Below are 56,094 nucleotides of genomic sequence, written 5' to 3' on the forward strand. Positions count from 1 at the left end.
GGGGTTCGCGACGGCGAGCGCGCGGTATTCGATGTCGACGTGCTGCTTTTGCTCGGACACGGTCTCGATGCGGCGGGCATCGCGCTGGTAGCTCTTGGCGAGGTCGGCGATCGAACGCGGAACGGTTGCCGAGAACATCAGCGTGCGACGATCTTCGGGCGATTCTTCGAGGATGAATTCGAGATCTTCGCGGAAGCCGAGATCCAGCATTTCGTCGGCTTCATCGAGCACGACGACGCGCATCTGGGAGAGGTCGAGAGCGCGGCGGGTGATGTGGTCGCGCAGGCGGCCCGGGGTGCCGACGATGATATGGGCGCCACGCTCCAGTGCACGGCGCTCATTGCGGATGTCCATGCCGCCGACGCATGAGCCGATGATCGCACCGGTCTCGGCATAGAGCCATTCCAGTTCGCGCATGACCTGCATGGCAAGTTCACGTGTCGGTGCGATGGCAAGCGCCAGCGGTGCGCCGGCGCGCTCGAAGCGACCGCCTTCCGGCAGCAGCGTCGGGGCCATGGCAAGGCCGAAGGCAACGGTCTTGCCGGAGCCGGTCTGGGCTGAGACGAGCGCATCGCGACCTTGAAGGTCAGGGTCGATCATCGCCTGCTGCACGGGGGTGAGGGTCTCGTACCCGCGCTTGCGCAAGGCCTCAGCGATCGCCGGGACGATGGCGTCAAAATCAGTCATGAATAGGTCTTTCGAATGTGATGGATGATGCGGGCCAAAGCGCCGCGCCCGCCGATTGCGGGTATGTTGGCGCTGTTCCTACTCGCACAGACCCGGAAAGTCGAGGGGGAGGCGTGGAAAAGGCGTCTTATGGTGAAGGCGGGTGCAAGCCGATGCCTTGCCCAAATCCCGCCCGACGCCTAAGGAATTGCCATGTCTATCTCCGATTTCTCCGGCAAGACGATTGCCATCGACTTCGAAACCGCGACCGAAGCACGGGCCAGTGCCTGCTCGATCGGCCTTGCCTTCATTGAGGATGGGCGGGTCGTCAGGATCGAGGAGCGCCTGATCCGGCCGCCGGACAACCGCTATTCTCCCTTCAATGTCGCCATTCACGGCATTCGTCCTGAACATACGGCGCATGCGCCCGACTTCGCGGATGTCATGGCCGAATTCGCGGGTGAATTCGAAGGTGCGCGGATGATCGCGCATAATGCTTCGTTCGATTTTTCCGTGCTGCGAGCCTGCCTTGACCTTGTCGGGCTGCAATATCCCGAGCTTTCCTATCTGTGCAGCGTCAAGCTCGCCCAGCGTCACTGGCCGGATTTGGGTTCGCATCGGCTGAACGTTCTCGCGGCACATCTGGGGCTGACCTTTGCGCATCATAATGCGGCCGAAGATGCGCGGATCTGCGCCGAGGCCTGCCTTGCCATGGCGCTGGAAGCCGAGGCCCTGGATTGCTTCGATCTGGCGTTGAAGCTCGGGCTGAATGTCGGGCGCCTCAACCGGCGTGGCTATGAGCCGTGCTCGTTTGCGCGGAAGCCGCGCCGCGTCGCCTCCTTGCAAGCCTGATGCGGCACCTTATGTTTGGGGGACAGTTCACAAAGGAGTGAAGAATATGTCCTTCAAGCACGTCCTCGCCGCCGCCACCCTGACAGTCGTGGCTGCCGTTCCTGTTGCGGCCGAGGTTGTCGGCAAGGTCGGCGTGGATTGGGTCGGCAACGACATCGTCATCGAGGCGATGACCGATCCCGCCGTCAAGGGCGTCACATGCCATGTCACCTATTTCGACCGCTCTATCATCGACCGGCTGTCGAAGGGCAACTGGTTCGAAGACCCTTCCAACAATTCGATCGCCTGCAGGCAGACTGGACCAATCGAGATTGGTGACATCGAGCTTTCGGAAGAGGGCGAGGAAGTCTTCCGCGAAGGTCTCTCGATCATCTGGAAGTCGCTGGTCGTGAACAGAATTTACGACAAGGAAAACGACACGCTGATCTATCTGGCACATTCGCGCCAGGTCGTGGAGGGGTCTGCCAAAATGGCGATCTCGACTGTGCCGCTGTTCAATCAGAATGTCGTGTGGACGGCCGGTAAACCGCAGTAACGGACCAGTTTAGGGTGGATCGGCGTCGCTACTCATTCGTGTGACGCCGGTCACTTTCCGAAGCGCTGCGGCTCCGCCATTCATGACATGCCGGTGCCGCGTCACCCCCATTTCGCAGCCGGCCGGAGCGGAACCTGTTCTCCACTCCAAAGAAAGACGCCCTGGAACCGTAAGGATCCAGGGCGTTCTCAGAAGTCTCGCGAGAGAGCTTACTTGACGTAGACGATCTTGCCGCCGTTGGCAGCGGTCTCGACGTCGATGACGTTCATGGCTTCAATGCTCTGCGACTGCAGGGCCTGCACGAGGGCCGGGTCAGCGGCGACTTCAGCCTGGGCTTCGGTCATGGCAGCCTGGTCGTTGGCCATCTGCTCAAGGCGGGTGTGCTCCTGGCGACCCTGGTCGTTGTCGAGGCTGTCGAGACGGATGATGCTCACGCCTTCAGTCGACATCGTGGTGGAATTCGTGGTGGTCGTGGAATCGACCATCGGGGCAGTTGTCTGGGCAAGGGCAACGCCCGAAACGGAGGCGATGGACATGGCACCGGCGAGCGCAAGCTTTACTGCAGAATTCATGGTCTTTCTCCTTGGTTTCTTTTCAGAATTTTCTGCTTCGTGGGAAGCTGACAGGAAAACGCAGGACCATGATTAGGGTTCCGGCAGGCGCTAAAATTATTTATAAATCATAATCAATATTCGCCATGGCTTTATACAACGAAAAAGAACGCCATCGGTGATTCCGATCGCGTTCGATATGAAGCGCAAGAAAAAATGCCCCGCAGATGCGGAGCATTTTCCTGGGAAGGTATGTTGGCTTAGGCGGCCTGGGCCAGCTCGTCGGCAATCACGGTGTCGAGGTTGAGGAAGCAGACCATCGACTTTTCCAGTGCGACGATACCACGGCAGAATGCACGCTGGGCTTCCGGGATGATTTCCGGCGCCTGCTGCAGTTCTTCGCTCTTGATCGTCATCATGTCGGATACCTGTTCGACCAGCAGGCCGACAAGCTTGCCGGCGATGTCTGTGACGATGATGGCGGCGCGCTCGGATGGTTCTGTCATCTTCATGCCGAGACGGCAGGCCATGTCGATCACCGGTATCACCGCGCCGCGCAGGTTGATCAGGCCGAGCACGTAGGGCGGAGTATGCGGCATCGGCGTCACCGGTGCCCAACCGCGAATTTCGCGGATCACCATGATGTCGATGCAGAATTCCTGTTCTCCGAGATGGAAGGACACGATTTCGAGATACGCACCCGACTGTTTGATAGCATTGCTCATATTCAGAACTCTTCCCAGTGTTCTTGCGCTGCGGCAGCAGGAGCTGTTGCCGAAGCAGTACGGTTGAACGATCCCGCAACTCTGTTCCTCAGAGCCCGTGCGGGAGACGGTTTCTGAGGGGAGGCGGCCTGTGCCGGCTCCTGAAGTCGATCATGAGCAGCGTCGTCCAAGGAAACCTTGAACTGTCCGACGAGCCGCGAAAGGTTTTCCGCATCGCTTGCCAGCGTATGGCTCGCCGCATTGGTCTGCTCCACCATCGCGGCATTCTGTTGCGTGACCTGATCCATCTGTCCGACGGCCGAATTGATCTCGCTCAGTCCAACTGATTGTTCTCTTGCGCTGGTAACGATTGCCTTAACGTGCTCGTTAATTCGTAAAACATCTTCGCCGATGCGATGCAGCGCCTCACCTGTTGCGGTGACCAGGTCGACCCCGGAGCGCACTTCGTCGTTGGATCGGGTGACCAGTGTCTTGATATCGCGTGCCGCGTCAGCAGCCCGTCCGGCAAGCGCGCGCACTTCCTGTGCCACGACTGCGAAGCCCTTGCCGGCTTCACCGGCGCGCGCGGCTTCCACACCGGCATTGAGGGCGAGAAGGTTGGTCTGGAAGGCGATCTCGTCGATCACGTTGATGATCTTGCCGATTTCGTCGGTCGCGTCTTCTATCCGGTTCATGGCGGACATTGCGTCGTTGACAACGGCACCCGACTTCTCGGCATAGACCTTGGCATTGTCGACCATGTGGCTCGCTTCTTCAGCCCGGTCGGTCGCGGTCTTCACTGTCTCGGTGATTTCGGAAAGGGCGGCGGAGGTCTCTTCGAGCGACGCAGCCTGCTGTTCGGTACGGCGTGCCAGGTCGTCTGCGGCGCTGCGCATCTGCTGGCTGTTGGCATAGATCGAGCTGCTGTTGGTGGCGATCTCGGTCATGACCCGCTTGAGGTTGGTCGCAACCTCGTTGAAGTCGGTCCGAAGCCGCTCAAGATCGGCAGGGAAGGGGCCGGTGATGGCAGCGCAGAGATCGCCCTTGGACAGGCGTGTGAGGCCTTCACCGAGCGCATCGACGGCCAGTTTCAAGGCGCGCGTGTCAGCCTCCATGGTTGCCGTGCGGGTTTCGCGCTCCGTTTCATTCTGTTCGCGCTGGATTTTGCTGCTCTCTTCAAGTTCGCGCTTTTCGATCGCGGCCTTGCGGAAGAGTTCGGCTGAGTGGGCCATGCCCCCAATTTCATCGCGCCGATCGGTGCCCTCGACCTGCGAATCGTAATCGCCCTCGGTGATTCGCTTCATGCTGTTGCGGACGAGGTGGATGCCGTTGGCGATCGAGTTGCCGTGCACGAGCTGGAGAAGGATGACGGTAATGAAGGCAAGGCTGCCCAGACCGAGCTGGAAGGTCAGCGCCTGGTCGCTTCGGTTGGTCGCCTCATTGACGTAGTCTTCGACGAGGTTGCCACCAAGGGCCGAGAGATTGTTGAGCACGCCCGCAAGTCGCTCGCCGGCGCCGTCGATCGCATCGTCAATTGCGGCATAATCTTCTTCCGGAGCTCCCGTCTCGACCATCCGCTTTAGATCGACCTGGATGGCGTTGACGACAATCTTCAGGTCGGCCTCGTAGGTGCTGACCTCTCCCGGTGCGCCGGCCTCGTCCGCGACCAGCTTGAGAACGGGTATGCCATCGGTCAACAGCGCTACAGCCGCGCCGATGATTTCGACCCGCTCCTCCTGGATCTTGCCTTCGCCGCGATCGATGATCGTGTCCATGGCGGCCAGCACCATGTTGGCATTGGCGAGCCGCATCTCGTTGATGCGTTCGACGTCATTCTTGATTTCGATGGAGTCCTGGATCGCGGCCGATATCCGCGCATTCTGGTACCAGCCGATGGCGAGCATCGAGCCTATGCCGATCACTGCTGCGGCCCCAAGCGTCATGAGACGCTGTTTGACCGACAGGTCTCTACCCGTGATGAGATTGAACATGTAACTCCCCAGCCTCGATCCCGACGGCCCCTGCACGCCGGTGACGTGTCATGCGCAATCCGGGGAGGAGTGTCCCGGTGGACAGTCATGTCCGCTTGGCCTCGTTGGCCAAAACGCTCACGCAGAATCTCTAATATTAGTTAATCTAAAACTAACTGTGGCGATTTGCACCGCAATCTGAGCTTGTCTTGCGTCAAGAGGCTGTAATTGCCCGACGATAAAGGTGCCAAGTGGCGTGCCCGGCCACGGGTAAAACCACGAGTAGGCCGAGGAATAGGGGAATCAGCGCGGCAATCGCGAGTGCTGCCACGACCAGTCCGAATGCCAGCATGGGGGCCGGGTTTTCGATCACTGTGCGCATGCTGGTCAGCATCGCGGTGACAAAATCGACGTCGTGATCGAGCAGCAGGGGCATGGAGATGACGGTGGCGGTGAAGAGGATCATGGCGAGCACCGCACCGACGACCGTCCCGATGGCGAGGAAAAGAAGCCCTTGCGGTGTCGTCAGCACGACATTGGCGAAGGCATCCAGGGTTGCCGGTATGCGAAAGCCCAGGAAGAGCGCCATCAGCAACCGGATCTGGTAGATCCAGATCCAGAAGATAAACAGCACGACGAAGGCCATCCAGGAGAGCTGTCGTTCGCGCTGGCGGAAGACCTCGGCCAGGATTGCCTTCCAGCCGACGGCTTCGCCCCGCTGGTTCCGGCGGCTGATCTCGTAAAGGCCGACGGCGATGAAGGGGCCGATCAAGGGAAAGCCGATGGCGACGGGAATGATCATCCAGGGCAAGTGATAATAGGTCAGCATGACTGCGATGAAGATGCCGCCCACAGCGTAGATTGCGCCGAAGAACAGGCCGAAGGCAGGGTAGGCGCGGAAGTCACGCCAGCCGTCTGCAAAGGCGGCACGCACGTCTTGCATGCTCAGTGGGTTGATCTGCAGTTTTGGCAGTGAGCCGCGATCGAGTGCCTGCTGTTCCATTGGTCCCTCCCAAGACGCCTGGTCCTTGCGACAATCTGTCAGCAAATCATGATTCTCTTCCTTGATATCCGTCAAGTCGCCTTAGCTGCACTGCGATTCTCCCGTTTCATCCTGAACAAACTGCGGTAAGATGAGGTCATGTCGGATTTCGCGCGTTCACAAAAGTGGTTGCCATACACGGCCCTGTTCCTGGCAGGGGCAGTGTTTACGCTCGCCGTGTTTCTCGGCTGGATGCGCTTCGGTGGTGAGATCTTCCTGACCCTCATCGAAAGCGGTCTGGCCTACTGCTTCTGACCGCAGCGCTTGGCGTAGACCGTGACAAATCGGCGCTCATTGGCCCTTCCACACCAAGTTGAATTGCCTTCCCGTGTCGGTAGGTTTATCCGGCTTGGCAATGAAATCGGATGCAAGGGATTGCCAGCATGAAACAAGTCAGGGTCATCTTGTGGGCGGCAGTGGTCGTCATGGCGGGCGTGCTTGGCTGGCTGACCTATCAGGTGACGCAGTCGGACCAGACGATTGCGGAAGCGCCGTTCGGCGTGCCGTTTCAGCTTGTCGACCAGAACGGCCAGCCGATCACCGAGCAGGCCTTCCGGGGCAAGCCGACTGCGCTCTTCTTTGGTTTCACCCATTGCCCGGAAGTCTGCCCGACGACACTCTTCGAGCTCGACGGCTGGCTGAAGACGGTCGACCCCGATGCCAAGGCGCTGCAGGCCTATTTCGTGACGGTGGATCCGGAGCGGGATACGCCGGAGACCCTCGGGCGTTACATCTCCAACGTGACCGACCGCGTGAAGGGTATCGCCGGCGAGCCGGCGAAGATCGCCAACGTCGTGAAGGGCTTCCGCGTTTACGCCAAGAAGGTGCCGCTCGACGAAGCCAAGCCCAATGGCGACTACACCATGGATCACACGGCGTCCGTCTTCCTGCTCGATGCCGAGGGCCGCTTCAAGGGGACGATTGCCTATGGCGAGAACCCCGACACGGCGATCAAGAAGCTTGAAAACCTGATGAAGGGCTGAGGTCGAGCCCTTCGCCGGAGGTTGCCATGGCGCCGTTTGCGTTGTACCGCAACGCCTGACCGCCCAGACCTTCGAGGAAGACCGATCGTGGCCGAAATCCGCCTTTATGTGACCAGCACCGAAAAGAACGTCAATCGGATCCTGGATCTGATGAGCTTTGCCTTCGGCGAAGAGGATTTTGCGATCGCGACCACCGAGGTCGACGAGAAGGCGGATATCTGGGAGGCGTCCATCTATTTGATGGCCGCCGAGGAAGATGAGGTCAGGCCACGCTTCGAGGACCTGCTCGCCGAAGAGTTCCCGGATTTCACGATCGCGCGCGAGGTCATCCCCGATATCGACTGGATTGCTAAATCTCTCGAAGGCTTGAAGCCGGTCCGCGCCGGACGCTTCCTCGTGCATGGGTCCCATGACCGCGACAAGGTGCAGGTGCATGACGTCGCGATCGAAATCGACGCGGGTCAGGCCTTCGGAACCGGTCATCACGGCACGACGGCAGGCTGCCTGGAAGTCATCGAAAAGGTGGTTCGCTCCCGCAAGGTGCGCAATGCGCTCGACCTCGGTACAGGCAGCGGTGTTCTGGCAATCGCGGTGCGCAAGCTGCTTCCGGTGCCGGTGCTGGCGACGGATATCGATCCGATTGCTGTCCGTGTCGCGAAAGACAATGCGCGGCGCAACCAGATTGTCGACGGCATCGATTTCCGCACGGCACCCGGTTTCCACTCCACGGCGTTTCGCGAATACGGGCCCTTCGATCTCGTCATCGCCAATATCCTGGCGCGGCCGCTGATCAAGATGGCGCCGCAACTCGTCAACCATCTGGCTGCGAACGGATCCGTGGTTCTCTCCGGCATTCTGGCCGAGCAGCGCTGGAAGGTCATCGCCGCCTATAGCGCGGAAGGACTGTCCCATGTGAAGACGATCTGGCGCAACGGCTGGGTGACCATTCACTTCACGCAAGGGAAGGGCTGAGACGTAACGTCAGCCTGTGCGGCAATGAAAAAAAGGCGGCCCCGCAAGGAGCCGCCTTTTTGGCATCGGCATCATGCCGCGCCGAAGTCCGCGAGCGTGGGAGGAGCGCTCAAGCGGATGCTGGATTAGACGGCCGTTGCCAGCCGCTGCCGATCAGATGATCGAGCGCTGATGCGGACGACGGCGCAGTTCGTCGCGGGTCAGGCCCATGGCTGCCAGCGAAGCGTCGTCAAGCGACAGCAGTGCGCCGGTTGCATAGAGATCGGCACGACGCTGGCGTGCCTCGACAAGATTGTTCAGGGCGGTACGCAGGAAAGACTTGGCCATCTCTCGGTTCCTTCTCAGTTTCGGACGCTTGTTTTGTCGTCCTCGATGACCCTGATATAGTCCCATTGTCTCGGTTCAGTCAGATGGCTTGGAGCACGGGAGATCTGCGTTTGCTGCATAGCAACATAAGCTCTGCCTGAAATTGCGGCATATCTGTTTTAGAGGGGCGGCATCTGCTGCGAAACGATGCTCCGGTGGTGGTGAGGGCCGGGAGGCCTTGCTATAAGCGCTGACAGAATCCGTAACTCAGCGCGAGCAAGCCCCATGTTTCAGTCCTTCGAGGTCAAGTCCACGCCGATTCACGGCAAGTCCCGCATCGCAGCGTTACGCGGCTTGTTCGGCGAACTCGGAATCGACGGTGTGCTCGTTCCGCGCTCGGATGAGTATTTGGGAGAATATGTTCCGGAATCGGCCGAACGCCTGGCCTGGGCCACCGGATTTACCGGGTCGGCCGGTATGCTGATGGTGACCGAAACGCTGGCCGTCGTCTTTGTCGACGGGCGTTATGTCACGCAGCTTGCTCAGCAAGTGGATCCTGCCGTCTTCACGCCTGGCGATCTCGTCGGTGAACCGCCGCACAAGTGGATCGAAAACCGGGCACCGAAGGGTTTTCGCCTGGGCATCGATCCCTGGATGCATACCGGTGCCGAAGTGCGCCGGCTGGAGAAGGCGCTGGCCGACAAGGGCGGCAGTCTGGTCTTCCTTCCCTTCAACCCTGTTGATCGCCTTTGGACGGATCGCCCGGCAGAGCCGAAGGGCGCCGTGATGATCCAGGCCCTCAATCAGGCGGGTGCATCGGCTGCTGACAAGCTGAAGAAGATCAGCGCCGATCTGACCGAAAGGAATCTGGCGGCTGTTCTGATCACCGATCCATCGTCGGTCGCTTGGATCTTCAATCTGCGCGGCAGCGACGTGCCGCACACGCCGCATCCGCTGTCTCGCGCGATCATCAAGGCAGACGGTTCGGCCGAACTCTTCCTCGACAGCGCAAAGACCAATCTTGAGGTCGAGAGCTATCTGCGCGACCTCTGCGAACAGGTTGATCCGGCCGTCCTGTCCGAGCGGCTGGAGCGTGTTGCCCGCGATGGCGCGCGCATCCTCGTCGATCCCGATCTCGCGCCGTACGCACTCTCCCGCATGATCCGCGAAAGCGGTGGCGAGGTGGTCGAGGGCAATGATCCGGCAAAGCTTGGCCGTGCTGTGAAGAACATGGTCGAGCTCACTGGCTCGGCTGCCGCCCATTTGCAGGATGGCGTGGCCATGGTGGAATTCCTCCGCTGGTTCGACGAGCAGCCGCATGGCAGCCTGACCGAAATCGCGGCAGCGCAGAAGCTGGAAGCCGTGCGCGCCTCGGTCGGCGAGCGCATGCAGAACCCGCTCAAGGATATCTCCTTCGACACGATCTCCGGTGCCGGCGAGAACGCCGCGATCATGCATTACCGCGTGACGACGGAAAGCGACCGACAAATCCGGTCGGCCGAGATGTTCCTGATCGATTCGGGCGCCCAATATGTGAACGGCACCACCGACATCACCCGCACGCTTGCTGTCGGGGAGGTGCCGGAAGAGCAGAAGCGATTCTTCACACTGGCGCTGAAGGGCATGATTGCGATCAGCACGGCGCGTTTCCCGAAGGGCACGCGCGGCTGCGATCTCGATCCCCTGGCCCGTATCGCGCTGTGGAAGGCCGGTGCCGACTTCGCCCATGGCACGGGCCATGGCGTTGGCTCCTATCTCTCCGTGCATGAGGGGCCGCAGCGGATTGCCCGGCTGTCTACGCAGGAGATGCTGCCCGGCATGATCCTCTCGAACGAGCCGGGCTACTACCGTCCGGGCAGCTTCGGTATCCGCATCGAGAACCTGATCTATGTGCGCGAGGCCGAGGCGATCGAGGGTGGCGACCAGCCGATGCTCGGTTTCGAGACGCTGACCTTTGTGCCGATCGATCGCAACCTCATCGTCGAGGACCTGCTGACGCGGGACGAGCTGCAGTGGCTCGACGCCTATCATGCCAAGACCCGCGAAGAGTTGTCGCCGCTTATCTCCGATGCAGCGACGCGCGAGTGGCTTGAGCAGGCAACGGCGCCGTTTGCGCGCTGAGGGTCATCCGATCAATTGGCGCATCAGCATGACGGTGGCCCAGCCGCCGATCAGCATGGGGATAGCGCCGAAGCGCAAGCCGATCAGGAGGGCCGCGGCCATCGCGACCTTCACGTCGATCTCGCCATAGAAGAAGGCGGGTGCGACGAGGGCGGTCAGGACGGCTGCAGGAACGGCATTGAGGGCCGCCTCCAGGCGTGGCGGCATGGATTTCAGCCGCTTTACGAGCACATAGCCGGCGATGCGGGTGAGGAAGGTCGCGGCTGCGGCGGCCGCGATCAGTAGCGTCATGTAGGGCGTGAGCAGGGTGGTCATGGTGCTGTCTCCTCACGGGCGGCAGGCAGCGGGAGAACAGCCGCCAGTAGAATGCCTGCGAGGGCGCCGACGCTGATGTGCCAGGGGGCGCCGATCAGGTGCTGTGCAATCACCGAAACTACGGCACTGATGGCGACGATCATCAGGAAATTTCCGCGCTTGCGGAAGCCGAGGACCAGGCCGAGGAAATAGATCGGCAGCAGAACGTCTATGCCCCAGTCAGCGGGATTGCCGATGACGCTGCCGAGCGCCCCGCCGACACCACTCATGGCAACCCAGGGCACATAGATCATCGCGCCGAAGCCGAGATACCAGGGGAAGCTCACCTCGCGGCCGCTCTCGCCGCGGGCGACGGCTTCTGCAAACTGCGGATCGGTGAGCAGGAAGAAGCTCAGCATCTTCTGGGGAAATGTGTAGTGGTCGATGAAGGGGGTGAGCGCAGCCGAATAGAGGACGTGGCGGAAGTTCACGGCCAGCATCGAGAGGATAACGACCCACATGGGTACGTCCTGGCCGAACAGTTCGATGCCCACCAACTGGCTGGCGCCGGCATAGACCGTCGCGCTCATCAGGGCTGCTTCGGCGACCGTCTGGCCATTGGCGACGGCTACGGCTCCGAACAGGATCGCGAAGGGACCCGCAGAGATGATGACGGGAAGTGCCTTCAGCGCACCTTGGGTGAATTCGGATCGGGACATCTCGGCAATTCTCGCGTTTCTCTGCTGGCTAAAGCCTGTTTGTCCGGTGGACAAACCAATTCCGCTGATGGAACGACCATCGTCGTTGATGATTGCCCATTGCCATTGGACGGTTGCCGTCGTCTTGTCGAAAAGTCGCAACCGAGCATGGTGGAGCTTGAGCAGGCAGGATGGATAAGGATCTGATCAGCCGGGAAGAGAAGGAGCGCTTGCTCCTCAGGGTTCAGCGCCATCTGTCGGACGACGCCGAGGTGGAGCTCGGACGGTTCGAGGCCGAGACACTCGTCGACCTCGTCGCCGCGCTAATCGGCCCGTTTTACTACAACAAGGGACTGCGCGATGCGCAGGCGCTGCTTGCCCGGCAGGTCGACCAGATCAACGATGCGCTTTACGAAATGGAGCGCCTGCCGGAGACGTGACTACTTCTTCGTGCGGATCTGGAAGGTGTGTTCCGGGCCCGGGAAGACGCGGTCCTTCACCTCGGCGGCGTAGTCGCTGGCGGCCTTGTCGATGACCTCCGCCAGCTCGCTATAGTGCTTGACGAAGCGCGGCTTGAACTCGTTGAACAGGCCGAGCATGTCGTCGGAGACGAGGATCTGGCCGTCACAGGCGGGTGAGGCGCCGATGCCGATCGTCGCAGCCTTCACCGTGGTGGTGATCTCGCGGGCGAGCGGCTCGACAGTGCCTTCGATCACCATGGCAAAGGCGCCGGCTTCGTCGATTGCTTTGGCATCGCGGCGGATCTTGTCCTGCTCGGCTTCGCTGTGGCCCTTGGAGCGATAACCACCCGAGGTGTTTACCTGCTGCGGCATCAGGCCGATATGACCGAAGACCGGAACGCCGCGGCTGACGAGGAATTCGACCGTCTCCGCCATTTCAGCGCCGCCTTCGAGCTTCACGCCGTCGCAGCCGGTTTCCTTCATCAGGCGCACGGCGTTGCGGAAGGCCTGTTCCTTGCTCTCCTGATAGGAGCCAAAGGGCAGGTCGACGATCACGCAGGCGCGTGACGTGCCGCGCATAGTTGCCTGGCCGTGGGCGACCATCATGTCCATGGTGACACCAACAGTGGTCTCCATGCCGTAGAGCACCATGCCGAGGCTGTCGCCAACGAGCAGCAGATCACAGTGCCGGTCGAGGATACGTGCGACCGGCGTCGTATAGGCGGTCAGCGAGACGATCGGCCTCACGCCCTTGAGGGCCGTGATATCTGCGGGGGTGAAGCGCTTCTGGCGGGGTGGTGTGCTCATGTCAGGCGGCCTCCATGCCGGTGGCGGCCGCTTGGCCGATGATGCGGTTGTCGAGAAGCTTGGTCTTGCCGAAGCGGACGTAAAGCAGCACGAGCGCGGTGGCATTCACCGTCTCAATGCGCTCCAGGGTGCGGGGATCGCGGATCGCGACGACCTCGGGTTCTGCCAGCGGTTCGGTGCGGATGAACTCGATCAGCTTGCTTTCCAGCGTCGCCACGTCACGCAGACCGGTCAGCAGCAGGCGTTCGGCTTCCGCGAGCGCCTTCGGCACGATGACCGCTGCCGCGCGCTCGGCGGGCGACAGGTAGACATTGCGCGAGGAGCAGGCGAGGCCATCGGCCTCCCGCACGGTTGCGACAGGCACGACGCGGACCGGCTGGGCGAGATCCTCGACCATCTTCCGAATGATCGTGACCTGCTGATAGTCCTTTTCGCCGAAATAGGCGGCGTCCGGCTGGACGATGTTGAAGAGTTTGGTGACGACGGTTGACACGCCAGCGAAGTGTCCCGGGCGTGCCTCGCCCTCAAGCTCGGAGCCGAGCTTCGGCAGATCGACGACCGTCTGCATCGGTTCCGGATACATATCCTCGACGCCGGGGGCGAAGAGATAATCCACGCCTGCTTCTTCCAGCATGGCGCTGTCGCGGGCGAGGTCACGGGGATATTTTTCGAGATCCTCGTTTTTGCCGAACTGCAGCGGATTGACGAAGATCGAGACGACGGTGACGTCGTTTTCAGACTTGGCGCGGCCGACGAGGCTCAAGTGGCCCTGATGCAGATAACCCATGGTCGGCACGAAGCCGATGGTCTGGCCGGCACGGCGGCGGGGCGCGAGCTTCAGTCGCAAAGCGGCGATCGTGGTGACGATTTCCATGACCGGCGTCCTCCCTGTCTTCTCACTGGCTCGGCTCTAGCGCTTGCCGCCAAAAAAGGCAATCGCACGAATCCTTTGCAGAAACTTCCTCAGAAACCGAATCGATCACTGTCGGTTATCTCGACGCCTGCGAGGCGCATGGCTTCGAGGGCCTCCTCGACGCCTTTCGGATCGATGCCGCGGCAGCCGTCTGCGATCAGTCGAACCTTCACACCGGGCAGCATGTCGACTGCGTCGAGAGCGGAGAACCTGACGCAATAGTCCGTGGCGAGACCCAACAGGTCGAGCTCGGTCACGCCCTTCGCCTTCAGCCATTCGCCAAGACCCGTCAGCGCCGCCTTATCGTTGTCGCGGAAGGCGGAATAGCTGTCGACCTTGGGATTTTCGCCCTTGCGCTGGATGAAGTCGATGCGGGTGGTTTCGAGATCCGGATGGAAGTCCGCATCCACCGTTCCCTGGACGCAGTGATCGGGCCACATGACTTGCGGCTGGCCGGAGAGCTCTCCCATGTCGAAAGGCTTCTTGCCGGCATGCTGGGAGGCGAAGCTGCCGTGATCGGCGGGATGCCAATCCTGCGATGCGACGACCAGATCATAGGCGCCGCTTGCCATCAGGCGGTTTGCGACGGGGACGACCGCATCGCCTTCCGCAACCGGCAGATTGCCGCCGGGGCAGAAGCCGTTCTGGATGTCGATGAGCAGCAGGGCCTTGGTCATGATCGGGCTCCATTTCTTGTGCGGCGCAAGATGGCAATGACGGAGCTTCGGATCAAGGGCGGCTATCCCGATTTCAGCAGGTTCCGAAAGATGGAACAATCGATTGGTTCCATCGTTCCGACTGAAGTCGTTCTTCGACCCGGCCGCGCCTGCGGTCAGATCCGCAATTTTCAAAAATCGAATGGAACCGGCATGTTTCTCATCGTTACCGCCGTCGTCTTCGGGATCCTGGGGCTTGTCTTCGGGGCAGGGGGCATTCAGCTCCTGACCCTGGGTGGCAGTCCTTATTTCCTTCTGGCCGGGCTTGCCTTCCTTGCCACCGCTATCCTGCTTTACCTCAAGCGTGCCGAGGCGCTGTGGGTTTACGGCGTGTTCATCCTCGTGAGCCTCGTCTGGGCGGTCATGGAGGTCGGTCTCGACTGGTGGCAGCTCGGACCGCGTGGTGGTCTTATCGTCGTGCTGGGCCTGTGGCTGATGCTGCCTGCGATCCGCAAGCGTCTCGGCCCTGCGCATCGCCGCGACCGCGTGGCGACACCCGTGTTGCCGGTTGCCGTGCCGGTCTTGATCGCCGTGGTCGTCGCCGGCATTTCCCTATTCGTCGAAACCTATGGGCACGAAGGTGCGCTTCCGACCGAACAAGTTGCAGCCGCTCCCGCGCTCGGGGGCAATGTTCCGGATGGCGACTGGCACCAGTATGGCCGCACGAACTATGGTCAGCGCTATTCGCCGCTCACCCAGATCAACACGGACAATGTCAAGGATCTCAAGATCGCCTGGACCTATCAGACCGGCGACGTGAAGCTGCCGCAGGACGTCGGCGAGACCACCTATCAGGTCACGCCGCTTAAGGTCGACGACACGCTCTATCTCTGCACGCCCCACAATTGGGCGATTGCCGTCGATGCAGCGACCGGTGAGGAGAAGTGGAAGTTCGATCCGAATGCCGGCCTCGAACCCGACCGCCAGCACCAGACCTGCCGCGGTGTCACCTACTACCGCGATCCGACAGCCGTTGAAGGCACTGTTTGTGCCGAACGCGTCTACCTGCCGACCTCGGACGCGCGTCTGATCGCGCTTGATGCCGGAACCGGCGCCATCTGCGAGAACTTCGCCAATGCCGGTACGCTGCGTCTCGAGCAGAACATGCCCTACAATCCGGCGGGTTATTACTACTCGACCTCGCCGCCGGTCATCGCTGCTGGCAAGATCATCATTGGCGGTGCCGTCAACGATAATTACTCGACGCAGTCGCCGTCCGGCGTGATCCGTGCCTTCGATGTCAACACCGGCGAACTGGTCTGGAATTGGGACAGCGGTAACCCGACGGAAACTGCTCCGATCGGCCCCGACGAGACCTACACGCCGAATTCTCCGAACAGCTGGTCGATCTTCTCGCTCGATGAGGCGCTCGGCCTCGTCTATATCCCGCTCGGTAACCAGGTGCCTGACCAGCTCGGTATGGGGCGCAGCGAGAGTGTGGAGAAATACTCCTCCTCGATCGTCGCGCTCGACGTCAATACCGGCCAGGACCGGTGGGTGCGGCAGACCGTGCATCATGACCTCTGGGACATGGATGTGCCCGCGCAGCCAGTGCTGATGGACCTCAACCGTGAAGACGGCACAGTTGTGCCGGCACTGATCGGGCCGACGAAACAGGGCGACATCTACGTGCTGGACCGGCGCAGTGGCGAGCCGATCATTCCTGTTCGCGAACTGCCGGCACCCGGCGGGGCGATCCCCGAAGACTTCGCCGCGCCGACACAGCCGATTTCGGATCTGACCTTCCGGCCGCCGACGATGACCGAAAGCAATATGTGGGGACTGACCATCATCGACCAGATGATGTGCCGTATCCAGTTCCACCAGCTGAAATACGAAGGACAGTACACGCCGCCGTCACTTGAAGGCACGCTCGTCTATCCCGGCAATTTCGGCACGTTCAACTGGGGCTCGGTCGCTGTCGATCCCGAGCGGCAGGTGATGTTCGGCATGCCGACCTATCTGGCGTTTACATCGAAGCTGGTTCCGCGTTCGGACATCCCGCCGAAGGAGGAGGGTGCGACAGGGTCCGAGCAGGGGCTGAACCGTAATGAAGGTGCTCCTTACGGCGTCATCATGGGCCCGTTCCTGTCGCCGCTCGGCATTCCCTGCCAGGCGCCGCCATGGGGCACGATTGCCGGCGTCGATCTGAAAACGGGTGAGATCGCCTACCAGAAGCGGAACGGCACAGTTTACGACATGACGCCGCTGCCGCTGCCGTTCAAGGTGGGCGTGCCTGGTATCGGCGGCCCGATGATCACCAAGGGTGGCGTCGTCTTCCTTGGTGCCGCGGTCGACAACTATCTGCGTGCCTATGACCTGACCACAGGCGATCAGCTCTGGGAAAGCCGTCTGCCAGCAGGTGGCCAGGCAACGCCGATGACCTATGCGCTGGACAATGGCAAGCAGTACATCGTCATGGTTGCCGGCGGGCATGGCTCGGTCGGCACAACGCCGGGCGATTATGTCATCGCCTACACGCTGCCGGACTGACGCTTGAAGCCCTTGAACCCGCCCGATCACCCCGGGCGGGTTCACTTTCGGGACACTTCGGCGTGTCGTGGCTGGAAGCGAAACGGAACGTTAACCATGTGATTCTAAACACATGCCGTAACGTGAGGATGTTTCGCATGAGTAGCCAAGCCATGAACGGCACGACCAACCCGACCATCGCCTTCTTTCCGCTCGCGAACCGTAGGGACTTGGTGCGCCGCTCCGCGATTGAACTCGATCGCCTGAATGGCTATGCCGCGACGGAATTCTGGAAGACAACCTGCCGCGGTCTGGGTAACGAACTTCTGGCGCTGGGCTGCCCGGAAGACGAGATGCGCGCCGAGATCATGGACTTCCAGGCGGCTGTCCAGATCGAGCTGATGTGGCTGCACCGCGAGGAAGCAGCCCAGGGCTGAACCTCTCAGCGAGAGATGAGCTTGTGCCGCAGAAATGTGAGGCCGCGACTGACGAAGCGCGTCACCTCCAGATAGGTCCGATACGGCAGAACCGTCAGGTAGCGCCAGCGCGGCAGCTTGTAGCTGTTAATGTTGGTCTGGATCTGAGTCTCATGCTCTGAATGCTGGCTTGCGACCAGCGGGTACACAAATGCAGCCCGCAGACCGTAGAGGTATTCCAGATCGAAGGCGATGTCGTAGGCAAGTCTCATCGGGACAAGCTTTTCGACGATCCACCGCGCTGCCTTCCGATTGATGATGTAGGCTCCGGCACCTTTTTCACGCGTCAGGGCAACAGCGAGGTCTCGGCCGGGCTTGAGGCTCTTGAACGTGTATTTTCGACCTCGGTTGACCGTTGTCAGACGCAGCAAATCCCAGTCGTTGCGGTGAAGCGCCGCTAGATCCACGGTCTCGATGAAGTCCTGCTCGAACGAAACATCGTCCTCGAGGATGAGTGCAAGATCTGCATCGCTGGCGAGCAGTCGCCTGGCGCATTCCACATGGCTGAGGTAGCAGCCAACTTCCGGCGGGACGGTGCGCCTACCGTGAAGAAGCTTGTAGCTTAATTCGCTGAATTCAGGCGTCGGGAATACAATCTTGCGTCCGTCCACACCTGACACGCGCTCGAAGACGAGCCCGACGTCGCGCGTTTTCCTCTCCATCTCCCCAAGGCGATCGGTCGCACGATCCATGTTTATCAGATAGACCGCCAGGGACTGGCGGCTTTCGGGCAGGAACTGCAAAGCGGAACTCCATGAGACAGGCGGCAGGACTCGCAGTCATAGCAAGCTCCACCGGGGCGTCAACTCGGACGCATTGAGGTAGTCTCGCGATTAAATCTCAGCTCACTCGTGGACATTTCCTGCTCTATTCAGTTCACTCTCAGTGACCGCCGATCAAGTTAAGGCGGTCCGCAGCCGGGATCAGGCGCGACGCCTCCCGAACGAAGCGCGGTGCTATTTTCGCTGTTGGCAATGGCCGCCACCTGCTTGTCCCGTTCTGCCGATCTTCCTACAAGTGCGGCAACAGAATGACACTCCTTCGACAGTAGCGACGCCTTGGCCAAACTTCATTTCATCTACGCCACCATGAATGCCGGCAAATCCACTTTGCTTTTGCAGGCGGCCTATAACTATCAGGAACGCGGCATGCGGGTCGCGATGCTGATCAGCGCGCTCGACAATCGCGCGGGCAAGGGCTTCATCGGATCGCGGATCGGGCTGAAGGCAGAAGCCGATGCCTTTGGTCAGGAAGAGGATCTCTTCGCGGCCATCAAGGCAGATCATGAGACTTCACCATTGTCTTGCGTCTTCGTCGATGAGGCGCAGTTTTTAACAACAGATCAGGTCTGGCAGCTGTCGCGTGTTGTCGACGTTCTCGATTTACCGGTGATGGCCTATGGTCTGCGCACGGATTTTCGTGGCGAGTTATTCCCGGGATCTCGCGGTCTGCTGGCGATTGCCGACGAACTGACGGAAGCGCGGTCGATCTGCCATTGCGGCCGCAAGGCAACCATGGTCGTGCGCATGGGCGAGGACGGCAAAGCGCAACGGGATGGCGCGCAGGTTCTGATTGGCGGAAACGAGACCTATACGGCGCTCTGCCGCCGTCACTGGCAGCTCGCCTTCTCGGCGGAAGAAGTCCACGACGCTGCCTGAGGCTTGAAGCCGTGCGGTCTTAGTACTCTGCCTGAAGACCCGCGATCATGGGGCTTCAGGCCTTCTCTACAAATCCATCCAGCACGCGCTTCTGACCGGCGCGGTCGAAATCGATCGTCAGCTTGTTGCCCTCGATTGACGAGATATTGCCGTTGCCGAACTTGATGTGGAAGACGCGGTCGCCGACGGAAAAGCGGGAAGGTTCGGTCGCCGTCGACTTGGCGACCAGTTCGCCGTCGATGGTTTTCGCCCTTGGGCCGCTTTCACCGTAACCGATCCGCTCCACTGCATGGCCGGAGCGATTGCCCCAGTTGTCGCGTGTGGCGTCCGTCTTGTTTGCCTGGGCACGCTTCCAGCCGGGCGTCGAATAGCTGTTCTGGAAGGGCTCCTGCTTGTCGAAGCGGGATTGGCCATAGGGATTGCGGCCGTAGCCGCCATAGGAGGTCTCTGCTTCGGCCACCTCGACATGGGCGGGCGGCAGTTCTTCGAGGAAGCGTGACGGCAGGGTCGATTGCCACAGCCCGTGAATGCGGCGGTTGGAGACGAACCAGATGTGGCAGCGGCGCTTGGCGCGGGTAATGCCGACATAGGCGAGCCGGCGTTCCTCTTCGAGGCCCGAGCGGCCACCTTCATCCAGCGCGCGCTGGTGGGGAAACAGGCCTTCTTCCCAGCCGGGCAGGAAGACGGTTTCGAATTCCAGGCCCTTGGCCGAATGCAGCGTCATGATCGAGACGGCATCGAGGTTCTCGTTGGTCTCGGCATCCATGACCAGCGAGACGTGTTCGAGGAAGCCGCGCAGGCTCTCGAAGGCCTCCATCGAGCGGATGAGTTCCTTCAGGTTTTCCAGACGTCCGGGGGCTTCGGCCGACTTGTCGTTCTGCCACATGGCCGTGTAGCCGCTCTCGTCGAGGATCTGCTCGGCGAGTTCGGTATGCGGCGTGTTTTCGAGCAGCGACTGCCAGCGGCGGAAATCGGTAACGACGTCGAAGAGCGCCTTGCGGGCCTTCGGCTTCAACTCGTCCGTTTCGATGATGTCGGTCGCGGCGGCCAGCATCGGGATGTCACGGGCACGCGCATAATCGTGCAGATTGCGGATCGTCGTGTCACCCAGGCCGCGCTTCGGCGTGTTGACGATGCGCTCGAAGGCCAGATCGTCGGCCGGCTGGCAGACGAGGCGGAAGTAGGCCATGGCATCACGGATTTCGAGGCGCTCGTAGAAGCGAGGGCCGCCAATGACGCGGTAATTGAGGCCAAGCGTGACGAAACGGTCTTCGAATTCGCGCATCTGGAACGAGGCGCGGACCAGGATCGCCATGTTGTTCAGCGGGTGCTGATTGCGCTGGAGCTGCTCGATCTCCTCGCCGACGGCGCGGGCTTCCTCTTCCGAATCCCAGGCGGCATGGACGACAACTTTGTCGTCGTTCGGATCGACGCGGTCGGTGAACAGCGTCTTGCCGAGGCGGCCTTCATTATGGGCGATCAGGAAGCCGGCGGCGCCCAGAATGTGTTCTGTCGAACGGTAATTGCGCTCCAGCTTGATCACCTTGGCGCCCGGAAAGTCCTTCTCGAAGCGCAGGATGTTGTCCACTTCCGCGCCGCGCCAGCCATAGATCGACTGGTCGTCGTCGCCAACGCAGCAGACATTCTGCGGCACACCCGGCGGTCGCTGGGCGAGCAGGCGCAGCCACATGTACTGGGCGGTGTTGGTGTCCTGATATTCGTCGACCAGAACGTATTTGAAGCGCTGGTGGTATTCCTTCAGCACGTCGGGATTGGCCTTGAACATGCGGATCGGATGCAGCAGCAGGTCACCGAAATCGCAGGCGTTCAGTGCCTGCAGCCGCTTCTGGTAGGCGGCATACAGTTCGCGGCCCTTGCCGTTGGCAAAGGCGCGGGCGTCACCTTCGGGGATCTGCGCCGGATCGAGACCCTTGTTCTTCCAGCCGTCGATCATCTGGGCGAACTGCTTGGCCGGCCAGCGCTTGTCGTCCAGACCTTCGGCCTGGATGATCTGCTTGATCAGCCGTACGACGTCGTCTGTGTCGAGAATGGTGAAATTAGAGGTGAGGTCGACGAGTTCGGCGTGCCGGCGGAGCAATTTGACGCCGATCGAGTGGAAGGTGCCGAGCCAGGGCATGCCCTCGACCGCGCCACCGACGAGATGGCCGATACGCTCCTTCATCTCGCGCGCTGCCTTGTTGGTGAAGGTCACCGCAAGGATCTGGCTCGGGAAGGCACGGTTGGTCGCGAGGATATGGGCGATACGGGTGGTCAGGACGCGGGTTTTCCCCGTGCCAGCGCCTGCGAGGACGAGGACGGGGCCATCGACGGTTTCGACCGCTTCGCGCTGTTCCGGGTTAAGGCCGGAGAGATAATCGGGCGCGCGTGCCTGATCGCGGGCGGCCATGGCTCGGGCCGCAATGCCAAGGCCGCCGCCGGAAGGCACGCCTGGCCCAGGTGTCGGAACTGGGGCAGCGGAAGCGGCCGGCTTGCGCGGCGCAGGCTCTTCATCGAAGAAGGGAATGTCGTCGAAACCGTTACTCATGCGGCTCAATGTAGTGATTCGGGTCGGAAAGGCCAGTGAAGGCGTTCTGGTTTTATTCCTCGCGCCCGCCAACCCACGGATTTCCGAGGTCTTCCGTCTCTCCGCATGCTACAATCCTGCAAACAGTGGAATGACCGCCTCAATGGTGAGCGCGATCACGCGGGCGTGAAAAGTTGCGAGATTACAAATCAGTAAGCTTGCCGTTCAGGCATTGCCAGTTCCGGTTTGCGCCCGATACTTAACCACCATCATCCAGTTCGATTTTTATTTGGAGCCTTGCATGCCGCTTTGGAAGCAACTCGCCATCAGTATTGCCCTTCTTTTCGTTGGCCTCTGTTCCTGGGTTTATCTCTCACCGGGGGCCGGCCAGACGCTGGTTTCCATGGGCGTTCCGGCATCCGCCGTGGCACTCATCTCGGGTGGTGGCGCTGAAGGAGAGGCCGCGGGTCAACGCGGCCAGGGGCAGGGCGGGCAACAGGCGCAGTCCGGCGGACAAGGCTCTGGACAGGGCTCCGGACAGGGCCAAGCGCAGGGCAATCGTCGTGGCGGTGGCAACCAGGCCATACTCGTCGCAACCCAGCCGGTCGCCATGGGTGTGGTCAATGATCGGCTGAGCGCAATCGGCGATGGCGAGGCAATCGAAGCCGTGACCGTCATGCCGCAGGCTTCCGGTACGATCGCGGAAATCCTCGTGTCCTCGGGCCAGAAGGTGACGAAGGGCGACGTGATCGCCCGGCTCGATCGCGAGGAGCAGGTGATCCTGCGTGACCAGGCGGCCGTTGCGCTGCGCAGCGCGAAGGAAAAGGCCGAGTCCTACCGAAACCTGCAGAGCTTCTCGCGTCTGGACGTACTCGATGCCCAGATTGCCGAGGAACAGGCGCAGTTGCAGCTCACCACCGCCGAGCTCAATCTGAAGCGTCGTGACATCGTTGCCCCGATCGACGGCATCATCGGTATCGTTGGCATCAGCGTCGGCGACAATGTGACGAATTCCACGGCTATCGTGTCCCTCGACAATCGCAGCCAGTTGCTGGTCGACTTCTGGGCACCGGAGCGTTTCGCTGTGGCCGTGCGCCCAGGCATGCCGGTCGAGGCCAATTCCGTCTCGCGCCCGGGGCAGGTCTTCCAGGGCAGCGTGGAAGCGGTCGACAGCCGTGTTGACGAGGCAAGCCGCACCATCCGGATCCGCGCCAAGATCGACAATCCCGATGACGTTCTGCGCGCGGGCATGTCCTTTGCCGTCGGCATGCGCTTTCCGGGCGACAGCTATGCGGCGGTCAACCCGCTTGCCGTCCAGTGGGACGGCGAAGGCTCCTTCGTCTGGCAGATCGTCGATAACAAGTCTGTGAAGACTCGCGTGCGGATCGTCCAGCGCAATTCCGACCAGATCCTGGTCGAGGCGCAACTCAAGGAGGGTGACCTAGTTGCCGTCGAGGGCCTGCAGCGCGTGCGTGAGGGTGGAACGGTGGAGATTGCCGGTCAGCCTAAGGCAGGTTCCGAGGAGGTTGCCGTACGATGAGCGCGACAGAGAACGGTTCCGAACAGTCCGGGCGCAGCTTCACCGCGCTCTTTGTCCGCCGGCCGGTTCTGGCGGCGGTCCTCAACACCCTTCTTGTCGTGGCCGGTCTTGCAGCGCTTGCAGGCATCGAAATTCGCGAACTGCCTGACGTCGACCAGCCAGTGATCACGGTCAGCACCGATTACGACGGTGCTTCCGCGCAAACCATGGACCAGGAAGTTACCCGGATCATCGAGGGCGCCGTTGCCCGCGTGAGCGGTCTGAAATCCATGTCGTCGCGCTCCTCGTTCGGGGAAAGCCGCACGACGCTCGAATTCAGTGACAATGTCGATCTCGCGGTTGCCGCAAACGACGTGCGCGATGCGCTCGGTCGGGTGCGCAACCAGTTGCCCGACGACACGGACGAACCGCGGATCGTCAAGGCGGATGCCGATTCCCAGCCGATCATGCGGCTTGCCGTGACATCCACGACGCTCTCCATGGAAGATCTGACGCTGCTGGTGGAGAACGAGATCTCCGACCGGCTGGCGGCTGTCGAAGGCGTCGCCGACGTCCAGATCTATGGCGACCAGGAAAAGGTCTTCCGCATCGACGTCAACCAGGCGGCGCTTGCGAGCCGCGGCCTGAGTGTGGCGAGCCTTGCAACCGCGTTGCAGAATTCCTCGCTCGATGTTCCCGCAGGCTCCCTTGAATCGCAGACGCAGGACATCGTCGTTAGGGCGACAGCCAGCCTGACCACAGTCGATGATTTCGAGAATGTACTGATCGGTGATCGTGTGCGGTTGCGCGACGTGGCAACCGTAACGCTTGGCCCCGATGACGGCTCGACCTCGCTGCGCTCAAACGGCGTCCAGGGCGTTGGCCTTGGCATCATTCGCCAGGCGCAGTCAAACACGCTGAACATCTCGGCAGGCGTGCATGCCGCCGTGGATGCGATGGCGAGCGCGCTGCCAGACGGCACGCGGGTGATCATCACCAGTGACGACGCGGTCTTCATCCAGGGCGCACTGCACGAAGTCGAGCTGGCACTCGGTCTCTCTGCCGTCATCGTTCTCGTCGTGCTTTATCTCTTCCTGCGCGATTGGCGGGCGACCTTGATCCCGGCATTGACCATGCCGGTTGCTCTGATCGGGACGCTGGTTGCGATCTATCTCGTCGGCTTCTCGCTCAACATCCTGACCCTGCTTGCGATCGTGCTTGCGACCGGTCTCGTCGTCGACGACGCGATCGTGGTGCTCGAAAACATCGTTCGTCGTCGGTCCGAGGGCATGGGGCCGCGGGCTGCGGCCGTGCTCGGCACCCAGGAAGTGTTTTTTGCCGTGCTTGCGACCACGGCAACGCTTGCCGCGGTCTTCGTGCCGCTTTCCTTCCTGCCGGGCCAGCTCGGTGGTCTTTTCCGCGAGTTCGGTTTCGTGCTCGCCTTCGCGGTCCTGCTGTCCTCGGTCACGGCACTGACTTTGTGCCCGATGATGGCGTCGCGCATGCTGACGCGGGAAACCAAGGAAGATCACGGCGTATTGGGCGCATTCGGCAATCGCTTTGCCAGTTTTTATGCGCGTTCGCTCCGGGCCTGCCTCGGCAACCCGTTGATCGTCGGCGTTTTCGCCCTGGTGTTCTCCGGCGCGGCCTATGTGGCCTTCACGGCGATCCAGAGCGAAATCACACCGCGCGAAGACCGCTCCATGGTGATGATGCGGCTTTCGACACCGCAGGGCTCCAGCCTGTCCTACACGCGTGATCAGCTGCAGCGGGTCGAGGAGAACCTTAAGCCACTGCGCGACAGCGGTGAGATCCAGAATATCTTCTCGATCTCGGGTCAGGGCTCCTCCAACAGCGCCTTCATGGTGATGACGCTGGCACCCTGGTCGGAGCGCGAGCGGACCCAGGACCAGATCGTGCAGGACGTGAATGCTGCTGCCGCCCAGGTGCCTGCGTTGCGCGGCAACGTCTTCCAGTCGAACAGTCTTCGCATTCGCGGGGCCGGCAGTGGCCTGCAGATGGCGGTCGTCGGCTCCAACCATGAGACGCTGACGGCAGCGGCCCTGCAGATCGTCGATCAGCTGAGGGATCGGCCGGAGTTCCAGACGCCTCGCCTCGACAACGAGCCGAGCCAGGCGCAGATCTCTGTGACGATCGACCGTGAGCGGGCATCCGATCTCGGCATCGATATCGGGGCGATCGGCACTTCGTTGCAGGCGCTTCTCGAGGGCCGCTCGGTTACCGACGTTTTTGTCGACGGCAACTCGATCCCGGTTCGTCTGGTGTCGAGCACGCAGCCGATCAACGATCCGACGGATCTCGAGAACATCTTCCTGACGACCTCGGACGGTCGTGTTGTGCCGATGTCGTCGATCGCGTCTCTCGAGGAAAACGCCGTTTCGCCGACGCTGAACCGCGAGCAGCAGCTTGCCTCTGTCTCCTTCTCGGCCGGCCTTGGCGATGGTGTGGCCCTTGGGGACGCCGTCGAGATGGTGACGGAGATTGCCCAGCCGCTTCTGCCGCCGGGTTCGCGTCTGCTTCCGCTCGCCGAGGCCGCGACGCTGGAGCAGAACAGCTATGGCATGGCGCTGACCTTCGGCTTTGCGATTGCGATCATCTTCCTGGTGCTCGCGGCACAGTTCGAAAGCGTGGTGTCCTCACTGATCATCATGGCGACAGTGCCTCTCGGGCTTGCCTGTGCCGTGTTCGCACTCGTCGTCACGGGATCGTCGCTCAATGTCTACAGTCAGATCGGCCTTGTTCTGCTTGTCGGGGTCATGGCCAAGAATGGCATCCTGATCGTCGAATTCGCCAATCAGCTGCGCGATCGGGGGCTCTCGGTGCGTGAGGCGATCGAGACGGCCTGCACTATCCGCCTGCGTCCTGTGATGATGACGATGATCGCAACCGTGCTGGGTGGCGTGCCGCTGGTGCTTGCTCAAGGGGCGGGTGCGGAAGCGCGCATTGCGCTCGGCTGGGTGATCGTCGGCGGTCTCGGCGTGGCGACGCTGGTGACCCTCTACATCACACCGGTCGCCTATCTGATGCTCGCCCGCTTCTCCAAGCCGCATGCTCAGGAAGAAGCACGCCTGAAGACGGAACTGGAGGATGCGACCCTCAAGATCGCCAATGATGCGGGCTTGCCGCCGCGGATCGCAGCAGAGTGACGGGGAGGGGCGCCATGCTCCTCCTGCGCCCTTCGCACGTCTGGACAATTCCCGAACCCTATCCCATAGCAGGGGCGTGTCGGCGCAATGCCGATGCGCCCCATGACACTGTATCGGGAGGTCGCGGATGGCCCGCAAGGATGTGATCGACGGCAAGCGCAACGAAGAGGGCATCGCGCTGGTTTTGCCCATCCTCAAGCAGCGTTTCGGTGAGCGTTTCCAGACCGGACAATCCTTCCGTGACCAGCACAGCCACACCACCACCTATCTGCCGTCACAGCGGCCGGATGGGGTCGTCTTCGTCGAAAGCAGCGACGATGTGCGGGAGGTAGTCCGGGTATGTGCCGCGCATCGCGTGCCGATCGTACCCTTCGGCACCGGTTCCTCGCTCGAGGGACAGGTCAACGCGCCCTTCGGCGGCATCTCCGTCGATTTCACTCGGATGAACCGGATCCTGAGCGTGAATGCCGAGGATCTCGACTGCACCGTGGAACCAGGCGTAACCCGTGAGGACCTCAACACCTATCTGCGCGATACCGGCCTGTTCTTCCCCATCGATCCCGGTGCCAATGCCTCGCTCGGTGGTATGGCAGCGACGCGGGCTTCCGGCACCAATGCAGTGCGCTACGGCACGATGAAGGATAATGTGCTGGCGCTGACCGTCGTGACCGCCGATGGCGAGGAGATCCGCACGGCTCAGCGGGCCCGCAAATCGTCGGCCGGCTACGACCTCACCCGCTTGTTTGTCGGCTCGGAAGGCACGCTCGGGGTGATCACGTCGGTGACGCTGCGCCTGCAAGGCATTCCGGCCAAGATCAGCGGTGGCGTCTGCGCCTTTCCGACGCTCGAAGATGCCTGCAATGCGGTGATCACGACGATCCAGATGGGCATTCCGGTCGCCCGCATCGAACTGCTGGACGAAATGCAGATCCGCGCCTGCAATGCCTATTCGAAGCTCTCCTATGCCGAGTGTCCGACGCTCTTCGTTGAATTCCACGGAACGGAAGAGACGGTGGCGCTCCAGGCCGCGCAGTTCGGCGAAATCGCAGCTGAGTTCGGTGGCGGTGAGTTTGCCTATACCGCCAATGCTGAAGAACGGACCCAGCTCTGGAAGGCGCGCCACAATGCCTATTGGGCGAGCCGGGCGCTGGCGCCGGACCTTGCGGCCCTGTCGACCGATGTCTGCGTGCCGATCTCAAGGCTCGCGGAATGCGTGGCGGCAACCCAGGCCGACATTCGCGAGCAAGGCTTCCTCGCGCCGATCGTCGGTCATGCGGGCGACGGGAATTTTCACGTTCTCCTGCTCTTCAACGACAAGGACGAAGCGGACGTTGCAAAGGCGGAAGCTTTCCTCGAACGGCTGAACGGCCGGGCGCTTTCGATGGAGGGCACCTGTACCGGCGAGCATGGGATCGGGCAGGGCAAGATCGGCTATCTGGAACAGGAGCTTGGCTCAGCGCTGCCGGCCATGCGGGCGATCAAGGCGGGTCTCGACCCCGACAACATCTTTAACCCGGGCAAGATCTTTCGCTTGTGACTGCAAGAGCTTGCGGGTTGCCCCGGCGGTGAATTGCGTTACCTTCGGGCCGTCAATCAAGGGAGTGGCATTCGGTGCTCGGACGCATACTGGTAACGCTCGGCGGACTTCTGGTGGTTGCGCTCTTTGCCGCGCTGCTGGCGCCAGTTTTTGTCGACTGGACCAATTTCAGGCAAAACTTCGAGGATCAGGCGAGCCAATTGCTCGGCAAGAAGGTCGTGGTCAATGGTGCCGTCAGCGCCCGCATCCTGCCGTTTCCTTCGGTCACGATGGAGGATGTCACTGTCGGTACCGATATCGACGGCACGCCGCTCGTTCGGGTCGCGCGCTTTTCGCTCGATGCCGAACTCGCGCCCTTCCTCTCCGGAGAGGCGCGGATCTTCGATATGCGCATCGAAGAGCCGAAGGCACGCATTCGGCTGCTGGCTGACGGCACACTCGATTGGCTGCGCGGCAGCCAGCCCCGCCTTCCGGCACGCACTGTCGTGCTCGAGAAGGTCTCCGTCAGCGGTGGCACGATCGAATTCATCGACCAGCAATCGGGCCGCAACCGCATTCTCACCAATCTCGACGCCGCCATCTCGGCCCGCACGCTTGCAGGCCCCTGGTCCGTCGAGGGAACAGCCGCTCTTGACGGGGAGGCGGCGCGCTTCGGCCTGACGACGTCAGAACCCATCGGTGCAGCGCTGCCGCTTCGGTTGCGGATCGATCCGGAGATGCGCCCCTTCGACCTGATGCTGGAAGGTGAACTGGCGCTCGAAGACGGCAAGCCGCACTATACGGGGAATTTTACCTCGACCTGGAAGGTCGCGGCTGAACCCACCTCAGATCAAGGCCAGAAGCCGGTTCCGGCACCGCGAGTCCGCGGCGAATTCAAACTCGCCAATGACAGCATCGCGATCCCGACCTACCGCTTGGAACTGGGTGAGATCGCCGACCCTTACGTGATCACGGGCGAAGCCAAGCTCGATACGGGCGCAAACCCCGAATTCCTGCTGACCGCAGAGGGCCAGCAGGTCGATGTGAACCGACTTGCGGCGGACGGGAGCCAGGCCAAGACGTCACGCAACGGTTCCGTTTCCATGCAGCAGCGCATGGCGCTCCTCATGTCGACGGCCGCGCAGATCCCCGTCCCCAAGGTCCCCGGTCGAGCCACGCTGCGCCTGCCGGCGATCGTGGCCGGCGACACGGTATTTCGCGACCTGCAGCTCGACGTGCGCCCTGCCGGCGACGGCTGGACTGTGGACCGCGCTATTGGCCTGTTGCCGGGACGCACGCAGGTGGAGGCGAGCGGACGGCTGGTGCTCTTGGGTACGCCGTCTTTCGAAGGCAACCTGCTGGTTGCCTCGACGCAGCCGTCGGGACTGGCCACCTGGATCTCCGGTCGCGTCGATCCGGCGATCCGCGGGCTTGCCTCTGCGGGCTTTTCTGCTTCGGTGAACCTCACTCCGGACCTGCAGCGTTTCGAGAATCTGGAGCTAGCCATTGGAGCAGAGCCGCTCAAAGGCCGGATCGAACGGGAATCGCGGAACGGCGTAGCGGCCAGTCTTTCCATTGATCTGACGGGCGAGGGGCTCGACCTCGACGCTGCACGGGCGATTGCCGCCCTCATGATCGGAGAGGATGCCGAACAGCGGCTTCTTGCCGAGCGGGTGGCAACCCGGCTGAAGGTCGACGCATTGCGCGCATTCGGCGTGACGGCGGAGGATGTCGAAGCGATCGCAACCTATCAGGACGGTCAGCTCGCGATCGAGCGCCTCAACCTCGGCAGTGTGGCCGGCAGTACGCTGCGCATCAGCGGCAATCTGCGTGACGCCGAAACCCAGCCGGTCGGCGAGGCTCAGGTCCAGTTCTCGTCCGTCGATCCCGGACCTTTCCTTGCGCTGCTTCAGGAGCGGGTTCCAAACAGCCCCCTCATCGCGCGCCTAGCAAATGCGGCGTCCTGGTATGAGAATACCGATCTGCGGATGGTCCTGAGCGTGCCTGAAACGGGCGCGATCAACCTGGAGACAACTGGGCGCGTCAACGACAGCGCTGTCTCTCTTAAGGCAGGTGCGGAAAGCCTCACGTCGCTCTTCGCAGGCGGAAAGCGGACGATCGATCTTCGGCTTGAGAACCAGGAGGCGCAGATCCTTCTCGGGCAGGTGGGCTTTGATCCCTTGCCCTGGACCATTGGCGAAGGCGGTGTTCTGACGCTTGCGCTTGAAGCCGCCGGTGATGGGAATGCAGATGCCGTGGTGCGCTTTGCCGGTGCCGTGACGACGCTCGACGCGACCGCGCGGTTGACCTCGCTCGACACGCCGAACCTTCTCGATGGCGGCTGGGATGTTTCGCTCGAAAGCGATGATATCGGTCCTTATCTGATGGCGCTCGGGCTCAGCCTCCCCGATGCCGCAACCGGTTTGCCCATGGCGGGCGAGATGCAGTTTGCGCTAGCCGATGGCAAACTGGCGGTCGAGACGATGAAAGGCAGGCTGGCCGACCAGGAGGTCAGTGCCCAGGGCAGTGTCGACCTGACGGCAACTGTTCCATCCATCGCCGGGACGGTAGCGGTTGATCAACTCGATCTGTACTGGCTGGCGGAGATCATGGTGGGGCCGCTCACCGATCCGGCGAGCGGTGCATTGTCTGAAGTTGCCCTCAGCCCCGTCGCCCTGCCGTTCGATCTCGACCTCGGCCTGACCATCAAGCGCTTGTGGCCGGGGCTGGGCGAGGCGATGACCGATGTCGGCGCCAAACTGCGAAACCGCGCCGGCGAGCTGACCCTGGACGAGGTCTCTGCCGACTGGCTGGGTGGACAGATGACCGGACGGTTCTCGCTTGCCAATACGGATGGAAACGGCTTCCTGCAGGCTCGCCTCGACCTTGCCGACAGTGATCTCGCCCGCAGTCTAAACGCCTTGCGCGTCGAGCGCGGCATCGAGGCGAACGACAGCCCATCCGGTCGGATGGATGTCACCTTCGTCGTGGAAGGCGGCGGCAAGACGCCGACCGAACTCATCGGGCTGGCAAGCGGATCCGGGCAAGTCCGGGTGAACGGGCTTGCCGTGGGCGGCCTCGACCTTAAGGCCATGCCGCGGATCATCACCGAGGCGGATGCCCTCGGTACCGAGATCAACCAGGAGAAGGTGCTGTCACTGGCCGAGCGTCTGGTGACGGATGGTGCGTCGCAGCTCGGTGATGTGACGGTGCCTTTCGCACTCTCCGACGGAACGGTGCGGGTGCAAGCCGCGACCCATCAGACGGCAGAGGCGAAGCTTGATGGCGGGCTACGGCTGGATTTGCGCGCCGGCACACTCGACGCCGAGGTCGGGATCGGCTTTGACGCAGGAGACGCCGCCATGGAGGGTGCGCAGCCGAATGTGCGGCTGCTGCTCACAGGACCGGTTCTCGAGCCGGCATCCGAGCTCGACGTGACGGAACTCACCAACTTCCTGTCGCTGCGCGCCTTTGAGACAGAGCGTCGGCGCGTGGAGGCCTTGCAGGCCAGCGTTCTCGAAAAGCAGAGGCTCCGGCGTGAAGCCGCCCTTGCTCGTTCTCGTGCCGAGGAGCGGGCGCAGGCCGAGGCGGAACGTCTACGACTGGAGGAGGAGGCGCGGCAAAAGGCTGAGGCTGATGCAGCGGCTGCGGCAGAGGCACAAGCTGCCGCCGGTGCGGTTGCCACACCCTCCGAGCGGCCGGTTCAGGACGCTCCGGGCGATCTCACGACCGACACGGTACCCGAACAGCCGACGGTGGAGGTAACGCCGGAGGAGCGGGTCGTTCGCCAGCCCCTGCCGGATATCCAGTTCGAAGGATTGCCAGGCGTCAACTGACGTCGGCAGGCCGTGCTCTAACGCCTCAGACGTATGCCGTTCTCTCGCCGAATGGCGTGTCGTCGACATCACCTGAAATGTTCGTGGTGCCGATCAACTCGCTTTCGCCGGATAGCAGCGTGTTGGCCGGTTCTTCCGAAGTGTTTTCCGACGCGGCTTTCAGCTGAGCGAGCTGAGCCTCGATCTGTGCCAGCTGGGCGCGCAGTTCCGTGAGTGTCTGATTGATCTCGGCTTTTTCGTCGTCGGTGCTGGCCGAGCCCAGGGCTTCTTCCTGGGAGGAAATGCTCTTCTCCAGGCTGGCAATCTGGGCCTTCACTGCGGATGTCGAATTGCCCGAAGATGATGAGAGGGATTGGGTGGTCGTCGTCGATGTCGAAATCGTCGTCATGAAAAACCTCGTGCTGAATGGGAAAACTCAAACGGCTCGCGGGTGGCAATACGAGATACCAGCGAGACATGCCCTGCGTGCGAATACAGCATGGACGATAAATCGCGATTCTTAAATATGTATGTTTTACATCGTATTTTGGGATGGGGGCTGATCCGCCTGCTTCAGCGCGTGCAGGACGAAGAGACGGAGCGCGGAGGAGAGGTTCGAATCGAGCGGTCTTGCCTCGTCGATTTCGGCGACCAGGGCTGCAAAGCTCAATCCGCGTCTGGCGGCAATCGCCTTCAATTCATCGAGGAAGGCATCTTCGACAGAGAAGCTCGTCCGGTGACCGTGAAGCGTAATCGAGCGCTTGCGGATCATGGTTTTGACCGATGAAGGGATCGGCAGACGGCGCCGGGATGATTGGCCGACCGCATGGATCCCACGTCAATCCTGATCCGGCTTTTCAATGCGGCCTTGCTCATGCTGGCGGGCGTCCTTGTCGTTCAGCGCCCGCGTCAAAGACTTTTCCGCTTTTGTCCGACCGTGAGTGATGCGGTTCTGCTCGGCCACGGCTTCACGTTCGCTGCGGAACTTGGTCTTGCGAAACTGGCGGAGGTTGACGATGTCGGCTGCCATTGGGGATGCTCCACGAAAAAGGCCGGGCGAGGGGCCCGGCCGATCGTCATGCGCTTACTGCTTCTTGCGGAAGGCGTCGAGCGATACGACGGAGCCTTCCTTCTTCTCGTCGGCCTTGGCCGCTTCCGATTCTTCGGGCTTGGCGATGGCTTCGAGCGGGTAAGCGGTGATTTCTGCCTCGTTCTCTTCCTCGTCGGACAGCGGCACGTCGAATTCAAGTTCGAAGTTCACGGACGGATCGTAGAAGCCGCGGATCGCGTTGAACGGGATCACCAGCTTCTCAGGCGTGTCGGAGAAGGACAGGCCGATCTCGAACAGGCTGTCGGTGACCTTGAGGTCCCAGAACTGGTGCTGGACGACGATCGTCATCTGCTCGGCATATTTGGCCTTCAGATGCTGCGAGATCCGTACGCCCGGTGCGCCAGTGAGGAAGGTGATGAAGAAGTGGTGGTCACCCGGCAGGCGGCCTGTCGCGGAAACCTCGGCCAAGACCTTGCGGATGACGCCGCGAAGAGCGTCCTGGGCCAGAATGTCGTAGCGAATGTGGTCGTGCCCCATCAGATCCCTGCTTTCCTAATCATGCCGATTTCGACGGCTTATGCCATGACGCGACGATGCGGAAAAGCCCCGACGCGTGAAACTGGTTTGACGAATGTACATCAAATCTGCGCCTGCGGGTAGCAGCGAAATCCGAGCAAAGTCATGGAGAAAGAGAAAGGAGGGAGTTAGGTGAAGGCTTCTGTTGCCAGGTGCCTTCGGACCCCGCCTTAAGGGGCTAACCCTAAGGACTTAGAGCGGGTTTCCCGCACCGCCATTAGGCAGCGAGAGCGTAACCCTTAGCGTTGTTGTCGTTTGCAACTACACTTGTGACCCGATAACGGCGGTATCATGCCGAGCAAAAGTTCGATCTTTACGCCCTTGTCGATCCTATTTCGCCCCCATCAAAAGCCGGTCCGAAGAGACTTCGTCACCGACCGGTTTTTGGTGGAGGCGCCGGGTACCGCCCCCGGGTCCAATAGGTTTATTACACCGACCGTTTATTGCCATAGCCGGAGCAAGCCCCGGCATGGCTGATATAGGTGTTTCCGTACCCGATGAAAAGAGGGCGGGCGCACAATCGGCACGGCGATCCGTCCACACGAGTGCCCGAACAACGGGATCTGAGGGCCTCTGCGGGGGATAAAGCTGGAAAACGCATTGGTTCGAGGCTCTCGCGGCGATATGATGTCGAAGACAACGACTCGATGAATGGATCCATGCACCAGTATCACGACCTCCTCCGTCACGTTCTGGAGAACGGCAGCGACCGCGGTGATCGCACCGGCACGGGCACGCGTTCGGTCTTCGGCCACCAGATGCGATTCGATCTGGCCGACGGCTTCCCTGTCATCACGACGAAGCGGCTGCATCTGAAGTCGATCATCCACGAGCTGCTCTGGTTCCTGAAGGGCGATACCAATATCGCCTATCTCAAGGAGAACGGCGTCAGCATCTGGGACGAATGGGCTGACGAGAATGGCGACCTCGGACCGGTCTACGGTGCGCAGTGGCGCTCCTGGCCTGATTACGATGGCGGGCATATCGATCAGATGGCCAAGCTCGTCGAGAGCATCAAGACCAATCCGAATTCGCGCCGCCATATCGTCACCGCCTGGAACCCGGCGCTCGTCGACGAAATGGCGCTGCCGCCCTGCCACTGCCTGTTCCAATTCTACGTGGCCGACGGGCGGCTCTCCTGTCAGCTCTACCAGCGCTCCGCCGACATCTTCCTCGGCGTGCCATTCAACATCGCGTCCTACGCCTTGCTCACCCTGATGATGGCGCAGGTGACGGGCCTGGAGCCCGGCAACTTCGTTCACACCCTCGGTGACGCGCATCTCTACGCCAACCATCTCGACCAGGCGAAGCTGCAGCTGACGCGGACGCCGAAGGCGCTGCCGGTCATGAAACTCAATCCCGAGGTCCGGGATCTGTTCTCCTTCGCTTACGAGGATTTCACGCTGATCGGCTATGAAGCCGATGCCAGCATCAAGGCACCGATCGCCGTCTAGGCGAGGTGAAGGCATATCCGGCATGGCTCCCGTGAAGATCGTCATCATCGTGGCCGTATCGCAGAACGGCATCATCGGCCGCGACGGCGACATGCCGTGGAAGCTTTCGACGGATCTGAAGCGCTTCAAGGCGCTCAGCATGGGCAAGCCGCTGGTGATGGGGCGCAAGACTTTCGAATCCGTCGGATCGAAGCCTCTGCCTGGTCGCCCGCACATCATTGTCAGCCGCAGTCAGAGCTTTGATATGCCGGGGGTGGAAACCGTCGGGAACCTCGAGGCGGGGATCGAGCGGGCCAGGGCGATCGCATCCGAGACTGGTGTTGACGAGGTCTGCATTGTCGGCGGCGGCGAGATTTATCGCCAGGCCTTGCCGCTTGCCGATGTGCTGCATGTCACGCATGTCGAGACGGTGGTCGACGGTGACACGTCTTTCTCGGAGATCGATCCGGTTGCGTTCGAATTGATCGAGGAAACTGCAGTTCCAGCCGGCGAGAAGGACAATTATCCGACGCGCTACGCGATATACCGTCGCAGGGACCGCTGATAACGCAAAATTTGCCCTTTCCGCAGAAGAAGTTGCCCCCCTCGCGTTGAAAGGCGACACCACGATACCTATAAACCTTTGGAACCTCATGCATGTCGGTCGATCGGCCAGCGGGCGGGGGACTTGGGAGCTTTTTACAGCAAAGAGGTATTGATGCCCTGGAGCAATCAAAACGGCGGCGGCGGCGGTCCATGGGGCGGCGGCGGCGGCGGTAACAATCAGGGCCCCTGGGGGCAGGGGCCGAACCGGCCACGCGGCGGCGGTGGCGGCAACCAGCCCCCGGATCTGGAGGATCTCATCCGCCGTGGGCAGGATCGTCTGAAGAACGTCGTGCCCGGCGGGTTCAACGGTGGCGCTTTCGTCATCGTCGGTATCGTGCTTCTCGCCTTCTGGGCGATGCAGGCGGTCTATACCGTACAGCCTGACGAGCGTGGCGTTGAACTTCGCTTCGGCAAGCCGAAGGATGAAGTGTCCATGCCGGGCCTGCACTTCCATCTCTGGCCCGTGGAATCCGTCGATATCGTCAAGGTTACGGAGCAGCAGCAGAATATCGGCAGCCGCCCGACCTCGAACAATCCCGGCGCTGGCCTGATGCTCAGCGGCGACCAGAACATCGTCAGTGTCCAGTTTTCGGTGCTGTTCACGGTCTCCGACCCGCGGGCCTTCCTCTTCAACCTCGAAGATCCGTCGCAGACGCTGCAGCAGGTTGCTGAAAGCGCGATGCGCGAAGTCGTCGGCCGTCGCCCTGCTCAGGACGTCTTCCGCGACAATCGTGAGGAGATCTCGACGCAGGTCCGCGCGATCATCCAGGGCACCATGGACACCTATGGCGCCGGTATCGCGATCAACGCGGTTCCGATCGAAGACGCGGCCCCGCCGCGTGAAGTTGCCGAAGCCTTCGAAGAAGTGCAGCGCGCCCAGCAGGACGAAGACCGCTTCGTCGAAGAAGCCAACCAGTACGCCAACCAGCGTCTCGGTCAGGCCCGCGGTCAGGCAGCCCAGATCCGTGAAGAGGCAGCCGCCTACAAGGATCAGGTCGTCAAGGAAGCGGAAGGTGAGGCTCAGCGCTTCATCTCGATCTATGACGAATACGTCAAGGCGCCCGACGTCACACGCCAGCGTATCTATCTGGAAACCATGGAGAACGTCCTGCGCAATTCGAACAAGGTGATCATCGACGAAAAGCAGGGGGTCGTGCCTTACCTGCCGCTCAACGAAATCACGCGCCAGCCGGGCAGCCAGCCTGCAGGCCAGTCGGCGACGGGAGGGAACTGACATGCAGAACCGTCTTCCCTACTTCCTCATCGCCATCGGCGTCGCTCTGTTCTTCGTCTATTCGTCGATCTTCGTGGTCAACGAACGCGAGCAGGCGATCGTTCTTCGCTTCGGTCAGATCCAGGACGTGAAGGCCGAACCGGGCCTCTACTTCAAGCTGCCCTTCGCCTTCATGGATGCGGACCGCGTTCAGTATGTCGAAGATCGCGCACTGCGCTTCGACCTGCCCAACATCCGCGTGCAGGTCCGTGGTGGTGCGTTCTACGAAGTCGACGCGTTTGCCGTCTACCGCATCACCGATGCCCGTCGCTTCCGCGAAACGGTGTCGGCCGATCGGGATGCCGCCGAATCGCGTCTGCGCACCCGTCTCGATGCAGCTCTCCGCCGCGTCTACGGTCTGCGTAACTTCGACGCTGCTCTGTCCGAAGAGCGCGGTTCGATGATGTCTGATGTCCGTAACGACCTCCAGGCCGCTGCGGAAAGCCTTGGTCTGCAGGTCACGGATGTCCGGATCCGCAGAACCGACCTGACGCAGGAAGTCTCCCAGCAGACCTTCCAGCGCATGAAGGCCGAGCGCCTTGCCGAAGCCGAACTAATCCGCGCCCGTGGTAACGAAGAGAGCCAGCGTCGCCGGGCGATCGCCGACCGTCAGGTCGTCGAACTCCAGGCCGAAGCGCAGCGCGATTCGGAAATCCTGCGCGGTGAGGGCGATGCCCAGCGGAACAGCATCTTCGCTGATGCGTTCCAGCGCGATCCGAGCTTCTTCGAGTTCTATCGCTCGATGCGCGCCTATGTGGCGTCCATGAGCAACCAGGGCACGACGATGGTGCTTTCGCCGGACAGTGACTTCTTCCGCTTCTTCAACAGCGGGGTCGGCACTGGTGGAGCTGGACAGGTACCGCCTGCCGCAGCACCGGCACCGGTGACGCCGCCGGCAGCCGTCGGCAACTGATACGATGGATGACCTGTTCGCAGGGATCGCCATCTTTTTGATCATCGAGGGGCTGGCCTATGCGCTGGCCCCTCGTTTTCTTGTGCGGATGGCAAGGCTCCTGCCGCACATCCCCGAAGATCAATTGCGGCTCATCGGCCTCTCCACGATCACCCTTGGCGCAGCCATCCTGTGGTTTCTTCGCGGCTGACAAGATCTGGTCGCAAGCTGCGGATAGAGCTATTCCGGCAATTGTGATTTTCCCTTCTCCCAATCCGCCTTATGTTCAGTTCGACCCAAGACAACCCAGCGAGGAAGCCGATGATGAAACCCGCCCGCACGTCGCGAATGATTCTGTCGGCCCTCCTCGTGGGAACGTCGCTGACTGTTGGCGCGGTGGGCGCGCCTGTTACCGTTCACGCGCAGGGACCGGATTCCGTGGCCGATCTCGCCAGCGGATTGCTGGGTGCCGTGGTCAACATCTCGACATCGCAGAGTGTCGCCGAAGAAGGCGAGGGACCGCTTCCGCAGGTTCCCGAAGGATCGCCCTTCCAGGAGCTGTTTGAAGACTTCTACAGGAACCGCGAGGGCGGTGAGCCGAACAGCAAGGTGAACTCGCTCGGATCGGGCTTCGTCATTGACCCGACCGGTTTCATCGTGACCAACAACCACGTCATCGAGAATGCCGATGATATCGAAGTCATCTTCTCCGATGGCTCGAAACTGAAGGCCAAGCTGATCGGCACGGATACCAAGACCGACCTCTCGGTCCTCAAGGTCGAACCGCCACAGCCGCTGACCTCGGTGAAGTTCGGTGATTCCCGCAAGATGCGGATCGGCGATTGGGTTATGGCGATCGGCAATCCGTTCGGGCTCGGTGGTTCCGTGACCGTCGGCATCATTTCGGCCAGCGGCCGAAACATCAATGCCGGCCCCTACGACAACTTCATCCAGACGGATGCGGCAATCAACAAGGGCAATTCGGGCGGCCCTCTGTTCAACATGAGCGGCGAAGTGATCGGCATCAACACGGCGATCATCTCGCCGAGCGGCGGTTCGATCGGCATCGGCTTTGCCGTGCCGACGGAGCTTGCCGAGAACATCGTCAACCAGTTGATCGAGTTCGGCGAGACGCGTCGTGGCTGGCTCGGCGTCCGCATCCAGCCCGTCTCCGACGAGGTGGCGACGAGCATGAAGATCGGCCGCGCCCGTGGCGCGATGATCAGCGGCGTTGTCGAGGGCGGGCCCGTCGCCAATGGTCCGATCCAGGTCGGCGACATCGTCACGAGCTTCAACGGTCGCGCCATCACTGAAACCCGCGATCTCACGCGCATCGTCGCGGAAAGCCCGATCGGTGAGCCGCTGGATGTGGTGATCATCCGTGACGGCAAGGAACAGACGGTTAAGGTAACCCTCGGACGCCTTGAGGACGACGAAGTCGCGAGCAACGAGACAGATCCGGAGACGACCGTCGAACCCAATGAAGAGGGCACGGCGCCCGATGGCGATACGCCGGGCGATCAGGCGACCCCGCCGAGCGACCAGCCGATGCCGGATGATCCGAACTCCGAAGCCGAGAGCGGCGAGGAGCCGGCGACCCCGTCACAGGACCAGGCCATCGCTCCCGTGACCGAAGGCCTGATCGGCGTCGAACTCTCCGCGCTTGATGATGCCAATCGCGTCAGCTTCTCGATCGCCGAGGGTGTCGAGGGTGTCTTGATCACCCGTGTTCTTCCCGGCTCCAAGGCCGAGGGCAAGGGGCTTAAGGTCGGCGAGGTGATCGTCGAGGTGGCGCAGGAGTTCATGAAGACGCCGCAGCAGGTGGCGGAAAAGCTCACCAGCATCAAGGGCGAGGGGCGCCGCAGCGGTTACCTGATGATTGCCGACAAGGATGGCAACCTGCGTCTCGTCGCCGTGCCGCTCGAGTAGTGGTCTAAGCGTAGAGGCGCTGCACCGAGTCGCTGTTCTGCCGCAGGTAGTCTTCGAATTGGTCGATCGGCATCGGTCGACCAACCAGGAAGCCCTGGATTTCGCCACAGTTCATTTGCCGTAGAAGATCGAACTGACCCTTCGTCTCGACGCCTTCGGCCGCGACACTCATGCGCAGGTCGCGGGCGAGCTTGATCACCGATTCGACGATGGCGCGGCTGTCGGAGTTGGTCTCAAGATCGGAAATGAAGGACTGGTCGATCTTCAATTTGTCGAAGCGGTAGCGGCGCAGATAGCTCAGCGACGAGAAGCCGGTTCCGAAATCGTCGAGTGCAATGCGGAGCCCGAGGCGCGACAGGGAAACGAGCGTTTCCTCGACGCCGAGCGTCGTTTCCATCAGCAGGCTTTCCGTCACTTCCAGCTCAAGGCGATGGGCGGGCAGTTCGTTCTGTTTGAGCGCCGTCTCGACGAGGGGTAGAAGACCGGGGCTCAAGAACTGGCGCGAAGACAGGTTGACCGCGATGCGGATGTGCTCAGGCCAGCGGACCGCATCCTTGCAGGCCTGTCGCAAGACCCAGCTGCCGATCGCGCCGATCTGTCCCGATTCTTCGGCAATCGGGATGAACTCGCCCGGACTGACCGAACCCAGGGTCGGATGGTTCCAGCGAAGGAGTGCTTCGGCGCAGACCACCCGGCGCGTCTGGGCGTCCACCAGCGGCTGATAGTTGACGGTAAGCCTCTCCTCGGCGATCGCGAGGGCCAGTTCCTGTTCGATCAGGCTGCGGCGGCGTGCTGCGGCATCCAGCGAGCTATCAAAGAAGCGGTATCGGTTTCGTCCGTCGGTCTTGGCGCGGTAAAGTGCCAAATCGGCGTTGCGCATCAGCTGGTCCGGGTCAATGCCATCGATCGGGGCACAGGCGATGCCGATGCTGACGCCGACATGGGCGGAACCACAGCGTAGGGTCAGCGGCTGTTGCAGCTTCTCGATGATCCGGGCTGCGAGGGTTGCGGCACTTTGCGGATCTTCCGTGGCATGAAGGATGGCGAATTCGTCGCCACCGATGCGGGCCAGCGTGTCGGTCTCGTCGCGCAGCTGGCTCAGAATGCTTGCAACGGTACGCAGCAGTTCGTCCCCGCCGGTATGGCCGAAATTGTCGTTGATCTGCTTGAAGCGGTCGAGATCCAGCACCAGCACCGAGAATGGATCACCGAAGCGTTCGTAGCGGGAGACGGCTCTTTCAAAATCCTCTGAAAGCAGCACGCGGTTGCCGACTTCCGTCAGAGGGTCGTGGCGGGCCATGTGCTCGATGCGCAGGCGGCTTTCGCGGCTTGCGGTGACGTCACGACCGACGCCCCGGTAGCCCGTGAAATTGCCTGCCTCATCATGCATGGCCTTGGCTGTCAGGGACCAGATCGCGAGTTCTCCGCCGAGTTCGACGCAGATGTCCTGATCCCGGAACGACTGCCGTGCGAGCAGGCTGGCGATGAAACTGTCTCGACTATCGAGGCCGTCAACACCAACCGCTGAAAAGGGCATGATGGTTGTGATCGGGCGACCGAGCACCATGCCTTCGGGAACCTGAAGCTGATCATAGAAGCGCACTGAGGCGTGCTCCAGATTGAAGTCGCGGTCGACGCCCCAAAGCCAGTCGGCGGCGTTTTCCTCGAAGTCATTCAGGAGAAGGTTGATGACGGCACGTTGCTCGTCTGCGGCGATCTTTGCCCGGACGCGTTCGGTCAGGCTGCGGCAAACGGCAAGTGACGAGCGCACGATGATGGCGGCGAAGATCAGATAAAGGACGAAGAGATAGGCGCCGACCATGGTGGGATCGCGCGACAGTGCGATTGCGGCGCCCACTGCCATCGTGCCACAGAAAACGATGGATGCTGGCGGTATGGTCGCCAGCGCGAACCCTCCACCCCCGGCCATGCCAACGGTGAGCGCGATCAGAACCATGCGCTGGGTTTCGTCGGCAGAATGATAGGCGGCGACGTCGAGTGCTGCCCAGAGACCGCTGAGGACCGCTGCATAGATGACTGCGCGGGTGGTTCCTTTGAGGCTTGCACGCTCTCGCGCGCCACGTTTGCGATGTCGCCACCACGAGGCACTGGTCGACAAGACGACTGCGAGGATCAGGCCGCAGATGACATAAACCTCTGTTGCGGACGGGCTTCCGTAGAAGACCAAAATCGTCAGGATCGCATTGCAGAGGTTGGCCGCCATCATCCAGGGGGTGCTGGTGCCGACGACCGAGAGGCGGACTGCGCGGATACGGTCTGCCTCTTCCGCTGTCTGATCACCTTCTCCAAGGCGCAAGAAGCGGTCGAACATGCTTGCCGTCTGGGCCGCTATACGCGCGAGGACTGTTCTCTCCATGGCGCAGTTTTTAGCAGCTATATTTTAAGTCAGCGTAAATTAGTCATGTCGTGTTGTCTGGGTCTCACGAATATCGTCAGACGTTCGAAACAATACATGTCGCTTCAATTGAGGGTGGCTGTCCGGGACCTTCGGATGATCGAAGTCCTCACCTTGCAAGTGTTGCATGCCGAGGCGTCGCATGACGGCGATCGAGCGGTGATTGTCATGCACGGCGAATGCATGGATCACCGGGTGGCCTAGGGTGTGCCGGCCATATTCGAGCAGGCGGGCGGCGGCCTCGGTGACATAGCCCTTGCCCCAGAAGCGGGTCGCGAGACGCCAGCCGATTTCCACCGATCCGTCCGGCAAGATGCCCGGAAGATCGGCTTTCGCCAGTCCGCAGTAGCCCATCGCCTCGTCCGTCTGACGATCGGCGAGAGCATAGAAGCCCAGACCGGTCTCGGCGATCATGTTGCCATTGTAGTTGAAGAGCAGATCGCATTCCGCGTGGCTGCGACGGTACGGAAAGAAGGCCATGACCTTCTCGTCGCGGTTGATCTCGCGAAACAGGTTGCGGTCATCCTCTCGCCAGTTGCGAAGTGTGAGCCGTTCTGTTTCGACGATGATCATTGCATGCCTTTCAGTCCGTGATGAAATCAGACTTGCGGTAGCCCTGTAGATAGAGAAGGGCGGTCAGATCGCCGTGATCGATGCGGATCTTGGCTTCTGCCGCGACCGCGGGTTTGGCGTGCAAGGCCACGCCGGAGCCGGCAATGCCGAGCATGCCGAGATCGTTGGCACCGTCACCAACGGCGATGGCGTCACTGGGAGAAATGCCGAGCCTTCCTGCGATGTCGAGAAGCGAATCGACCTTGGCCTGCTTGCCGAGGATCGGTTCGGCCACTTCGCCGGTCAGGAGCCCATCCTGTTCGATAAGGATATTGGCGCGGTTTTCGTCGAAGCCGAGCATGGCGGAGATCGGGGCGGTAAAGACGGTGAATCCGCCGGAGACGAGTGCTGCATAACCGCCCCTAGCCTTCATGGTGGCGATCAGTTCTCGGCCGCCCGGGGTGAGCGTGATGCGCTTTTCGATTACTTCGTCGACCACGGTGATCGGTAGCCCCTTCAGCAGCGCCACGCGCTCACGAAGGGCTGGTTCGAAGGCGATCTCGCCGTTCATGGCACGCGCCGTGATCTGGGATACCTTGTCCTTCAGGCCGACCTCTGCTGCCAGTTCGTCGATGCATTCCTGACCGATCATGGTCGAATCCATGTCCGCGATCAGGAAGGACTTGCGCCGGGTCTCGGCGTTCTGCACCGCAACGTCGACAGCGTGACCTGCGACGACCCCGCGCAGAAGGCGGTCCGCCTCTGCGGCGTCCGTGCCGTCCGGAAGCGGGATATCGCAGGCAATCCCGTCAGCCAGCCAGTAGAGACGGGAGGATGCCACAGCGTCTGCAGCCTTCTCGGCAAGCGCCGGGGTCAGAACAGGGTTTGACGGATTGGCGACAAGCGTGGCAACCAAGGCCATGATGGAAGATCCTAGCAAGAACAATGACGCGATCCTGATAACCGGGCCGACCGCCAGCGGCAAGTCCGCGCTGGCACTCGCCTTCGCACGAGCACACGATGGCGTGGTGATCAACGCCGACAGCATGCAGGTCTACGACACCTTGAGAGTGATCACCGCACGTCCGAGCGTGGACGAGATGGAAGGCGTCGCGCACCAACTCTACGGTCATGTCCCGGCCAGCCGGAGCTACTCGACCGGTGACTGGTTGCGGGAGGCGGGTTCTCTCCTGGCTGACCTTCGAAACGAGGGGCGGCTTCCCGTCATCATCGGGGGCACTGGCCTTTACTTCAAGGCCCTGACCGGCGGCCTGTCGGATATGCCGGCCATTCCGGACGCTGTGCGAGCGACCATCCGCCAGAGGCTGGAGGCCGAAGGATCAGAGGTTCTGCACGAAGAGCTCGCAGCACTCGATCCACCGGCGGCGCAACGGCTCAATGCGAGCGACGGGCAGCGGATCGTCCGCGCGCTGGAAGTCTTCACCGCGACCGGTCGCTCAATCGCCGAGTTTCAGAAGCAGTCAGGCCCCATGTTGATCGATCCGGATCGTGCCCTGAAGCTTGTCGTCCTGCCGGATCGCAAGCTGCTGCATGACAGGATCAATCGGCGGTTTGCGCTGATGATGGAGGCGGGGGCTATCGAAGAGGTTGAAGCGCTCATGCGTCTTCAGCTGGCGCCGGAGATGCCTGTGATGAAGGCGATCGGTGTGTCGCAGATCGCCGACATGATGGCGGGTCGGATCAGCCGCGCCGAGGCGGTCGATCGTGCGTCAGCGGCCACACGGCAATATGCCAAACGGCAGATGACCTGGTTCCGCAATCAGATGGACGACAGCTGGCAGCGGATCGACCCGGCGACATACCGGGTCGGCTGACGATTTCTCAATCGCGCTTGTAGAGGCTGGAAAGCGGCTTCTTCAGAATGCTTTCCCGCAGCGACGATCCGCCCTCGCGACGGAGCGGCTGCGAACCGAAGGTCGTTGCCGGCGGCTCGGTTGAGAAGGCCGGCGCCGGGGCTTCAGGGCGTGGGCGCGGCACATCGTCAATACCTGCGCGCGGAAGCATGTCCGGGCGATAGGGCTCGATAGCCGGTGTCTCAGAGGCCGGCAGCGTGTGACGCTGGACAGGTGCATCATAAGCCGGGCGAGGAGCGGGCTGATAAGGCGACGCCGCTGGCGGTGCTACGGGCAATGCCCGGGGACGCAGGCTTGCGTGCGGGTCGTCGTAGAAATCGTCGTCCAGTTCCTCGTCGTCATAGATGCCGTCAGGCGCAGATGGGATGTCGTCGCGACTGAAGCCGTCGAAGCTTTGCTGGAAGGCGGAGATATCCGGCCCGACAATGGCGCGCATACGGCCGACGATCGTGCGAAGGTCGACCGTATCCGGCGTCTCTTCGGTGTATTTGGCATTCACTCCGTTCGCCTTCGGCAGTGCCGATTCGTCGACGCGGCTGAAGCGCATGCGCATCGGGACGGCGATTGCCTCGCCGAAGGCAATCGCTTCGCCGTTGCCGATCGACGAGATGAAGCTGGTGGTCGAGATCGAGCTGTCGGGGATAGCCGAGCGTATGATTTCCTGGTCGCGGTCGTTGGCGAGGCGCATGGCAAACAGCGTCGAGCACTGTGACAGGATCGTCTGGTCGAGTTCGCCCGGACGCTGGGTAATGACGCCGAGCGACACGCCGTATTTACGGCCTTCCTTGGCGATGCGGGCAATCGCCTGGCGGGTCGGGAAGAAGCCGAGGGTGGGATCCGCGGGAACGTAACGGTGGGCTTCTTCGCAGACGACCAGCATGTGGATCGCGCCATTCGACCAGAGCGCCAGCTCGAAGGCCATGCGGCAGAGAACCGAGGCGACGGAATTGACGACTTCGGAGGGAATGCCGGCCAGCTGGAAGGTCGAGATCGGGCGGTGGTCTCCCGGGATGCGGAAGATATGCGCGATCGTCTCCATGATCGTGTCGCTGATCGTGTTGTTGGAGAACATGAAGTGATAGCGCGGGTCGTTGACCGCCGACATGATGCGCATCTTCAGCGAGCGCAGGAAAGGCTTCTCGCCACGACCTTCGAGACGGCCGATCCGCTCGTCAATGAGCGCCATGAGATCGGCGATGCGGTAAGGCACCGGCGTGTCGGCCGTCATGGAGCTCTTGTCGGCCATGCGGCGCATCAGGGCGCTTTCGTTGCCCCGGAAGGCGCGCTTTGCCTCGGGCATAAGATCGCGCAGGATGTCGAGTTCTTCGGGTACCGGCGGGCGACCACGGAAGAGGACTTCCGCGAATTCCTCCAGCCGCATCAGCCAGAAGGGTAGGTCGAGCGTGTCGGTGTCGATGACGACGGCAAGCTCCGGGAAGGCGGCAGCGAATTCGTTGTGCGGGTCGAGGATCAGGATGCGCAGCTTCGGATCGCTCTCGATCGCCTTGCGCAGGAGAAGCGAGACGGCAGTCGATTTGCCGACGCCAGTCGAGCCGACGACGGCGAAGTGTTTCGACAGCATCGAGGGAATGTGGATCGTCGCGTCGATCGTCTCGTCCTGGGTCAGCTTGCCGATGACTGCGGTGTCGTTGAGACGCGTATCGTAGATGCGCAGCAGGTCGGCGGCGCGAATGCGGTGCGCGATGGCACCGAGATAGGGATAGCGCGAGATGCCGGTCGAGAATACTTCCTTGCCATCGTCCTGGACATAGACCTCGCCCAGCAGCTCGACTTCGATCAGGAACTGGTTGTCGGCACCTTCGCCCCAGTCTTTGCCCTCGGTCTGCATCGAATAGGCCAGTGCCACGACACGGTTCTTACCGACGCTGATCGAGATCAGCCGGCCGACGGACCAGAGTTCGGTGAGGTCGGTGCCGCCATCGGCGGCCACGGCTGCAATGGTCGCGCGCGAGCCATTACAGGCGACGACGCGCCCGAGCATCCGGTTGCCAGGCCGCATGCCATCGCGGCGCTCTTGTTCTCCGGCATCGCCGGACTTGTGAAGATCATCGTTCAACAAGCGCATTCTCCCTGCTGGCGCAAGCTTAGGGCGGAGCGCTTAAAATTTCGTGTAATCGGTTAGCTGCGCAGTGAGATTTGATCGGCCTCTGCGCAACAAACTTTCGCGAGCGGCGGCGAAAATTTCCGAAAGATGCGTTGACGCTGGGGTGCTTTCTGGCTAACACTTCGCTCCATGAAAAACTCGGTTGCACTTATCGTGGTGGGAAGGCGCATGGGCAGGATGGTGTAACCATCCGGCGGTAGCCACCCATGCGCTAGATGACAGGCTCCTCAAGGGGCCTTTTTTTATGCCCTAAACCGGGTTATCAGCCCCAAAAACCAAGAAGGCAGATGGAAACACAGCATGACGGGTAAAGACAATCAGATGACTGGCGCCGAGATCGTCCTGCGCGCGCTCAAGGATAACGGTGTCGAGCATATCTTCGGCTATCCCGGTGGGGCCGTGCTTCCGATCTATGATGAGATCTTCCAGCAGGAAGACATCCAGCACATCCTGGTGCGCCACGAGCAGGGTGCAGGCCATGCGGCTGAAGGCTATGCGCGCTCGACCGGCAAGGTCGGTGTCATGCTGGTTACATCTGGCCCTGGTGCGACCAATGCGGTTACGCCGTTGCAGGACGCGCTGATGGATAGCGTTCCGCTGGTCTGCATCTCCGGCCAGGTCCCGACCTCGCTGATCGGCTCTGATGCCTTCCAGGAATGCGACACCGTTGGCATCACGCGCCCCTGCACCAAGCACAACTGGCTGGTCAAGGACGTCAACCAGCTGGCCTCGATCATCCATGAAGCCTTCCGCATCGCCCAGACGGGCCGTCCGGGTCCGGTTCTCGTCGATATTCCGAAGGACATCCAGTTCGCCACCGGCACCTACACGCCGCCGGATGCGCACAAGGCGCTGAAGAGCTACCAGCCGAAGGTTACGGGTGACGCCCGCGCCATCCAGGCGGCCGTCGAACTGATGGCCACGGCTCGCCGTCCGATCATCTATTCGGGTGGCGGCGTCATCAATTCCGGTCCGGAAGCCACCAAGCTGCTGCGCGAACTGGTTTCGCTCACCGACTTCCCGATCACTTCGACGCTGATGGGTCTGGGCTGCTATCCGGCTTCGGGCAAGAACTGGCTCGGCATGCTCGGCATGCACGGTTCCTACGAAGCGAACATGGCGATGCATGACTGCGACGTCATGGTCTGCATCGGTGCGCGTTTCGACGACCGTATCACCGGCCGCCTGAATGCGTTCTCGCCGAACTCGAAGAAGATCCACATCGACATCGATCCGTCGTCGATCAACAAGAACGTCCGCGTTGACGTTCCGATCACCGGCGATGTCGGTCGTGTCCTCGAAGACATGGTCCGCGCCTGGCGCGCTCTGCCGAAGAAGCCTGAGGCCTCGCAGACGGCCGAGTGGAATGCGAGCATTGCCAAGTGGCGCGCCCGCAGCTCCTTCGCCTACACGCCGTCCAAGGACGTGATCATGCCGCAATATGCGCTGCAGCGGCTCTATGAGCTGACCAAGCATCGCGACACCTATATCACGACGGAAGTCGGCCAGCATCAGATGTGGGCGGCTCAGTATATCGGCTTTGAACAGCCGAACCGCTGGATGACCTCGGGCGGCCTCGGCACGATGGGCTACGGCCTGCCGGCCGCGATTGGTGTTCAGGTCGCGCATCGGGATGCACTCGTCATCGATGTCGCGGGCGACGCCTCGATCCAGATGTGCATCCAGGAAATGTCCTGCGCCATCCAGTACGAGCTGCCGGTGAAGATCTTCATCCTCAACAACCAGTACATGGGTATGGTGCGCCAGTGGCAGCAGTTGCTGCATGGCAACCGTCTGTCGAGCTCCTACACCGAAGCCATGCCTGACTTTGTCAAGCTGGCGGAAGCCTATGGTGCGGTCGGTATCCGTTGCGAAAAGCCCGACGATCTCGATGGTGCCATCCAGGAGATGGTCGACGTGAAGAAGCCCGTCATCTTCGATTGCCGCGTGGCCAATCTCGCCAACTGCTTCCCGATGATCCCGTCGGGCAAGGCACATAACGAGATGCTGCTGCCGGATGAGGCGACCGACGAAGTCGTCGCCAATGCCATCGATGCCAAGGGCCGTCAGCTCGTCTGACCGGGAGGAAAAAGACCATGAACGCACATCTTCAGCCGACCGGTTCGGCCTACTTCATCGCCAAGGAAACCTCCGCCATCGAGAGCCATACGCTCTCGGTGCTGGTGGACAACGAGCCGGGCGTTCTCGCCCGGGTCATCGGCCTGTTCTCCGGTCGCGGCTACAACATCGAAAGCCTGACGGTTTCGGAGACGGAGCATGAGGCGCATCTGTCGCGCATCACGATCGTCACGCGCGGCACGCCAGGCGTTCTCGAGCAGATCAAGGCGCAGCTTGAGCGCATCGTGCCAGTGCACCGCGTCCTGGATCTGACGGTTCGCGCCAAGGAGCTCGGCCAGGAACGCCCGATCGAGCGGGAAGTGGCCCTGGTGAAGGTCGTATCCTCGGGCGAAATGCGCGCCGAGACGCTGCGTCTGGCCGATGCCTTCCACGCCAAAGTGGTGGACGCGACCGTCGACCATTTCATCTTCGAGATCACAGGCAAGTCGTCGAAGATCGACCAGTTCGTCTCGATCATGAAGCCGCTTGGCCTCAACGAGATCTGCCGTACCGGGATCGCCGCGATGAACCGTGGTTCGCAAGGCATGTAAGGAATTCGCGATTTCGCGAAATGAAGAAGGGCGGCCTTGCGGTCGCCCTTTTTTGTTTTCAGTTCATGCCGAGCAGATCGAGAAGGCCCATCTGCTGCGGTGCCGGCGGCAGGTCGGCTTCTGCCTTTTTCGGCTTGTCCTTGGCCGGCTTTTCGCTTGCAGGCTTCGCCTTGGCCTTCTTCTCGGCCTTCTTTCTCGAAGCTTCGGTGTCGGCTTCGTCAGCCTTCTTCTTGGCAGACTTCTTCGGCGGCGTCGGTGTGTCCTCTGCCGTTTCCATGTCGGCCTCGTCGTCCGGCGCTATTGTCGTGGTGAGCATGGCCATGAGGGCGTGGCGCAGTGCCGCCGGCCTCAGGCTGTAGTGGATGTACTGGCCCTTTTTCGCGCCTTCGATCAGTTCGGCATTTTCGAGGATCGACAAATGCTGGGAGATCGAGGGTTTGGCCATGTCGAAGCGGGCAGCGATTTCGCCAGCGGTCAGGGTCGACTGGGAGAGGTGTACCAGCATCATGCGGCGCGGATCGGAGGCGAGCGCGTGGAAGACGCGAGACGAGGTCTTGTCCATTGCCGGATGCACTTCGGTTTTTCCGCGCTTTGCCATGTCGTCCCTCAGCAGTGCGGCTCTTTCTCCGCAATTCTCGAATTAGGCAATCTCCTAATTTCCTGAGGGGCTGGCGTAAAGTGGCGGAAATGCAGGGCCTGTGGATAGATCGCGATTTCCCGATGCGTGGGGCAGGATCGGCAGCCGCCCGAGCTTCTCTACCCTTTACAGCATCGCCAGCGGCACTTTTCGAGATGGTGGCGGGAAGGCCGCGTCGAGACGCGCCCAGTCCTCGTCGGAGATGTCGAGATCGACCGCCTCGCGATTTTCCTGCAGGCGGCGCAGGTTCGAAGTCTTCGGGATCGGGATCACGCTTTCGCGCTCCAGCAGGAAGGCGAGTGCAACTTGCGCAGGGGTCGCTTGGTAAGCCTTGGCGACGTGGATCAGTTCGGGGTGCTGGAGGATACGACCCTGCTCAATCGGCGAATAAGCCATGACCGGGATCTTGTGCTCCTGGCACCAGGGCAGAAGGTCGAATTCGATGCCGCGGCGGGAGAGGTTGTAGAGCACCTGGTTGACGGCGCAGTTTTCGCCATCAGCCACTGAGAAGAGCTCTTCCATGTCGTCGACATCGAAATTCGAGACGCCCCAAGCGCGAATGCGACCGGCGGTCTTCAGCTCTTCCATGGCAGCGACCGTGTCTTCGAGCGGATGTTCGCCTCGCCAATGCAACAGGTAGAGATCGAGGTGATCGGTGCCGAGACGGTTGAGGCTGGCATGGCAGGCCTTGATCGTGCCGTCGTAACTGGCATTCCAGGGCAGGACCTTCGAGACCAGGAAGGCATCCTCGCGCCGTTCCTTCAGCGCCTCGCCGACGATGCGTTCGGCGCCACCGTCGCCATACATCTCGGCCGTGTCGATTACGGTCATGCCGAGGTCCAGCGCCAGCCTGACGGCGTCGACTTCGGCTTTCGCGGCCGATCGATCCTCGCCCATCATCCAGGTACCAAAGCCTAGGCTTGAAATTTCCTCGCCGCCCGGCAGGGTGACAGTCGGAATGGCATCATGCATGGTGAAGCTCCTCAGGGCGGGATGGTTTGAGGATAGCCACACGACCGGGCGAGGCAAGCGGCAATTGCCGCGTTGCTTCGTGTCACCATAACAAGAATGCGGCTGGCGCCGGCTAACATGACAGCTAGGCTGACATAAAAATTCGGGAGAAACATTCATGTCGGCCGATACGCTGTTCGCGCTCGTCCTCTTCGCCTTCGCGACCTCGATCACCCCAGGTCCGAACAACATGATGCTGTTCGCATCGGGTGTGAATTTCGGCTTTCGACGGACCATTCCGCATATGCTGGGCATCGGCGCCGGCTTCCTGTCGCTCTTGCTGGGAGTCGGGCTCGGTCTCGGCGCGCTTCTATCCGCTTATCCACCGGCCTTCATCGCGCTCAAGGTGGCAGGCGGGCTCTATCTGCTGTGGATCGCATGGAAGATCGGCTCCTCCAGGTCGATGAGCGAGGGAGACGCCAAGGCGAGGCCTATGACTTTTCTCGGTGCCGCTGCCTTCCAATGGGTCAACCCGAAGGCCTGGGTCATGGCGATCACGGCCATGGCGGTCTATCCCAATCCGGAGCAATATGCTCTGACAGTCGCCATCGTCGCGCTGGTGTTCGCCGCCGTCAACGTGCCCAGCGTCTCGACCTGGGCCGGCTTTGGTTCGGCGCTTCGAGAGTGGCTGTCGGTGCCTGTCAGGCTCAAATGGTTCAACATCACCATGGCGGTGCTCTTGGTGCTCAGCCTCTGGCCCATGCTGAAATAGGAACGTGCAATGTCCGGCCATCACCATGACCACGACGATCATCACCATGATCATCATCACCACGACAACCAGTATTCGGACATGCAGGCGCGGGTGAAGGCGCTTGAGACGTTGCTGACCGACAAGGGCTTGATCGACCCTGCCGCCATCGATGCGATCGTTGAGACCTATGAGACGAAGGTGGGGCCAAGAAACGGCGCGCGCGTGGTGGCGAAGGCCTGGGTCGATCTTGAATTTGCCGACTGGCTGAAGGTCGATGCAACTGCGGCGATCGCGAGCCTCGGCTATACGGGCCGGCAGGGCGAACACATGCGGGCCGTCTTCAACACGCCCGACACCCACAATCTCGTCGTCTGCACGCTGTGCTCTTGTTACCCGTGGTCGGTGCTCGGTCTGCCGCCGGTCTGGTACAAGGCGCCGGCCTATCGCTCGCGGGCGGTGATTGATCCGCGCGGCGTGCTCGCCGAATTCGGGGTGAGCCTGCCGGAGAAAATGCGGATCCGCGTGTGGGATTCGACGGCGGAGTTGCGCTATCTCGTCGTGCCTCTACGCCCCGCAGGGACGGAAGGCCTGGACGAGGATGCCCTCGCCAAGCTCGTGACGCGCGACTCGATGATCGGCACCGGCCTCGCGTTGTCGCCGGAGGTCCTGGCATGAATGGGCCGCATGATCTTGGCGGGCAGATGGGATTTGGTATGGTCGCGCCTGAGAAAGACGAACCATACTTTCATGCCGAATGGGAGAAGCGGGCGCTCGGGATCACGCTCTCCTGCGGCGCTTTCGGTGCCTGGTCGATCGACGAGAGCCGGCATGCGCGTGAGAATATTCCGCCTGCCAGCTACCTGGCAGCGAGCTATTACGAAGTCTGGATCCGCGGTGTCGACATGCTGCTTGAGCGGCATGGTTTCGCGACCGCCGAGGAGTTGGCATCGGGGCATCATCTGGAACAGGGCCGCGCGCCGAAGCGCGTCCTGAAGGCCGAGATGGTCGAAGGTGTGCTGGCCCGTGGCGGGCCTTGCGACCGACCCGTCGAGACCGAGCCGAAATTTGCCGTCGGCGACCGGGTGCGGACGAAGAATTTCCATCCGACCGGCCACACGCGTCTGCCGCGTTATGCCCGGGCGAAAACGGGTGTGGTCGAGGCCGTTCAAGGTGGTTTCGTTTTCCCTGATGATAATGCCCATGGACGGGGTGAAAACCCGCAATGGGTCTACACGGTCGTCTTCAAGGGAGCGGAGATCTGGGGCGAGGGCGCCGACCCGACCTTGACCATCTCGATCGATGCCTGGGAGAGCTATCTTGAGCGTCTGTGAAACGGTGACGGATCTTGCGGAATCGCCGGGCTTGCCGCGGTCGCCCGAAGGCGCGCCCGTCTTCGCCGAACCCTGGCACGCACAGGCCTTCGCCATGACCGTGCATCTTCATGCACGCGGCGTGTTCAGCTGGACCGACTGGGCGGAAAGCCTGTCCGCCGAAGTGCATCGCCCGGAGCGAGCGGCTGATGGTTCCGACTATTTCGATGCCTGGGTCGCCGCCTTGGCGGGACTGCTGGAGCGCAAGGGGCTGGCCGATCGCGACACCGTCGAGGGCTTGCGGGAAAGCTGGCAGCGGGCAGCAGAGGCCACGCCGCATGGGGCGCCGATCGAGCTTGCCAACGACCCGCTTCGGACATGATGTCCACGATTTGTTCTGATTTCCCCGGCTTTGGCCTTGCATCGGACCAACGAATCCGCGCATGACCTAGGCCATGCAATTCGCGCCCCAGCAAGACGAGGCCCTCAAGGCCGTATCGAAATGGCTGAAAGAGGGGAAAACCCCTGTCTTCCGGCTGTTCGGCTATGCCGGTACGGGCAAGACGACGCTTGCCAAGCATTTCGCCGAGCATGTTGACGGCGACGTGCTGTTTGCGGCCTTCACCGGAAAGGCGGCACAGGTCCTGCGCTCGCGCGGCGCATCGAATGCCAAGACCATTCACTCGCTGATATATCGCCCGCGCGGCGAGGAGGCTGTCGAGGACGAGGAAACCGGCAAGACCTCGATTGCGCCGATGTTTTCGATCAACCGCCAAAGCCCGGTCGCCAAGGCTGCATTGATCGTCATCGACGAATGCTCGATGGTCGACGAGGCGCTCGGCCGCGACCTGATGAGCTTCGGCACGCCGATCCTGGTGCTGGGCGATCCCGGCCAGTTGCCACCGGTCTCCGGCGGCGGCTTCTTCACCGATCAGGAGCCGGATTATCTGCTGACGGATATTCATCGCCAGGCGCGCGACAACCCGATCATCCAGCTTGCAATGCATATCCGCGAAGGCAAGGAGATCATGTATGGCGATTACGGCGACACCGCGCGGGTGATCTCGAAGAACGAGGTGACGCAGGATCTCGTGCTCGGGGCCGATCAGGTGCTGGTCGGAACCAACAAGACGCGGCGGCGCTACAATATGCGGCTGCGCGAATTGAAGGGCTTCACGGTCGATTATCCGCAGGCTGGCGACAAGCTTGTCTGCTTGAGGAACGATCAGGTGAAGGGACTGCTGAACGGCTCGCTCTGGCAGGTGATGACCTCTTCGCGCGAGACGGTGAAGCCGGGGATCAACCTTCTCATCAAACCTGAAGACGACGACATGGATCGTGGGGCTGCGAAGATCAAGCTGCTCAAGGACGCGTTCGCGGATATCGAGACGGAGATACCCTGGTCGACGCGCAAGCGTTACGACGAATTCGATTACGGTTATGCGCTGACGGTCCACAAGGCGCAGGGCTCGCAGTGGAACGACGTCGTGCTGTTCGACGAGAGCTGGGCGTTTCGCGACACCCGTGAGCGCTGGCTCTATACGGCGGTAACCCGTGCGGCAGAGACGCTCACCATCGTCCGGTGAGCGAGTTTTCCGAAATCACTTTGCTTTCAGGGCTGCGAGCGTTGCCATCAGCGCCATCGTGTCCTTGCCGGATGCCGTCGCGATCTCGGAGAGAGGCGTTGCGGCGTCGGCGGTGGTGAAGCCGGCATGCTTGAGGGCCGTGACCACATCTGTTTCCGCCCTTCCGAGCAGCGGTGCCACCTGTGCCGGCGTGCCGCCGGCCACCACGTTGACCATGGCGAAAGCCGGGTTGCCGCCCGTGCCGCTCGCTGTGCCCGTGATCGCCGGCAAGGCAAAGGCGAGGCCGGCGACGAGACAGAGGCCGAGAGAAAGGGCCATCGGCAGTCGCTTGAAATAGGCGAGGAACGGGCGCCAGTTTTTCCAGACATGCAGGACGAAGGGCAGGATCAGCACCATGCTCAGCCATTCATGCATCTCGCGGAAGGCGGCCGTTCCATAATGGAAGAAGAGCGCGATGCCTGAGATCAGGGACACGAGAAACAGCCCTGTCGTGAAGGGCGTGGCGTAGCGCGAGAGAAGGTTGGGCATGGGGATCGCCTCGGTCTGCGTGGATGCTATCCGCTCCTAGCGCCGCCGCCTGTCGCTGTCCCGTTAAACTTCCTTCACTTTTGACGATCCTCAAGCCGCCGCTCAAGCACCGTCAGTTGGCCACCATGCCAAGGAGGACTGCCTTTGCGACGGCCTGAAAACGGTTCTGCGCGCCGAGCTTGCCGGCAATGCTCACTTCGAGCGCAACAACCTCATCCGCTTTCAGTTCAAGCGTTCGGGCAATGCGGATCGAGGTATAGCCTTCCGCCATCAACTGGAGGCATCGGGTTTCCATGTCGTCGAGATCAGGCCCTCTCTGCTCTGTGCCAAGGCGCCCGGGGGCCGCGTCCTCATGCTCGAGCAGGGCATTAAGCTGCTGAAGCTGGCGATGGACGGTCGACAGATTGGCGGCCAGTTCCCTGCGGCGTGCCAGCAAGGCCTCCTCGAGAATGAGATTGGCTTCGCTCTTCGACGTTGCGTTCGACAGCGTGTCGAACAGGTCCTGGATGACCGATACCGGCATGCCCACCTCGCGGCAGACATTGATGAGCGCCATGCGCGCGACTTCGTTTCGCCCGTAAACGCGCATCAGGCCGATCCGCTGAGCTGAAATCAGGCCCTTTTCCTCGTAGAAATGCAGTGTCCTGTGGGTGACGCCGAAAAACTCCGCCATTTCCGCGATGGCGACAGGTTCCTTCGGTGGGGGCCTGTTCAAGGCGATGTCCGGAATGAACATGCCCTTCGCGCTGGCCCCGGATGCACTGGTGATCGGTTGCAGATGATATGTTCCGTTCGACATGTTCCCCCTCCATGTTCAGTGTCGACGTGTCTGCCAGAGCCGATGGTCCGCTGCTTGTTGTTTGCCGATCCTCCGTATTGTGTTTCGAATCTCCGCCACTTTGAAGCGTATAGTATATTCAATATTCGTGAAATAAATTTTCGAGCGGTTGCGTTACCAAGCGAGAGGGCCTTGGGGCCGAGTTCAGCGCGGCAGGGAGGAGCGTGCGATGAGCTTGGACATCTCGGTGATGATTTCGCCGCCTGGGCTGAGACCCGCCCATTCCTGCTGGGAGCGACGGGCGCTGATGTAGGCGGCGTCGGTGCCTTCGAGCGTGTAGCGATAGGTCGCATCGAGGCATTTCATCTGGCCGGTCGAGAGTTCGTTTCTGTGGCAGAAGCGGTAGATGGCGCCAG

At 61.6% G+C, this 56,094-nt stretch carries 53 protein-coding genes, 1 other RNA gene and 1 pseudogene (2 of these 55 running past the window's edge); 28 read left to right on the forward strand and 27 right to left on the reverse strand.

Going from position 1 to position 56,094, the window contains the following annotated elements; genetic code table 11:
* A protein-coding gene (locus AC02Y0_RS05805) for a DEAD/DEAH box helicase (RefSeq protein WP_476382961.1) crosses the window boundary here: on the reverse strand, positions 1 to 687 show its 5' portion. It extends 1,398 nt beyond the left edge of the window; 687 of the gene's 2,085 nt are visible here — the first part of the coding sequence; the start codon lies at positions 685 to 687; the stop codon falls past the left edge of the window.
* A 192-nt stretch (positions 688 to 879) separates the two neighbouring features.
* Here AC02Y0_RS05805 and AC02Y0_RS05810 point away from each other — a divergent pair, with 192 nt between their 5' ends.
* Together AC02Y0_RS05810 and AC02Y0_RS05815 are read left to right on the forward strand one after the other, a co-directional pair.
* Positions 880 to 1,518, forward strand: a complete 639-nt coding sequence (locus AC02Y0_RS05810) for a 3'-5' exonuclease (protein WP_476382962.1) — start codon at positions 880 to 882, stop codon at positions 1,516 to 1,518.
* Between the two features lie 46 nt (positions 1,519 to 1,564).
* Positions 1,565 to 2,053 carry a CreA family protein gene (locus AC02Y0_RS05815; protein ID WP_102022091.1) on the forward strand — a complete coding sequence of 163 codons (489 nt, stop codon included), beginning with the start codon at positions 1,565 to 1,567 and terminating at the stop codon, positions 2,051 to 2,053.
* Between the two features lie 209 nt (positions 2,054 to 2,262).
* Here AC02Y0_RS05815 and AC02Y0_RS05820 read toward each other — a convergent pair whose 3' ends face one another.
* The 4 genes from AC02Y0_RS05820 to AC02Y0_RS05835 all read right to left on the reverse strand — a co-directional run bounded on the left by AC02Y0_RS05820 (position 2,263) and on the right by AC02Y0_RS05835 (position 6,281).
* Positions 2,263 to 2,625 carry a hypothetical protein gene (locus tag AC02Y0_RS05820; RefSeq protein WP_476382963.1) on the reverse strand — a complete coding sequence of 121 codons (363 nt, stop codon included), beginning with the start codon at positions 2,623 to 2,625 and terminating at the stop codon, positions 2,263 to 2,265.
* 239 nt (positions 2,626 to 2,864) lie between these two features.
* Positions 2,865 to 3,329 carry a chemotaxis protein CheW gene (locus tag AC02Y0_RS05825; protein ID WP_476382964.1) on the reverse strand — a complete coding sequence of 155 codons (465 nt, stop codon included), beginning with the start codon at positions 3,327 to 3,329 and terminating at the stop codon, positions 2,865 to 2,867.
* 2 nt (positions 3,330 to 3,331) lie between these two features.
* Complete coding sequence (locus AC02Y0_RS05830) at positions 3,332 to 5,299, reverse strand: methyl-accepting chemotaxis protein (protein WP_476382965.1); 1,968 nt, start codon at positions 5,297 to 5,299, stop codon at positions 3,332 to 3,334.
* Between the two features lie 193 nt (positions 5,300 to 5,492).
* Positions 5,493 to 6,281 (reverse strand): DUF2189 domain-containing protein, encoded by a 789-nt coding sequence (locus tag AC02Y0_RS05835; protein ID WP_476382966.1) that lies wholly within the window; start codon positions 6,279 to 6,281, stop codon positions 5,493 to 5,495.
* 138 nt (positions 6,282 to 6,419) lie between these two features.
* Between AC02Y0_RS05835 and AC02Y0_RS05840 the strand changes: the two genes are divergently transcribed.
* The 3 genes from AC02Y0_RS05840 (at position 6,420) to AC02Y0_RS05850 (ending at position 8,275) form a co-directional block, all read left to right on the forward strand.
* Positions 6,420 to 6,575, forward strand: a complete 156-nt coding sequence (locus AC02Y0_RS05840) for a hypothetical protein (RefSeq protein WP_476382967.1) — start codon at positions 6,420 to 6,422, stop codon at positions 6,573 to 6,575.
* Between the two features lie 128 nt (positions 6,576 to 6,703).
* On the forward strand, positions 6,704 to 7,303 hold the full coding sequence (locus AC02Y0_RS05845; RefSeq protein ID WP_476382968.1) for an SCO family protein: 600 nt from the start codon (positions 6,704 to 6,706) through the stop codon (positions 7,301 to 7,303).
* Positions 7,304 to 7,390: 87 nt separating this feature from the next.
* Positions 7,391 to 8,275 (forward strand): 50S ribosomal protein L11 methyltransferase, encoded by an 885-nt coding sequence (locus tag AC02Y0_RS05850; protein WP_476382969.1) that lies wholly within the window; start codon positions 7,391 to 7,393, stop codon positions 8,273 to 8,275.
* A gap of 153 nt (positions 8,276 to 8,428) precedes the next feature.
* Here the strand turns inward: AC02Y0_RS05850 and AC02Y0_RS05855 are convergent, their stop codons facing one another.
* Positions 8,429 to 8,602 carry a hypothetical protein gene (locus AC02Y0_RS05855; protein WP_168801322.1) on the reverse strand — a complete coding sequence of 58 codons (174 nt, stop codon included), beginning with the start codon at positions 8,600 to 8,602 and terminating at the stop codon, positions 8,429 to 8,431.
* Positions 8,603 to 8,866: 264 nt separating this feature from the next.
* Here AC02Y0_RS05855 and AC02Y0_RS05860 point away from each other — a divergent pair, with 264 nt between their 5' ends.
* Complete coding sequence (locus AC02Y0_RS05860) at positions 8,867 to 10,702, forward strand: aminopeptidase P family protein (protein ID WP_476382970.1); 1,836 nt, start codon at positions 8,867 to 8,869, stop codon at positions 10,700 to 10,702.
* A gap of 3 nt (positions 10,703 to 10,705) precedes the next feature.
* On the opposite strand, the gene AC02Y0_RS05865 is transcribed toward AC02Y0_RS05860, so the two are convergent.
* Both AC02Y0_RS05865 and AC02Y0_RS05870 read right to left on the reverse strand, forming a co-directional pair.
* On the reverse strand, positions 10,706 to 11,017 hold the full coding sequence (locus AC02Y0_RS05865) for an AzlD family protein (RefSeq protein WP_102022098.1): 312 nt from the start codon (positions 11,015 to 11,017) through the stop codon (positions 10,706 to 10,708).
* Complete coding sequence (locus AC02Y0_RS05870) at positions 11,014 to 11,715, reverse strand: AzlC family ABC transporter permease (protein WP_476382971.1); 702 nt, start codon at positions 11,713 to 11,715, stop codon at positions 11,014 to 11,016. The genes AC02Y0_RS05865 and AC02Y0_RS05870 overlap by 4 nt, the downstream gene beginning before the upstream one ends.
* A gap of 170 nt (positions 11,716 to 11,885) precedes the next feature.
* Here AC02Y0_RS05870 and AC02Y0_RS05875 point away from each other — a divergent pair, with 170 nt between their 5' ends.
* Entirely contained in the window at positions 11,886 to 12,134 is a 249-nt protein-coding gene (locus tag AC02Y0_RS05875; RefSeq protein ID WP_476382972.1) for a DUF2164 domain-containing protein, read from the forward strand.
* Here the strand turns inward: AC02Y0_RS05875 and panB are convergent, their stop codons facing one another.
* The 3 genes from panB to pncA form a co-directional block, all read right to left on the reverse strand.
* Complete coding sequence (panB, locus tag AC02Y0_RS05880; protein WP_476382973.1) at positions 12,135 to 12,962, reverse strand: 3-methyl-2-oxobutanoate hydroxymethyltransferase; 828 nt, start codon at positions 12,960 to 12,962, stop codon at positions 12,135 to 12,137.
* A 1-nt stretch (position 12,963) separates the two neighbouring features.
* Entirely contained in the window at positions 12,964 to 13,836 is an 873-nt protein-coding gene (panC, locus tag AC02Y0_RS05885) for a pantoate--beta-alanine ligase (RefSeq protein WP_476382974.1), read from the reverse strand.
* A gap of 89 nt (positions 13,837 to 13,925) precedes the next feature.
* Positions 13,926 to 14,552, reverse strand: a complete 627-nt coding sequence (gene pncA, locus AC02Y0_RS05890; RefSeq protein ID WP_476382975.1) for a bifunctional nicotinamidase/pyrazinamidase — start codon at positions 14,550 to 14,552, stop codon at positions 13,926 to 13,928.
* 192 nt (positions 14,553 to 14,744) lie between these two features.
* Between pncA and AC02Y0_RS05895 the strand changes: the two genes are divergently transcribed.
* Together AC02Y0_RS05895 and AC02Y0_RS05900 are read left to right on the forward strand one after the other, a co-directional pair.
* Complete coding sequence (locus AC02Y0_RS05895; protein ID WP_476382976.1) at positions 14,745 to 17,084, forward strand: glucose/quinate/shikimate family membrane-bound PQQ-dependent dehydrogenase; 2,340 nt, start codon at positions 14,745 to 14,747, stop codon at positions 17,082 to 17,084.
* A gap of 137 nt (positions 17,085 to 17,221) precedes the next feature.
* Positions 17,222 to 17,500 carry a DUF6074 family protein gene (locus AC02Y0_RS05900; protein ID WP_102022104.1) on the forward strand — a complete coding sequence of 93 codons (279 nt, stop codon included), beginning with the start codon at positions 17,222 to 17,224 and terminating at the stop codon, positions 17,498 to 17,500.
* 5 nt (positions 17,501 to 17,505) lie between these two features.
* Here the strand turns inward: AC02Y0_RS05900 and AC02Y0_RS05905 are convergent, their stop codons facing one another.
* A complete protein-coding gene (locus AC02Y0_RS05905; protein WP_476382978.1) occupies positions 17,506 to 18,282 on the reverse strand; it encodes a glycosyltransferase family 25 protein in 777 nt (258 codons plus the stop codon).
* A gap of 315 nt (positions 18,283 to 18,597) precedes the next feature.
* Between AC02Y0_RS05905 and AC02Y0_RS05910 the strand changes: the two genes are divergently transcribed.
* A complete protein-coding gene (locus tag AC02Y0_RS05910; RefSeq protein WP_476382980.1) occupies positions 18,598 to 19,197 on the forward strand; it encodes a thymidine kinase in 600 nt (199 codons plus the stop codon).
* A 55-nt stretch (positions 19,198 to 19,252) separates the two neighbouring features.
* On the opposite strand, the gene AC02Y0_RS05915 is transcribed toward AC02Y0_RS05910, so the two are convergent.
* Positions 19,253 to 21,742: an ATP-dependent helicase gene (locus tag AC02Y0_RS05915; RefSeq protein ID WP_476382982.1), complete on the reverse strand. Its 2,490-nt coding sequence runs from the start codon at positions 21,740 to 21,742 to the stop codon at positions 19,253 to 19,255.
* Between the two features lie 280 nt (positions 21,743 to 22,022).
* On the opposite strand from AC02Y0_RS05915, the gene AC02Y0_RS05920 reads away from it, so the two are divergent.
* From AC02Y0_RS05920 to AC02Y0_RS05935, 4 genes are all read left to right on the forward strand, one after another.
* Complete coding sequence (locus tag AC02Y0_RS05920) at positions 22,023 to 23,261, forward strand: efflux RND transporter periplasmic adaptor subunit (protein ID WP_476382983.1); 1,239 nt, start codon at positions 22,023 to 22,025, stop codon at positions 23,259 to 23,261.
* A complete protein-coding gene (locus tag AC02Y0_RS05925) occupies positions 23,258 to 26,407 on the forward strand; it encodes an efflux RND transporter permease subunit (protein ID WP_476382985.1) in 3,150 nt (1,049 codons plus the stop codon). Before AC02Y0_RS05920 ends, AC02Y0_RS05925 begins: the two co-directional genes overlap by 4 nt.
* A gap of 127 nt (positions 26,408 to 26,534) precedes the next feature.
* A complete protein-coding gene (locus AC02Y0_RS05930) occupies positions 26,535 to 27,944 on the forward strand; it encodes an FAD-binding oxidoreductase (RefSeq protein ID WP_476382987.1) in 1,410 nt (469 codons plus the stop codon).
* Positions 27,945 to 28,018: 74 nt separating this feature from the next.
* A complete protein-coding gene (locus tag AC02Y0_RS05935; RefSeq protein ID WP_476382989.1) occupies positions 28,019 to 31,759 on the forward strand; it encodes an AsmA family protein in 3,741 nt (1,246 codons plus the stop codon).
* Positions 31,760 to 31,784: 25 nt separating this feature from the next.
* On the opposite strand, the gene AC02Y0_RS05940 is transcribed toward AC02Y0_RS05935, so the two are convergent.
* The 5 genes from AC02Y0_RS05940 to ssrA all read right to left on the reverse strand — a co-directional run bounded on the left by AC02Y0_RS05940 (position 31,785) and on the right by ssrA (position 33,873).
* Positions 31,785 to 32,147, reverse strand: a complete 363-nt coding sequence (locus AC02Y0_RS05940; RefSeq protein WP_476382992.1) for a FlxA-like family protein — start codon at positions 32,145 to 32,147, stop codon at positions 31,785 to 31,787.
* Positions 32,148 to 32,273: 126 nt separating this feature from the next.
* Positions 32,274 to 32,510, reverse strand: a complete 237-nt coding sequence (locus AC02Y0_RS05945; protein ID WP_476382994.1) for a ribbon-helix-helix domain-containing protein — start codon at positions 32,508 to 32,510, stop codon at positions 32,274 to 32,276.
* Positions 32,511 to 32,576: 66 nt separating this feature from the next.
* Complete coding sequence (locus AC02Y0_RS05950) at positions 32,577 to 32,768, reverse strand: DUF4169 family protein (protein ID WP_476382996.1); 192 nt, start codon at positions 32,766 to 32,768, stop codon at positions 32,577 to 32,579.
* Between the two features lie 54 nt (positions 32,769 to 32,822).
* Positions 32,823 to 33,326: an SspB family protein gene (locus tag AC02Y0_RS05955; protein ID WP_476382998.1), complete on the reverse strand. Its 504-nt coding sequence runs from the start codon at positions 33,324 to 33,326 to the stop codon at positions 32,823 to 32,825.
* A gap of 170 nt (positions 33,327 to 33,496) precedes the next feature.
* Positions 33,497 to 33,873: a transfer-messenger RNA gene (ssrA, locus tag AC02Y0_RS05960) on the reverse strand.
* Between the two features lie 151 nt (positions 33,874 to 34,024).
* On the opposite strand from ssrA, the gene AC02Y0_RS05965 reads away from it, so the two are divergent.
* The 6 genes from AC02Y0_RS05965 (at position 34,025) to AC02Y0_RS05990 (ending at position 39,498) form a co-directional block, all read left to right on the forward strand.
* Positions 34,025 to 34,819, forward strand: coding sequence for a thymidylate synthase (locus AC02Y0_RS05965; RefSeq protein WP_476383970.1), 795 nt, complete (start codon positions 34,025 to 34,027; stop codon positions 34,817 to 34,819).
* Positions 34,820 to 34,841: 22 nt separating this feature from the next.
* Positions 34,842 to 35,363 (forward strand): dihydrofolate reductase, encoded by a 522-nt coding sequence (locus tag AC02Y0_RS05970; protein WP_476383000.1) that lies wholly within the window; start codon positions 34,842 to 34,844, stop codon positions 35,361 to 35,363.
* A gap of 153 nt (positions 35,364 to 35,516) precedes the next feature.
* A complete protein-coding gene (gene hflK, locus AC02Y0_RS05975) occupies positions 35,517 to 36,638 on the forward strand; it encodes an FtsH protease activity modulator HflK (protein WP_476383002.1) in 1,122 nt (373 codons plus the stop codon).
* Position 36,639: 1 nt separating this feature from the next.
* Positions 36,640 to 37,590, forward strand: coding sequence for a protease modulator HflC (gene hflC, locus AC02Y0_RS05980; RefSeq protein ID WP_444558863.1), 951 nt, complete (start codon positions 36,640 to 36,642; stop codon positions 37,588 to 37,590).
* Between the two features lie 4 nt (positions 37,591 to 37,594).
* Positions 37,595 to 37,780: a DUF2065 domain-containing protein gene (locus AC02Y0_RS05985; protein WP_444558862.1), complete on the forward strand. Its 186-nt coding sequence runs from the start codon at positions 37,595 to 37,597 to the stop codon at positions 37,778 to 37,780.
* Positions 37,781 to 37,890: 110 nt separating this feature from the next.
* On the forward strand, positions 37,891 to 39,498 hold the full coding sequence (locus tag AC02Y0_RS05990) for a Do family serine endopeptidase (protein WP_476383004.1): 1,608 nt from the start codon (positions 37,891 to 37,893) through the stop codon (positions 39,496 to 39,498).
* A 4-nt stretch (positions 39,499 to 39,502) separates the two neighbouring features.
* Here the strand turns inward: AC02Y0_RS05990 and AC02Y0_RS05995 are convergent, their stop codons facing one another.
* From AC02Y0_RS05995 to serB, 3 genes are read right to left on the reverse strand one after another with little or no spacing between them, the layout of a single operon-like run.
* Positions 39,503 to 41,875 (reverse strand): putative bifunctional diguanylate cyclase/phosphodiesterase, encoded by a 2,373-nt coding sequence (locus AC02Y0_RS05995; RefSeq protein ID WP_476383006.1) that lies wholly within the window; start codon positions 41,873 to 41,875, stop codon positions 39,503 to 39,505.
* A gap of 39 nt (positions 41,876 to 41,914) precedes the next feature.
* Entirely contained in the window at positions 41,915 to 42,487 is a 573-nt protein-coding gene (locus tag AC02Y0_RS06000) for a GNAT family N-acetyltransferase (RefSeq protein ID WP_476383008.1), read from the reverse strand.
* A gap of 10 nt (positions 42,488 to 42,497) precedes the next feature.
* Entirely contained in the window at positions 42,498 to 43,388 is an 891-nt protein-coding gene (serB, locus tag AC02Y0_RS06005; RefSeq protein WP_476383011.1) for a phosphoserine phosphatase SerB, read from the reverse strand.
* On the opposite strand from serB, the gene miaA reads away from it, so the two are divergent.
* Positions 43,387 to 44,301, forward strand: coding sequence for a tRNA (adenosine(37)-N6)-dimethylallyltransferase MiaA (miaA, locus tag AC02Y0_RS06010; protein ID WP_476383971.1), 915 nt, complete (start codon positions 43,387 to 43,389; stop codon positions 44,299 to 44,301). The genes serB and miaA overlap by 2 nt on opposite strands.
* A gap of 7 nt (positions 44,302 to 44,308) precedes the next feature.
* Here miaA and AC02Y0_RS06015 read toward each other — a convergent pair whose 3' ends face one another.
* Positions 44,309 to 46,420, reverse strand: coding sequence for an ATP-binding protein (locus AC02Y0_RS06015; RefSeq protein WP_476383013.1), 2,112 nt, complete (start codon positions 46,418 to 46,420; stop codon positions 44,309 to 44,311).
* 345 nt (positions 46,421 to 46,765) lie between these two features.
* On the opposite strand from AC02Y0_RS06015, the gene AC02Y0_RS06020 reads away from it, so the two are divergent.
* Positions 46,766 to 48,544 (forward strand): acetolactate synthase 3 large subunit, encoded by a 1,779-nt coding sequence (locus AC02Y0_RS06020; RefSeq protein ID WP_476383015.1) that lies wholly within the window; start codon positions 46,766 to 46,768, stop codon positions 48,542 to 48,544.
* A gap of 17 nt (positions 48,545 to 48,561) precedes the next feature.
* Positions 48,562 to 49,134, forward strand: coding sequence for an acetolactate synthase small subunit (gene ilvN / locus AC02Y0_RS06025; RefSeq protein ID WP_102022127.1), 573 nt, complete (start codon positions 48,562 to 48,564; stop codon positions 49,132 to 49,134).
* 349 nt (positions 49,135 to 49,483) lie between these two features.
* On the opposite strand, the pseudogene AC02Y0_RS06030 reads toward ilvN, so the two are convergent.
* Together AC02Y0_RS06030 and AC02Y0_RS06035 are read right to left on the reverse strand one after the other, a co-directional pair.
* Positions 49,484 to 49,732 (reverse strand): annotated as a pseudogene (locus AC02Y0_RS06030) (metalloregulator ArsR/SmtB family transcription factor); the annotation flags it as partial.
* Positions 49,733 to 49,897: 165 nt separating this feature from the next.
* Entirely contained in the window at positions 49,898 to 50,743 is an 846-nt protein-coding gene (locus tag AC02Y0_RS06035) for an aldo/keto reductase (RefSeq protein WP_476383017.1), read from the reverse strand.
* A 157-nt stretch (positions 50,744 to 50,900) separates the two neighbouring features.
* Here AC02Y0_RS06035 and AC02Y0_RS06040 point away from each other — a divergent pair, with 157 nt between their 5' ends.
* From AC02Y0_RS06040 to AC02Y0_RS06060, 5 genes are all read left to right on the forward strand, one after another.
* Positions 50,901 to 51,494 (forward strand): LysE family translocator, encoded by a 594-nt coding sequence (locus AC02Y0_RS06040; RefSeq protein ID WP_102022130.1) that lies wholly within the window; start codon positions 50,901 to 50,903, stop codon positions 51,492 to 51,494.
* A 9-nt stretch (positions 51,495 to 51,503) separates the two neighbouring features.
* On the forward strand, positions 51,504 to 52,151 hold the full coding sequence (gene nthA / locus AC02Y0_RS06045; RefSeq protein ID WP_476383019.1) for a nitrile hydratase subunit alpha: 648 nt from the start codon (positions 51,504 to 51,506) through the stop codon (positions 52,149 to 52,151).
* A complete protein-coding gene (nthB, locus tag AC02Y0_RS06050; protein WP_476383021.1) occupies positions 52,148 to 52,807 on the forward strand; it encodes a nitrile hydratase subunit beta in 660 nt (219 codons plus the stop codon). Before nthA ends, nthB begins: the two co-directional genes overlap by 4 nt.
* A complete protein-coding gene (locus AC02Y0_RS06055; RefSeq protein ID WP_476383023.1) occupies positions 52,794 to 53,168 on the forward strand; it encodes a nitrile hydratase accessory protein in 375 nt (124 codons plus the stop codon). The genes nthB and AC02Y0_RS06055 overlap by 14 nt, the downstream gene beginning before the upstream one ends.
* Before the next feature lie 73 nt (positions 53,169 to 53,241).
* Positions 53,242 to 54,372, forward strand: coding sequence for an ATP-dependent DNA helicase (locus tag AC02Y0_RS06060; RefSeq protein WP_377274997.1), 1,131 nt, complete (start codon positions 53,242 to 53,244; stop codon positions 54,370 to 54,372).
* A gap of 15 nt (positions 54,373 to 54,387) precedes the next feature.
* On the opposite strand, the gene AC02Y0_RS06065 is transcribed toward AC02Y0_RS06060, so the two are convergent.
* The 3 genes from AC02Y0_RS06065 to AC02Y0_RS06075 all read right to left on the reverse strand — a co-directional run.
* Positions 54,388 to 54,900: a DUF4405 domain-containing protein gene (locus tag AC02Y0_RS06065; RefSeq protein ID WP_476383025.1), complete on the reverse strand. Its 513-nt coding sequence runs from the start codon at positions 54,898 to 54,900 to the stop codon at positions 54,388 to 54,390.
* A gap of 112 nt (positions 54,901 to 55,012) precedes the next feature.
* Entirely contained in the window at positions 55,013 to 55,699 is a 687-nt protein-coding gene (locus AC02Y0_RS06070) for a MerR family transcriptional regulator (protein WP_476383027.1), read from the reverse strand.
* Positions 55,700 to 55,882: 183 nt separating this feature from the next.
* Positions 55,883 to 56,094: the 3' portion of a hypothetical protein gene (locus AC02Y0_RS06075; protein ID WP_476383029.1), read on the reverse strand. Its footprint extends 769 nt past the window's final position; only the last 212 of its 981 coding nucleotides appear in the window; the start codon falls outside the window, past its right edge; it ends in the stop codon at positions 55,883 to 55,885.

It is taken from the genome of Allorhizobium sp. nf9_anc, assembly GCF_056323085.1.

Coding starts and splice junctions, on each gene's coding strand:
- AC02Y0_RS05810 (WP_476382962.1), top strand. CDS start 880: ATGTCTATCTCCGATTTCTCCGGCAAGACGATTGCCATCGACTTCGAA.
- AC02Y0_RS05815 (WP_102022091.1), top strand. CDS start 1,565: ATGTCCTTCAAGCACGTCCTCGCCGCCGCCACCCTGACAGTCGTGGCT.
- AC02Y0_RS05820 (WP_476382963.1), bottom strand. CDS start 2,625: ATGAATTCTGCAGTAAAGCTTGCGCTCGCCGGTGCCATGTCCATCGCC.
- AC02Y0_RS05825 (WP_476382964.1), bottom strand. CDS start 3,329: ATGAGCAATGCTATCAAACAGTCGGGTGCGTATCTCGAAATCGTGTCC.
- AC02Y0_RS05830 (WP_476382965.1), bottom strand. CDS start 5,299: ATGTTCAATCTCATCACGGGTAGAGACCTGTCGGTCAAACAGCGTCTC.
- AC02Y0_RS05835 (WP_476382966.1), bottom strand. CDS start 6,281: ATGGAACAGCAGGCACTCGATCGCGGCTCACTGCCAAAACTGCAGATC.
- AC02Y0_RS05840 (WP_476382967.1), top strand. CDS start 6,420: ATGTCGGATTTCGCGCGTTCACAAAAGTGGTTGCCATACACGGCCCTG.
- AC02Y0_RS05845 (WP_476382968.1), top strand. CDS start 6,704: ATGAAACAAGTCAGGGTCATCTTGTGGGCGGCAGTGGTCGTCATGGCG.
- AC02Y0_RS05855 (WP_168801322.1), bottom strand. CDS start 8,602: ATGGCCAAGTCTTTCCTGCGTACCGCCCTGAACAATCTTGTCGAGGCA.
- AC02Y0_RS05860 (WP_476382970.1), top strand. CDS start 8,867: ATGTTTCAGTCCTTCGAGGTCAAGTCCACGCCGATTCACGGCAAGTCC.
- AC02Y0_RS05865 (WP_102022098.1), bottom strand. CDS start 11,017: ATGACCACCCTGCTCACGCCCTACATGACGCTACTGATCGCGGCCGCC.
- AC02Y0_RS05870 (WP_476382971.1), bottom strand. CDS start 11,715: ATGTCCCGATCCGAATTCACCCAAGGTGCGCTGAAGGCACTTCCCGTC.
- AC02Y0_RS05875 (WP_476382972.1), top strand. CDS start 11,886: ATGGATAAGGATCTGATCAGCCGGGAAGAGAAGGAGCGCTTGCTCCTC.
- panB (WP_476382973.1), bottom strand. CDS start 12,962: ATGAGCACACCACCCCGCCAGAAGCGCTTCACCCCCGCAGATATCACG.
- panC (WP_476382974.1), bottom strand. CDS start 13,836: ATGGAAATCGTCACCACGATCGCCGCTTTGCGACTGAAGCTCGCGCCC.
- pncA (WP_476382975.1), bottom strand. CDS start 14,552: ATGACCAAGGCCCTGCTGCTCATCGACATCCAGAACGGCTTCTGCCCC.
- AC02Y0_RS05895 (WP_476382976.1), top strand. CDS start 14,745: ATGTTTCTCATCGTTACCGCCGTCGTCTTCGGGATCCTGGGGCTTGTC.
- AC02Y0_RS05900 (WP_102022104.1), top strand. CDS start 17,222: ATGAGTAGCCAAGCCATGAACGGCACGACCAACCCGACCATCGCCTTC.
- AC02Y0_RS05915 (WP_476382982.1), bottom strand. CDS start 21,742: ATGAGTAACGGTTTCGACGACATTCCCTTCTTCGATGAAGAGCCTGCG.
- AC02Y0_RS05920 (WP_476382983.1), top strand. CDS start 22,023: ATGCCGCTTTGGAAGCAACTCGCCATCAGTATTGCCCTTCTTTTCGTT.
- AC02Y0_RS05925 (WP_476382985.1), top strand. CDS start 23,258: ATGAGCGCGACAGAGAACGGTTCCGAACAGTCCGGGCGCAGCTTCACC.
- AC02Y0_RS05930 (WP_476382987.1), top strand. CDS start 26,535: ATGGCCCGCAAGGATGTGATCGACGGCAAGCGCAACGAAGAGGGCATC.
- AC02Y0_RS05940 (WP_476382992.1), bottom strand. CDS start 32,147: ATGACGACGATTTCGACATCGACGACGACCACCCAATCCCTCTCATCA.
- AC02Y0_RS05945 (WP_476382994.1), bottom strand. CDS start 32,510: ATGATCCGCAAGCGCTCGATTACGCTTCACGGTCACCGGACGAGCTTC.
- AC02Y0_RS05950 (WP_476382996.1), bottom strand. CDS start 32,768: ATGGCAGCCGACATCGTCAACCTCCGCCAGTTTCGCAAGACCAAGTTC.
- AC02Y0_RS05955 (WP_476382998.1), bottom strand. CDS start 33,326: ATGGGGCACGACCACATTCGCTACGACATTCTGGCCCAGGACGCTCTT.
- AC02Y0_RS05965 (WP_476383970.1), top strand. CDS start 34,025: ATGCACCAGTATCACGACCTCCTCCGTCACGTTCTGGAGAACGGCAGC.
- AC02Y0_RS05970 (WP_476383000.1), top strand. CDS start 34,842: ATGGCTCCCGTGAAGATCGTCATCATCGTGGCCGTATCGCAGAACGGC.
- hflK (WP_476383002.1), top strand. CDS start 35,517: ATGCCCTGGAGCAATCAAAACGGCGGCGGCGGCGGTCCATGGGGCGGC.
- hflC (WP_444558863.1), top strand. CDS start 36,640: ATGCAGAACCGTCTTCCCTACTTCCTCATCGCCATCGGCGTCGCTCTG.
- AC02Y0_RS05985 (WP_444558862.1), top strand. CDS start 37,595: ATGGATGACCTGTTCGCAGGGATCGCCATCTTTTTGATCATCGAGGGG.
- AC02Y0_RS05990 (WP_476383004.1), top strand. CDS start 37,891: ATGATGAAACCCGCCCGCACGTCGCGAATGATTCTGTCGGCCCTCCTC.
- AC02Y0_RS05995 (WP_476383006.1), bottom strand. CDS start 41,875: ATGGAGAGAACAGTCCTCGCGCGTATAGCGGCCCAGACGGCAAGCATG.
- AC02Y0_RS06000 (WP_476383008.1), bottom strand. CDS start 42,487: ATGATCATCGTCGAAACAGAACGGCTCACACTTCGCAACTGGCGAGAG.
- miaA (WP_476383971.1), top strand. CDS start 43,387: ATGATGGAAGATCCTAGCAAGAACAATGACGCGATCCTGATAACCGGG.
- serB (WP_476383011.1), bottom strand. CDS start 43,388: ATGGCCTTGGTTGCCACGCTTGTCGCCAATCCGTCAAACCCTGTTCTG.
- AC02Y0_RS06020 (WP_476383015.1), top strand. CDS start 46,766: ATGACGGGTAAAGACAATCAGATGACTGGCGCCGAGATCGTCCTGCGC.
- ilvN (WP_102022127.1), top strand. CDS start 48,562: ATGAACGCACATCTTCAGCCGACCGGTTCGGCCTACTTCATCGCCAAG.
- AC02Y0_RS06035 (WP_476383017.1), bottom strand. CDS start 50,743: ATGCATGATGCCATTCCGACTGTCACCCTGCCGGGCGGCGAGGAAATT.
- AC02Y0_RS06040 (WP_102022130.1), top strand. CDS start 50,901: ATGTCGGCCGATACGCTGTTCGCGCTCGTCCTCTTCGCCTTCGCGACC.
- nthA (WP_476383019.1), top strand. CDS start 51,504: ATGTCCGGCCATCACCATGACCACGACGATCATCACCATGATCATCAT.
- nthB (WP_476383021.1), top strand. CDS start 52,148: ATGAATGGGCCGCATGATCTTGGCGGGCAGATGGGATTTGGTATGGTC.
- AC02Y0_RS06060 (WP_377274997.1), top strand. CDS start 53,242: ATGCAATTCGCGCCCCAGCAAGACGAGGCCCTCAAGGCCGTATCGAAA.
- AC02Y0_RS06065 (WP_476383025.1), bottom strand. CDS start 54,900: ATGCCCAACCTTCTCTCGCGCTACGCCACGCCCTTCACGACAGGGCTG.
- AC02Y0_RS06070 (WP_476383027.1), bottom strand. CDS start 55,699: ATGTCGAACGGAACATATCATCTGCAACCGATCACCAGTGCATCCGGG.